At 66.5% G+C, this 56527-nt stretch carries 50 protein-coding genes and 1 pseudogene (2 of these 51 only partly in view); 36 read left to right on the forward strand and 15 right to left on the reverse strand.

The window, feature by feature from the left end; all coding sequences use genetic code 11:
* Positions 1-321 carry the 5' end (the start) of a cystathionine gamma-lyase gene (locus tag ACOHX0_RS07225; protein ID WP_420676009.1) on the reverse strand. It extends 795 nt beyond the left edge of the window, so 321 of the gene's 1116 nt are visible here — the first part of the coding sequence; it begins with the start codon at positions 319-321; its stop codon lies beyond the left edge, outside the window.
* Positions 322-561: 240 nt separating this feature from the next.
* On the opposite strand from ACOHX0_RS07225, the gene ACOHX0_RS07230 reads away from it, so the two are divergent.
* The 3 genes from ACOHX0_RS07230 (at position 562) to ACOHX0_RS07240 (ending at position 4808) form a co-directional block, all read left to right on the forward strand.
* Positions 562-1815: an aminotransferase class V-fold PLP-dependent enzyme gene (locus ACOHX0_RS07230; protein WP_420676010.1), complete on the forward strand. Its 1254-nt coding sequence runs from the start codon at positions 562-564 to the stop codon at positions 1813-1815.
* A gap of 269 nt (positions 1816-2084) precedes the next feature.
* On the forward strand, positions 2085-4502 hold the full coding sequence (locus tag ACOHX0_RS07235; RefSeq protein ID WP_420676011.1) for a GcvT family protein: 2418 nt from the start codon (positions 2085-2087) through the stop codon (positions 4500-4502).
* Between the two features lie 129 nt (positions 4503-4631).
* Positions 4632-4808 (forward strand): type II toxin-antitoxin system CcdA family antitoxin, encoded by a 177-nt coding sequence (locus tag ACOHX0_RS07240; protein ID WP_420676012.1) that lies wholly within the window; start codon positions 4632-4634, stop codon positions 4806-4808.
* 324 nt (positions 4809-5132) lie between these two features.
* On the opposite strand, the gene ACOHX0_RS07245 is transcribed toward ACOHX0_RS07240, so the two are convergent.
* The gene (locus tag ACOHX0_RS07245; RefSeq protein WP_420676013.1) at positions 5133-6020 is read right to left on the reverse strand and encodes a LysR substrate-binding domain-containing protein; all 888 of its coding nucleotides are present in this window, start codon (positions 6018-6020) and stop codon (positions 5133-5135) included.
* Positions 6021-6226: 206 nt separating this feature from the next.
* Here ACOHX0_RS07245 and ACOHX0_RS07250 point away from each other — a divergent pair, with 206 nt between their 5' ends.
* The 3 genes from ACOHX0_RS07250 (at position 6227) to ACOHX0_RS07260 (ending at position 10095) form a co-directional block, all read left to right on the forward strand.
* The gene (locus ACOHX0_RS07250) at positions 6227-7579 is read left to right on the forward strand and encodes an MmgE/PrpD family protein (RefSeq protein WP_420676014.1); all 1353 of its coding nucleotides are present in this window, start codon (positions 6227-6229) and stop codon (positions 7577-7579) included.
* 160 nt (positions 7580-7739) lie between these two features.
* Positions 7740-8933, forward strand: coding sequence for a diaminopropionate ammonia-lyase (locus ACOHX0_RS07255; RefSeq protein WP_420676015.1), 1194 nt, complete (start codon positions 7740-7742; stop codon positions 8931-8933).
* Positions 8923-10095 (forward strand): M24 family metallopeptidase, encoded by a 1173-nt coding sequence (locus ACOHX0_RS07260; protein WP_420676016.1) that lies wholly within the window; start codon positions 8923-8925, stop codon positions 10093-10095. Before ACOHX0_RS07255 ends, ACOHX0_RS07260 begins: the two co-directional genes overlap by 11 nt.
* Before the next feature lie 72 nt (positions 10096-10167).
* Here the strand turns inward: ACOHX0_RS07260 and ACOHX0_RS07265 are convergent, their stop codons facing one another.
* The 4 genes from ACOHX0_RS07265 to minC all read right to left on the reverse strand — a co-directional run bounded on the left by ACOHX0_RS07265 (position 10168) and on the right by minC (position 12477).
* Complete coding sequence (locus ACOHX0_RS07265) at positions 10168-10488, reverse strand: hypothetical protein (RefSeq protein ID WP_420676017.1); 321 nt, start codon at positions 10486-10488, stop codon at positions 10168-10170.
* Positions 10489-10640: 152 nt separating this feature from the next.
* The gene (gene minE, locus ACOHX0_RS07270; RefSeq protein WP_420676099.1) at positions 10641-10892 is read right to left on the reverse strand and encodes a cell division topological specificity factor MinE; all 252 of its coding nucleotides are present in this window, start codon (positions 10890-10892) and stop codon (positions 10641-10643) included.
* A gap of 2 nt (positions 10893-10894) precedes the next feature.
* The gene (minD, locus tag ACOHX0_RS07275) at positions 10895-11746 is read right to left on the reverse strand and encodes a septum site-determining protein MinD (protein ID WP_475682718.1); all 852 of its coding nucleotides are present in this window, start codon (positions 11744-11746) and stop codon (positions 10895-10897) included.
* Positions 11743-12477: a septum site-determining protein MinC gene (gene minC, locus ACOHX0_RS07280; protein WP_420676018.1), complete on the reverse strand. Its 735-nt coding sequence runs from the start codon at positions 12475-12477 to the stop codon at positions 11743-11745. Before minC ends, minD begins: the two co-directional genes overlap by 4 nt.
* A 270-nt stretch (positions 12478-12747) precedes the next feature.
* Here minC and ACOHX0_RS07285 point away from each other — a divergent pair, with 270 nt between their 5' ends.
* The 7 genes from ACOHX0_RS07285 (at position 12748) to ACOHX0_RS07315 (ending at position 22757) form a co-directional block, all read left to right on the forward strand.
* Positions 12748-13302 carry a biliverdin-producing heme oxygenase gene (locus ACOHX0_RS07285; RefSeq protein ID WP_420676019.1) on the forward strand — a complete coding sequence of 185 codons (555 nt, stop codon included), beginning with the start codon at positions 12748-12750 and terminating at the stop codon, positions 13300-13302.
* Positions 13299-15884 (forward strand): HWE histidine kinase domain-containing protein, encoded by a 2586-nt coding sequence (locus ACOHX0_RS07290; protein WP_420676020.1) that lies wholly within the window; start codon positions 13299-13301, stop codon positions 15882-15884. The genes ACOHX0_RS07285 and ACOHX0_RS07290 overlap by 4 nt, the downstream gene beginning before the upstream one ends.
* A gap of 355 nt (positions 15885-16239) precedes the next feature.
* Positions 16240-18297 (forward strand): catalase, encoded by a 2058-nt coding sequence (locus ACOHX0_RS07295; RefSeq protein WP_420676021.1) that lies wholly within the window; start codon positions 16240-16242, stop codon positions 18295-18297.
* A gap of 124 nt (positions 18298-18421) precedes the next feature.
* Positions 18422-18988 (forward strand): type 1 glutamine amidotransferase domain-containing protein, encoded by a 567-nt coding sequence (locus ACOHX0_RS07300; protein ID WP_420676022.1) that lies wholly within the window; start codon positions 18422-18424, stop codon positions 18986-18988.
* Positions 18989-19060: 72 nt separating this feature from the next.
* Positions 19061-19588 carry a 2Fe-2S iron-sulfur cluster-binding protein gene (locus tag ACOHX0_RS07305; RefSeq protein WP_420676023.1) on the forward strand — a complete coding sequence of 176 codons (528 nt, stop codon included), beginning with the start codon at positions 19061-19063 and terminating at the stop codon, positions 19586-19588.
* Positions 19585-20568: an FAD binding domain-containing protein gene (locus ACOHX0_RS07310; protein WP_420676024.1), complete on the forward strand. Its 984-nt coding sequence runs from the start codon at positions 19585-19587 to the stop codon at positions 20566-20568. The genes ACOHX0_RS07305 and ACOHX0_RS07310 overlap by 4 nt, the downstream gene beginning before the upstream one ends.
* On the forward strand, positions 20565-22757 hold the full coding sequence (locus ACOHX0_RS07315; RefSeq protein WP_420676025.1) for a xanthine dehydrogenase family protein molybdopterin-binding subunit: 2193 nt from the start codon (positions 20565-20567) through the stop codon (positions 22755-22757). Before ACOHX0_RS07310 ends, ACOHX0_RS07315 begins: the two co-directional genes overlap by 4 nt.
* A gap of 30 nt (positions 22758-22787) precedes the next feature.
* On the opposite strand, the gene ACOHX0_RS07320 is transcribed toward ACOHX0_RS07315, so the two are convergent.
* Together ACOHX0_RS07320 and ACOHX0_RS07325 are read right to left on the reverse strand one after the other, a co-directional pair.
* On the reverse strand, positions 22788-24854 hold the full coding sequence (locus ACOHX0_RS07320; protein WP_420676026.1) for a 2Fe-2S iron-sulfur cluster-binding protein: 2067 nt from the start codon (positions 24852-24854) through the stop codon (positions 22788-22790).
* 69 nt (positions 24855-24923) lie between these two features.
* On the reverse strand, positions 24924-25544 hold the full coding sequence (locus ACOHX0_RS07325; protein WP_420676027.1) for a glutathione S-transferase family protein: 621 nt from the start codon (positions 25542-25544) through the stop codon (positions 24924-24926).
* 143 nt (positions 25545-25687) lie between these two features.
* Between ACOHX0_RS07325 and ACOHX0_RS07330 the strand changes: the two genes are divergently transcribed.
* On the forward strand, positions 25688-26602 hold the full coding sequence (locus ACOHX0_RS07330) for a LysR family transcriptional regulator (protein WP_420676028.1): 915 nt from the start codon (positions 25688-25690) through the stop codon (positions 26600-26602).
* A gap of 409 nt (positions 26603-27011) precedes the next feature.
* Here the strand turns inward: ACOHX0_RS07330 and repC are convergent, their stop codons facing one another.
* From repC to repA, 3 genes are all read right to left on the reverse strand, one after another.
* On the reverse strand, positions 27012-28142 hold the full coding sequence (gene repC / locus ACOHX0_RS07335) for a plasmid replication protein RepC (RefSeq protein ID WP_420676029.1): 1131 nt from the start codon (positions 28140-28142) through the stop codon (positions 27012-27014).
* Between the two features lie 250 nt (positions 28143-28392).
* Complete coding sequence (gene repB / locus ACOHX0_RS07340; RefSeq protein WP_420676030.1) at positions 28393-29394, reverse strand: plasmid partitioning protein RepB; 1002 nt, start codon at positions 29392-29394, stop codon at positions 28393-28395.
* The gene (repA, locus tag ACOHX0_RS07345; RefSeq protein WP_420676031.1) at positions 29394-30602 is read right to left on the reverse strand and encodes a plasmid partitioning protein RepA; all 1209 of its coding nucleotides are present in this window, start codon (positions 30600-30602) and stop codon (positions 29394-29396) included. Before repA ends, repB begins: the two co-directional genes overlap by 1 nt.
* A gap of 402 nt (positions 30603-31004) precedes the next feature.
* Between repA and ACOHX0_RS07350 the strand changes: the two genes are divergently transcribed.
* The 10 genes from ACOHX0_RS07350 to nqrF all read left to right on the forward strand — a co-directional run bounded on the left by ACOHX0_RS07350 (position 31005) and on the right by nqrF (position 41019).
* On the forward strand, positions 31005-31940 hold the full coding sequence (locus ACOHX0_RS07350; protein ID WP_420676032.1) for a LysR substrate-binding domain-containing protein: 936 nt from the start codon (positions 31005-31007) through the stop codon (positions 31938-31940).
* 63 nt (positions 31941-32003) lie between these two features.
* The gene (locus tag ACOHX0_RS07355; protein WP_420676033.1) at positions 32004-33158 is read left to right on the forward strand and encodes an aromatic ring-hydroxylating oxygenase subunit alpha; all 1155 of its coding nucleotides are present in this window, start codon (positions 32004-32006) and stop codon (positions 33156-33158) included.
* Positions 33155-34606, forward strand: coding sequence for an aldehyde dehydrogenase family protein (locus ACOHX0_RS07360; protein ID WP_420676034.1), 1452 nt, complete (start codon positions 33155-33157; stop codon positions 34604-34606). Before ACOHX0_RS07355 ends, ACOHX0_RS07360 begins: the two co-directional genes overlap by 4 nt.
* A 2-nt stretch (positions 34607-34608) precedes the next feature.
* Positions 34609-34863, forward strand: coding sequence for a hypothetical protein (locus tag ACOHX0_RS07365; protein ID WP_420676035.1), 255 nt, complete (start codon positions 34609-34611; stop codon positions 34861-34863).
* Between the two features lie 294 nt (positions 34864-35157).
* The gene (locus tag ACOHX0_RS07370) at positions 35158-36501 is read left to right on the forward strand and encodes a Na(+)-translocating NADH-quinone reductase subunit A (RefSeq protein ID WP_420676036.1); all 1344 of its coding nucleotides are present in this window, start codon (positions 35158-35160) and stop codon (positions 36499-36501) included.
* 5 nt (positions 36502-36506) lie between these two features.
* The gene (locus tag ACOHX0_RS07375; protein ID WP_420676037.1) at positions 36507-37715 is read left to right on the forward strand and encodes an NADH:ubiquinone reductase (Na(+)-transporting) subunit B; all 1209 of its coding nucleotides are present in this window, start codon (positions 36507-36509) and stop codon (positions 37713-37715) included.
* Positions 37708-38520, forward strand: coding sequence for a Na(+)-translocating NADH-quinone reductase subunit C (locus tag ACOHX0_RS07380; protein WP_420676038.1), 813 nt, complete (start codon positions 37708-37710; stop codon positions 38518-38520). Before ACOHX0_RS07375 ends, ACOHX0_RS07380 begins: the two co-directional genes overlap by 8 nt.
* Complete coding sequence (locus ACOHX0_RS07385; RefSeq protein WP_420676039.1) at positions 38520-39173, forward strand: NADH:ubiquinone reductase (Na(+)-transporting) subunit D; 654 nt, start codon at positions 38520-38522, stop codon at positions 39171-39173. The genes ACOHX0_RS07380 and ACOHX0_RS07385 overlap by 1 nt, the downstream gene beginning before the upstream one ends.
* Positions 39173-39781, forward strand: coding sequence for an NADH:ubiquinone reductase (Na(+)-transporting) subunit E (gene nqrE / locus ACOHX0_RS07390; protein ID WP_420676040.1), 609 nt, complete (start codon positions 39173-39175; stop codon positions 39779-39781). The genes ACOHX0_RS07385 and nqrE overlap by 1 nt, the downstream gene beginning before the upstream one ends.
* A gap of 17 nt (positions 39782-39798) precedes the next feature.
* Positions 39799-41019, forward strand: a complete 1221-nt coding sequence (nqrF, locus tag ACOHX0_RS07395; RefSeq protein ID WP_420676041.1) for an NADH:ubiquinone reductase (Na(+)-transporting) subunit F — start codon at positions 39799-39801, stop codon at positions 41017-41019.
* Positions 41020-41191: 172 nt separating this feature from the next.
* Here nqrF and ACOHX0_RS07400 read toward each other — a convergent pair whose 3' ends face one another.
* Complete coding sequence (locus ACOHX0_RS07400) at positions 41192-41716, reverse strand: CBS domain-containing protein (protein ID WP_420676042.1); 525 nt, start codon at positions 41714-41716, stop codon at positions 41192-41194.
* Positions 41717-41829: 113 nt separating this feature from the next.
* On the opposite strand from ACOHX0_RS07400, the gene ACOHX0_RS07405 reads away from it, so the two are divergent.
* The 5 genes from ACOHX0_RS07405 to ACOHX0_RS07425 all read left to right on the forward strand — a co-directional run bounded on the left by ACOHX0_RS07405 (position 41830) and on the right by ACOHX0_RS07425 (position 45200).
* Positions 41830-42015 (forward strand): hypothetical protein, encoded by a 186-nt coding sequence (locus tag ACOHX0_RS07405; RefSeq protein WP_420676043.1) that lies wholly within the window; start codon positions 41830-41832, stop codon positions 42013-42015.
* 81 nt (positions 42016-42096) lie between these two features.
* Positions 42097-43122, forward strand: a complete 1026-nt coding sequence (locus ACOHX0_RS07410; protein ID WP_420676044.1) for an FAD:protein FMN transferase — start codon at positions 42097-42099, stop codon at positions 43120-43122.
* A 24-nt stretch (positions 43123-43146) separates the two neighbouring features.
* Positions 43147-43383, forward strand: a complete 237-nt coding sequence (gene nqrM / locus ACOHX0_RS07415) for a (Na+)-NQR maturation NqrM (RefSeq protein WP_420676045.1) — start codon at positions 43147-43149, stop codon at positions 43381-43383.
* Between the two features lie 1061 nt (positions 43384-44444).
* Complete coding sequence (locus ACOHX0_RS07420) at positions 44445-44612, forward strand: hypothetical protein (protein WP_420676046.1); 168 nt, start codon at positions 44445-44447, stop codon at positions 44610-44612.
* Between the two features lie 117 nt (positions 44613-44729).
* Positions 44730-45200, forward strand: coding sequence for a hypothetical protein (locus tag ACOHX0_RS07425; protein WP_420676047.1), 471 nt, complete (start codon positions 44730-44732; stop codon positions 45198-45200).
* Positions 45201-45640: 440 nt separating this feature from the next.
* On the opposite strand, the pseudogene ACOHX0_RS07430 reads toward ACOHX0_RS07425, so the two are convergent.
* Together ACOHX0_RS07430 and ACOHX0_RS07435 are read right to left on the reverse strand one after the other, a co-directional pair.
* Positions 45641-45784: pseudogene (locus ACOHX0_RS07430) on the reverse strand (electron transfer flavoprotein subunit alpha/FixB family protein); the annotation flags it as partial.
* A gap of 643 nt (positions 45785-46427) precedes the next feature.
* Positions 46428-47861, reverse strand: a complete 1434-nt coding sequence (locus ACOHX0_RS07435) for an efflux transporter outer membrane subunit (protein WP_420676048.1) — start codon at positions 47859-47861, stop codon at positions 46428-46430.
* Positions 47862-48129: 268 nt separating this feature from the next.
* Here ACOHX0_RS07435 and ACOHX0_RS07440 point away from each other — a divergent pair, with 268 nt between their 5' ends.
* Entirely contained in the window at positions 48130-49551 is a 1422-nt protein-coding gene (locus ACOHX0_RS07440) for an aldehyde dehydrogenase family protein (protein WP_420676049.1), read from the forward strand.
* Between the two features lie 25 nt (positions 49552-49576).
* On the opposite strand, the gene qhpR is transcribed toward ACOHX0_RS07440, so the two are convergent.
* Entirely contained in the window at positions 49577-50626 is a 1050-nt protein-coding gene (gene qhpR / locus ACOHX0_RS07445) for an AraC-like transcriptional regulator QhpR (protein WP_420676050.1), read from the reverse strand.
* 166 nt (positions 50627-50792) lie between these two features.
* On the opposite strand from qhpR, the gene qhpG reads away from it, so the two are divergent.
* The 6 genes in view from qhpG to ACOHX0_RS07475 are tightly spaced (at most 14 nt apart) and all read left to right on the forward strand, a layout consistent with a single transcriptional unit that may run on beyond the window.
* Entirely contained in the window at positions 50793-52112 is a 1320-nt protein-coding gene (gene qhpG, locus ACOHX0_RS07450; RefSeq protein ID WP_420676051.1) for a flavin-dependent monooxygenase QhpG, read from the forward strand.
* Complete coding sequence (peaA, locus tag ACOHX0_RS07455) at positions 52109-53632, forward strand: quinohemoprotein amine dehydrogenase subunit alpha (protein ID WP_420676052.1); 1524 nt, start codon at positions 52109-52111, stop codon at positions 53630-53632. The genes qhpG and peaA overlap by 4 nt, the downstream gene beginning before the upstream one ends.
* A gap of 14 nt (positions 53633-53646) precedes the next feature.
* A complete protein-coding gene (peaB, locus tag ACOHX0_RS07460; protein WP_420676053.1) occupies positions 53647-55080 on the forward strand; it encodes a quinohemoprotein amine dehydrogenase maturation protein in 1434 nt (477 codons plus the stop codon).
* Positions 55077-55400 (forward strand): quinohemoprotein amine dehydrogenase subunit gamma, encoded by a 324-nt coding sequence (gene qhpC / locus ACOHX0_RS07465; protein ID WP_420676054.1) that lies wholly within the window; start codon positions 55077-55079, stop codon positions 55398-55400. The genes peaB and qhpC overlap by 4 nt, the downstream gene beginning before the upstream one ends.
* 12 nt (positions 55401-55412) lie before the next feature.
* A complete protein-coding gene (gene peaD, locus ACOHX0_RS07470; protein ID WP_420676055.1) occupies positions 55413-56492 on the forward strand; it encodes a quinohemoprotein amine dehydrogenase subunit beta in 1080 nt (359 codons plus the stop codon).
* On the forward strand, positions 56489-56527 hold the beginning of the coding sequence (locus ACOHX0_RS07475) for an ABC transporter transmembrane domain-containing protein (protein ID WP_420676056.1). It continues 1671 nt past the right edge of the window; the window shows 39 of its 1710 coding nt (coding positions 1-39); the start codon lies at positions 56489-56491; the stop codon falls past the right edge of the window. Before peaD ends, ACOHX0_RS07475 begins: the two co-directional genes overlap by 4 nt.

Raw genomic sequence — 56527 nt, forward strand, 5'->3', positions numbered from 1 at the left:
CCGCCGGGTGACGTAATAGCCATCCGAGGGGATCAGCACCCGCGACCCGGCCTTGACGGTGGCAAACAGCGACGCCGAGATTGCCGCCATGCCGGAGGGAAAGGCCAGCGCCGGGGCCTGCTCCAGATTGCCCAGCACATGCTCAAGATGTTCCCAGGTGGCATTGCTGACGCGGCCGTAGCCGGGGCCTCCGTCAGGGTCGCCGGGCAGATGGTACATGCTGCTTTGGGTGACCGGCAGCGCCACCGGGTCGCCCTTAGCAAGCGCATTGCCGCGCAGATGCAGCATGGCGCCGGGCCGGTACTTGGAACTGTCTTGCATGAGACGGAGCCTCTTCTGAATATCCCACTTGTGCAAAGCCCATAGCAGATGCCCGGGCGGCAGGGAATTCTCCCGGCGCTCCTGCATGCGGGCGAAAGCTGCGTTTTGGCACTACCTCTCCGGCCATCGTGCGCATGACGCGCGGATTGCCGCGCTACTGGTCCATTTTCCTCATGCGTTCCGCCCCCGCCCGCCCTAACCTGCGCCCTGAAATGCCAACTGACGACGCAAGGGACCGCCATGCCAAAGATCAACGCCCCGCTACTGGACACGATCCGGGAGAAGTTCGCCCATGTCAGCCACTGCCCCGAGCAAGGGCCGCGCATTTTCTTTGAGAACGCAGGCGGTGCACTGACGCTGAAATCGGTCGCGGAGACCTCGGCCCGCTACGCCGGCATCCCCGACAACCAAGGCCGCGCAAACCCCGGCAGCCGCGCGCTGGAGGATGTGATCCGCAAGGCGAAGGACGACATGGCGGTGATGATGAACGCGCCCGGCGGGCAATTCTTCGTTGGCGAAAGCGGCACCGAACTGCTGTTCCGGTTGATCATGAACGCCTGTCTTGCCGGCGCCCGCGGCGGGCAGGTGCTCGGCTCGACGCTTGAGCATCCGGCGAGCCGCTCGGCCTGCAACCGCTGGGCTGGCATTGCCGGGCAGCGACACGTGCTGATGCCGCATGACGATGCCACCGGCACAGTCACAGCCGAAGCCTATGCTGCCGCCGTCACGCCCGACACGGTGGTTGCCACCATCGTGCATACCTCTCCGGTGACAGGCATGGCGGTGGATGCCGCCGCCTGTTCGGCCGCAATCCGCGCCGTGGCGCCGGAGTGTTTCATCATCGTCGACGGCATCCAGCATGCCGCGCATGGCAGCATCGACCTTGCCGCCTATGGTGCCGACGGCTATGTGATCTCGCCTTACAAGATGTTCTCGCGCCACGGCTACGGGCTGGCCTGGATCTCGGACCGGCTGGCCCAAGTTGCGCACAACAGCCTGGACGGCGGCCCGGCGGAGAACTGGGAAATGGGCACGCGGGATACTGGCAGCTATGCGACGCTGTCGGATGTGGCCGCCTACCTGGAGTGGCTGGGCGGTGAGGTGAGCGGTGCCACGGACCGGCGCGCCCGGTTTCAGGCTGCGGGCGCGGCGATCCATGCGCAGGAGAAGGCGCTGACCGACGCGATGATCTTTGGCACTGGCAACCTGCCGGGGCTCGCGGACATGGAGGCCGTGACGATCATCGGCGGCGCAGACAACCCGGCCCGCGAGGGGCTGGTGGCGATGACAGTGGAGGGCGCCGCCTCTGCCGATGTGGTGGAGCGGCTGAACGCGGCAGGCATCCGAACCCACCTGCGCAAGGCGGATCACTACTCTGGCAACATCCTGACGCCGCTCGGGCTGGACACCTGCGTGCGGGTCTCGATGTGCCATTACAACAGCGTCGGCGAGGTGGCGAAGTTCCTGGGCGTGATGCAGGAGATCTGCGAGTAAAGCCGGAGACGGCCTTTAGTTGGGTCTGTAACTCCCTTGCTGAAGAAGGCCGCGCGCTGCCCTCCCGTGTCATTTGCCAAGGCTGCGGTCTTTCCGGAACATGCTGGCTTCCCGCCGTCCACCGCCCCCAGCCCCAACAAAACCGGGGCCAAAGGGTGCGATTTCTTCACGGGTCACCCCGCGCCCACGACCCTAGGGTCGCCGTGATAAGCGCGGTGCCCGCAAGTGGCGGGCGCCCGCGTCCCCGGCGCAGGCAAGGAAGACGACCCATGAAGACCCACGCTCAGGCAGTAGTGATCGGCGGCGGCCTGGTTGGCTGCTCCATCCTGTACCACCTCGCCAAGCTCGGCTGGCGCGACGTGGTGCTCTTGGAACGCGACGAGCTGACCTCCGGCTCCACCTGGCACGCGGCGGCCAACATCCACGGGCTGCACGACAACAACAACATCACGCGCATCCAGCACTACACGATGAACCTTTACAAGCAGCTGGAACAGGAGACCGGCCAGGGCTGCGGCGTGTTCCAGCCCGGCTCGCTGTATCTGGCCAAGACCGAAGAACGCGAACACCAGCTGCGCCTGCAGGAATCCAAGGCCAGATACTATGGCCTGAACTTCTACGAGGTGAGCCGCGCGCAGGCCAAGGAGCTGCACCCGCTGGCCCAGTTCGACGACGTGCGCTGCATCATGTTCGAACCCGAAGGCGGCAATGTCGATCCCTCCGGCGTGACCATGGCCTATGCCGCGGGGGCCCGCGCGCTCGGGGCCGATATCGAACGCTTCTGCCCTGTCACCGGCACCGAGCAGCAGCCCGACGGCAGCTGGATCGTGCGCACCGCGAAGGGCGATATCCATTCCCAATGGGTGGTGAACGCAGGCGGTCTCTGGGGCCGCGAAGTGGCGGCGCTGGCGGGTCTTACGCTGCCCTTGCAGCCGACCGAGCACCAGTATTTCGTGACCGAGAGCATCGACGAGGTCGCCAACCTGGGCCGCCGCCTGCCCTCGATCGCCGACCGCGACGGCGAGTATTACTTCCGGCAGGAGGGCAACGGCTTCCTGATCGGCGCCTACGAGAAGGACATGCGTTTCTGGGCCGAAGAAGGCACGCCGCTGGACTTTGCCCACGACCTGTTCCCGGACGACCTGGACCGGATCATGGAAAACGTGATCCGCGCCACCGAACGGGTTCCTTGCGCCGAGACCGCTGGCGTGAAGCGGGTGATCAACGGCCCGATGATCTGGTCGCCGGATTCCAACGCGATCTGGGGCCCGGTGCCGGAGCTGAAAAACTACTTCTGTTGCACCGGCATCATACCCGGTTTCTCGCAGTCCGGCGGGCTGGGACTGCTCGCGGCGCAATGGATGGTCGAGGGCGAGCCGCAATACGACATGTTCGCCTGGGACCTCGCCCGTTTCGGAGACTGGGCGGACAAGAAGTTCACCAAAGCCCGGGTCGAGGACCAGTACGCCCACCGCTTTGCCATCCACTTCCCGAACGAAGAACGCAGCGCCGGCCGCCCCGCCCGTCTGCGGCCCGCTTATGAGCTGCAAAAGGAAATGGGCGCGGTCTTTGGCCTCAACTGCGGCTGGGAGCATCCCTTGTGGTTCGCGGACAAGCCCGGCGTGCAGGACACCAACAGCTTCACCCGGCAGAACTGGTGGGAGCCGGCGGGCCGCGAAGCCACGATGCTGCGCGAGAGCGTGGGCGTGATCGACATCTCGAATTTCGCCAATTACGTGGTGAAGGGGCCGAGGGCCTTTGACTGGCTGGACAAGCTTGTCGCCAACCGGGTGCCCACCGAAGCGGGCCGCTCCTGCCTGACACCGCTGATCTCGGTGCGCGGCGGGGTGGCGGGTGATTTCACCATCACCAAGGTAGCGGACGACGAATACATGATGATCGGCTCCGGCCTGGCCGAGCGCTATCACCAGCGCTTCTTCAACATGGTGGAGTTGCCGGAAGGCACCTCTCTGCAGGTCGCCACCAACCGCATCGCCGGCTTCAACATCGCCGGTCCCAAATCGCGCGAGGCGCTGCAGCGGCTCACCGATGCTGATCTCTCCAATGACGCCTTCCGCTTCATGCGCTCGCGCAGCATCGAGGTTGCTGGCGTGAAGTGCCTGGCGATCCGCGTCTCCTTCACCGGCGATCTCGGCTGGGAGCTGCACTGCGCCGAAGGCGATCAGGTCACGCTCTACGCAGCTCTTCTGGAAGCGGCGAAAGAATGCGGCGGCGGCCCGGTCGGCGGGCGCGCGCTTGGAAGCTTGCGGATCGAGAAGGGCTACGGCTCCTGGGGCCGCGAATACAGCCAGGAATACTGGCCGCAGGAGGTGGGGCTCGCAGGACTCATCAAGCTCGACAAGGAGTTCCTCAACAAAGACGCCTACCTGAAAGTGAAGGACAACACCCCGCGCGAAGTGCTGTCGGTCTTCGAGATCGAGGCCGCGCATGATGCCGACGCAAGCGGCGGCGAGCCGATCTTCACGCCGGAAGGCAAACCGGTGGGCCGCGTCACCTCGGGCGCCTATGGCTACTCCGTAGGCAAGTCGCTGGCGCTGGGATATGCCAACCCGGCAGTGGCAGGCCCGGGCGGCGCGGTCGAAGTCTTCATTCTGGGCAAGCCGCACAAGGCGCGGATCCTGGAAGCAGCGGCGTTCGACCCCTCGGGCGCCTGCCTGCGGGGGTGAAGCAAGGCGGCAGCTTTCTGGCCAGCGCGTGCCGGCGCCGCGGGCTGGTTCCTGCTAAAACCTCACGGCACCGCACAAATGCACACATTTTGAGTGTGCCGCAATTGTGCGGTGCCGAAAGGGGACCCCATGCCCCAGCAAGCTCCAGATAAAAAACGCACAAACGTGACCTTGAACGCGGCGAACCTGACAAAGGCCCGTGAGTTTGGCCTCAACGTGTCAGCCATCAGCGATGCCGCCCTGGCGGAGGCGGTTGCCCTTGCCGAACCGGGAACGGATCGAAACGCAGGGTACGCCGCTGGCTGATGTACAGGGTCTGCGGACCCGCTGACGGAGCAGTTTCGCGTCTACGATCCGGGCGGCGGCCGCCTTGTGCTCGACCTGCAGACGGAGCGGAGCGATACCGGCACCCGTGCGGCCGCGCCACTGTCACCCGTTTCCGAAGGGCCTGCCCCCATCGGCCGGCTGGAACCCGTCCTCGACGTGAGGGGAGAGCCGCACGTGCTGCATACGGCGGAACTGGCGTTCCCGCGCGCCTTTTGAGAACTCCGCCCGTGGCCGATGTTACGCGATACGATTACGAGATCCGCCGCGCGCCCGCCAGGGTGTTATCCGGTTTCAATCCGCAATCTAGAGCTGCATATCCGCCGCCGCAGCGAGCAGCCACGCCTTGAAGTGCTTCACCGAAGGCGACACCGGCTTGTCCCGGAAGGAGGCGAAATAAGCCCAGGGGCAGTCGAGGTCAAAGGCGAAAGGCTCCACCAGCCGGCCCTGTTGCAGGAAGGACTGGACCAGCGACTTCGGCACCACCACGCAGCCCAGCCCATTGACTGCCAGTTCCAGCGCCATGTTGGAGGAATTGGTGCGCATCCCGCCCTGAAGGTTCAGCCTCTCCAGCCCAAAGTACGCCGCGATCTTCTCCCAATAGACCGGCCGCCCCAGGATATGGATCAGCCTGGCCTGAAACAGTTGCTCGGGCGCGGTGAGCGGCGCGCCGTCGACCCGAAAATCCGGCGCGCAGACCAGCGCCAGCTTTTCTTCCCACAGCTTGACCGCGCTGCCGTCCACATCGTTCTGGTGGCCGATGGTGATGGATACATCCGAAACATTGGTGTCCACATCGGTCCAGATCGTGCTGTGCAGGGTCAACTCGATATCGGGATGCGCCTGGGTGAAGCCGTCGATCACCCCGATCAGCCATTTCTCAGCCAGGCTGACCGGGCAGGAGATCACCACCTCGCGCTTGTGGGTCTGGGCCACCAGCAGCCGTGTGGCGGCATCGATTTCCTGCAACGCATGGCGAACCGAGGGCAGGTAGGCCTCGCCCACATCCGTCAGCGACAGCGAGCGCGGATGCCGCACGAACAGGGGTCGGCCGATGAACTCCTCCAGGCTGCGCACGTGGTTGGAGACCGCCGACTGGGTGCAATTCAGCTCGTCCGCCGCGGTGGTGAAGCTCAAATGCCGCGCCGCCGCCTCGAAGGAGCGCAGGAATGTGAGATGGGGCAGGTTTTTCATGGGCTTGTCCGGTCAGGCTCTGGCAGCAGTCTTCCACGGCCGGCGCAGGGGCGCAATTGCAAAGCGGCCGTTGCGGCAGGGCCGGCGCCAGGAGGTATGCGCGAAATTTCCCGCCTCTCAGCCCCCGGTGAATTCATGCCCAGGCCGCCGTTCCCGCCGCTAGAATGAAACTCATTCCGCCATCCCCTGCCCTGCCGAGGCCCGCCATGACCGAGACCTTCGACCGTGTCGCCGATTTCACTTTCGCACTCACACCCGGCGACCTGCCTGCCGCCACGCGGGAAGCGGCGGCGCTGATGTTTCTCGACACGCTGGGCGTCGCGATCGGCGCCGCGCCAATGCAAGCCGGACGGATCGCCCGGGACACAGCCGCCGCGCTTTACGGCAGCAGCAGCTCAAACTACAGCGCGCGGATGCTGCTGGACGGGCGGCGGGTGAGCCTGGCGGGCGCCGCCTTTGCCGCCGCCACCGCAACCGACAATCTGGACGCCCATGACGGCTATGCGCCCAGCAAGGGCCACATCGGTGTCGTGATCATCCCCGCCATCGCGGCGCTGGCGGAAACGGTCGCGGATTTCTCCGGCCCCGAGGCGCTCACCCTCACCACCATCGGCTACGAGATCGCCGGCCGCGCCGCGCTGGCGCTGCATGCAAGCGTCAGCGACTACCACACCTCCGGCGCCTGGAACGCGCTTGGCGTGGCAGCGGTTGCGGCGCGGATGCGCGGGCTGTCCCGTGCCCAGCTGCGCGAGGCGCTGGGGATTGCCGAATACCACGGGCCGCGCAGCCAGATGATGCGCGAGATCGCAAATCCCACCATGCTGCACGACGGCTCCGGCTGGGGTGCCTTGGCGGGCATGTCGGCGGCGGTGCTGGCCGAGGGCGGCTTTACCGGCGCCCCCGCCATCACCGTCGAAGCACCCCAAGCGGCGGCGCATTGGGCGGATCTCGGGAAATTCTGGCAGATGCAACATCAATACGTGAAGCCCTATCCGATCTGCCGCTGGGCCCATGCGCCGATCGACGCGCTGCGCGCACTGATGCGGAAGCACCGCTTCGGCCCGGAGGAGATTACGCAGATCCATATCAACACCTTCCGCGAAAGCGCCTGCCTGTTTGCGGGCCTGCCCGAGACTACCAGCCAGGCGCAGTATTCACTCGGCTTTGCGGTCGCGGTGATGGGTGTGCATGGCCGCATCGGAGTGGAGCACATCACCGGTAGGGGGCTTGGCGATCCCCAGGTGGCAGCATTGCACGACCGTATCACCGTGGCCGAGAACGCCCGCCACTCCGCCCGCTTCCCGGCGGCCCGTGTTGCGGATGTGGAGGTCACGCTGACCAGCGGCGCGGTGCTGCGCTCGGGCGTTGTGCATGCGCGCGGCGGACCGGAAGCGCCGATGCGCCGCGATGAGGTCACCACCAAATTCATGGCCTTCGCCGCCCCCGTTGCAGGAGAGCACCGCGCGGCACAGATCCGCGAGGCGGTGCTGGGCTTCACCCGGGAGGACTCGCGCTTTTCACAGCTGGCAGGCCTGCTTTATGCAGCGCCCGGCGGCTGACCGCGGTCCGATTTCGGACCTCCTGCAGCGCAGGGAGAGGATTTTCCCCGGAACGCCCGAAGTTTTCGACGCCGCCACTCCCTGCAATTGCCTAACCTGAACGCAACAGCGCACGGACCGCCACCGGCCTGCGCCTCAGACGCTTCAAACAGGAGAGACGATGCCCAGCCTGCTTCCCGCCGCCCGACCAGAATATTTTACCGCCGCCCGCCGCCAGGGGGATGCCGCCTTCCGGGTGCTGAGTCCCGGGGATTTCGCGGCTGCCTGGGCGGAGATCACGAGCTGGGAGGGCTACGCGCCGACGCCGCTTTTGTCCTTGCCCGCCTTGGCGCAGGCCGCCGGTGTGGGCGCGGTCTTTTACAAAGACGAGGGCCCGCGATTTGGCCTTGGCAGCTTCAAGGCGCTCGGCGGCGCCTATGCCGCCCTGCGCGTTCTCCAGCGCGAGATATCGAAGCGGCGCGGCACGCAGGTGACGCTGGAGGACATCCGCAGCGGCCGGTGCCGCGCCGATTGCGCGCAGGTCACGCTGGTCTCTGCCACCGATGGCAACCATGGCCGCTCGCTCGCCTGGGGCTGCCAGCGCTTCGGCGCACCCTGCCGGATCTACATCCACGCCGAGGTGAGCGAAGGCCGGGCCCAGGCGATGCGCGAGCTTGGCGCCGAGGTGATCCGCATTGACGGCGACTATGACGCATCGGTGCGGCTAGCCAAGGAGGAAGCGGAGAAAAACGGCCGGTTCGTGGTCTCCGATACCTCCTGGCCCGGCTACAGCGAACCGCCGCGCGACGTGATGGCGGGCTACGGCGTGATGGTGCGGGAAGTCTGCGCGGCGCTGGATCAGCCGCCGACCCATGTGTTGCTGCAGGGCGGCGTCGGCGGGCTCGCCGCCGGGGCGGCCGCGGCGCTGCGCCAGCACTGGCAGGAGCACGCCCCCCGTGTCGTCATAGTGGAGCCCGACCGCGCCGCCTGCCTGTTTGAGAGCGCACGCCAGGGCGCCGCCACGGCGGTGGAGATTGCCGAGGAAACCGTGATGGCCGGGCTCTCCTGCGGGGAGCCGTCGGGGCTGGCGTGGGAAATACTGGCCGAGGAGGCCGCGGACTTTCTCACCATACCCGACACCCTGGTCGCCCCCGCCGTGCGCCTGATGGCGCGGCCGCAGGGAGATGATCCGGCGGTGGAGGCGGGCGAAAGCGCAATTGCCGGGCTCGCCGGGCTGCTGGCGGCGCGGCAGCACGCGGATCTTTCGGCGGAACTGGGCCTCGACGCCAGCGCGCGGGTGCTGCTGATCGGCTCCGAAGGGGTGACCGACCCGGAAATCTTCGCCCGCATCATGGAGGGCAAGGATGCCGCCTGAGCCCCCTGCCCGCGGCTTTGCCGAAAGCGAATACGCCGCCCGCACCCGCAAGGCGCAAGCGGCGATGGCGGAACAGGGGCTCGCGGGCCTCCTCCTGATGAGCGAGCCGGAGGTGCGCTATTTCACCGGCTTTCATACGCTATTCTGGCAAAGCCCGACCCGGCCGTGGTTCGTCTTCCTGCCGCCCGAGGGCAAGCCCGTCGCGGTGATCCCGGAGATCGGCGCCGCCCTGATGCGGCAGACCTGGGTGGAGGACATCCGCACCTGGAGCGCGCCCGCGCCGGAGGATGACGGCCTGAGCCTGCTGACCGACCTTCTGGCACCGCTGGCGCGCGCGGGCGCGCGGCTTGGCATCCTGAAGGGGCACGAGACCGCCTTGCGGATGCCGCTGGGCGACTGGGAGCGGCTGCTGGCCCGCCTGCCTGGGCTGCAACTGGCGGATGCCACTCGGCTGGTGCAGGGGCTCAGGACGGTGAAATCGCCCGCCGAGATCGAAAAGCTCTCCCATATCTGCCGGATCGGGTCGCAGACTTTCGCGCAGGTGCCGGAGATTATCGCCGAAGGCCAGCCGCTGGAAGAGACCTTCCGCGCCTTCCGCCGCGCGGCGCTGGCCCTGGGCGCCGACGACGTGCCCTACCTGGTGGGCGGCGCCGGGCCGGGCGGCTATGGCGACGTGATCGCGCCGCCCTCACGCCGCCCGTTGCAGCGGGGCGACATCCTGATGCTCGACACCGGCGCCGCCTGGGACGGCTATTTCTGCGATTTCGACCGCAACTTCGCTATCGGCCGCGCGGATGACGCCGCGCGCCGCGCCTATGACCTGCTGTGGAGCGCGACCGAAGCGGGGCTGGCCGCGGCGCGGCCGGGGCAGAGCTGCCGCGGGCTTTATCAGGCCATGCAGGCAGTGATTTCCGAAGGTCAAAGCGATGGAGGCGGCATCGGACGGCTGGGGCATGGCCTGGGCATGCAGCTTACCGAGCAGCCCTCGCTCGCCCCTTTCGACGAAACGATTCTGCAGGAAAGCATGGTGCTGACGCTGGAGCCGTCGCTGGGATTCGGCGGCGGGCATGTGATGGTGCAGGAGGAAAACATCGTGATCCGGGCGGGCGGCGCGGAGCTGCTGAGCCGCCGCGCGCCGCCGGAGCTGCCGGTGATCCAGTAAAAAGTTGCACGCAAGGGGGCCTGCGCGGAGACCACGCTCGCGCCGAGACCGTACCGTGCAAGCGGCGGGCGGCTAACGGTCCGCGCCGGGCCCCTCCAGCATGATGCGCAGGCGGACGCGGGTTTCCTCGGCCTTGCGCCTGCGCAGCCGTTCGCGCGCGACCTTCATCTTGAGCATCGCCACAGCCAGCCGCTGCAGTGCCCGCTCGCGCCGGTCATAGAGGCTGCGGATGCGGGAGCCGGGGTTACCGATGCTCCAATAGCCGCGGCCGCGGATGCCAGGGACAAGCACTTCTGCCGCCCTGAGCCCGGCGCGCCACTCGGAATCGGCTTCCTGGTAGATGGCGCTCGCGCGGACCAGCATGGTGCGGCGTTTGCGTAGATAGGGATGCATGGTTGTGCCTCCGGAACTGCTGAGCCCGCGGGGGACTCATGCTCCAAAGGTAGCGCCCGCCCTGCCCTCGGGTCAACGGGGGCATGGCCGGGGCCCAAACGGCGGCAGTCCGCCGCCGCAGATCGGGACCGGAAAGCGGGCTGCGGGGCGCCTCAGCGCGCGCCCGGCAGCTCGATGTTGATTTCCAGGCTCGACAAATCCTCGTGCCGCTCCATGCGGATGTCGACGGCGTCCTTGTCGATTTCCATGTGCCGGCGGATCACCTCGAGAATGTCGCGTTGCAGTTGCGGCAGGCAATCCGGCCGCGCGCTGCCGTTGCGTTCATGCGCCAGCAGGATCTGCAGCCGCTCCTTGGCAGTGTTTGCCGACCTGGCCTTGCGCGGCTTCAGCGAAAACCCGAACATCTTCATGCCGTCCGCCGGAACAGGCGCTGCAGCAAGCCCGGCCGCCGGTGGGCACCGACGCGGATCTCGATTTCCTCGCCGGTGAGCCGTGCCACCGCGTCCTCATAGGCCGCGGACGCGTCCGAGGGCTGATCGTCCAGCACCACCGGCACGCCCATGTTGGAGGCGCGCAGGATCGCAGTGCTTTCGGGAATGATGCCGAGAAGCGGCACCGCCAGGATCTCCAGCACGTCCTCGACCGTCATCATCTCGCCGCGCTCGATGCGGGTCTGGTCGTGGCGGGTCAGCAGCACCTGCGCCTTGACCGGGGCCTGGCCCTCGCTCTCGGCGCGCTGGGTCTTGCTGTTCAGGAGCCCCAGCACCCGGTCGCTGTCACGCACCGAGGACACCTCGGGGTTGGTGACCACCACCGCCTCGTCGGCGTAATACATCGCCAGATGCGCGCCGCGCTCGATGCCGGCGGGGCTGTCGCAGACGATGTAGTCGAACTCCTCGCGCAGCTCGTCCAGCACCCGCTTCACGCCGTCCTTGGTCAGCGCGTCCTTGTCGCGGGTCTGCGAGGTCGGCAGCACCGACAGGTTGTCAAGACGCCGGTCCTTGATCAGCGCCTGCTTCAGCTTGGCGTCGCCCTGGATCACATTGATGAAGTCGAAGACCACGCGGCGTTCGCAGCCCATGATCATGTCGAGGTTGCGCAGGCCGACGTCGAAGTCGATCACAACCGTCTTGTGGCCGCGTTTGGCAAGTCCGGCGCTGATCGCCGCGGCCGAGGTCGTCTTGCCGACGCCGCCCTTGCCCGAGGTTACAACGATAATCTTGCCCAATGGCCGCTCCTGTTTCATCTGCCCCGTCATCCCAGTGTCTCCACACACAGCCGGCCGTCTTCCAGATATGCCTGCACATAGCGGCCGCGGATTTCCGCGCCCAGATGCTCGCTGGTCCGGTAGAGGCCGGCAACCGCCAGCAATTCGGCATCAAGTTTCTGGCAGAAGATGCGCGCCGACTCGTCGCCGTGCGCGCCTGCCATCGCCCGGCCGCTCAGGCGGCCATACACATGGATGCTGCCGCGCGCAATCAACTCCGCGCCGGAGCTGACCGGGCCGATCACGGTGAGATCGCCGCCCTCGGCGATCACCGTCTGGCCCGAGCGCACCGGTGCGGTGATCACCTTGTTCTGCGGCGGCTGCAATTTCTTCGGCACCTGCGGCTTCTCGCGCCCGGAGGGCAGCGTGCTGTCCTTGCCGCCGGAGACAGTGATCAGCCCCGCCGCGCGGGCGGCTTCGGCCTGTCCGGTGCTGGGGTTCTGCACCCCGAAGACCGACAAGTTGCGTTCGCGCAGGTGACCTGCGAGTTTGGCCAGGTCCGCTTCGCCGGTCAGCCCGGCGGTGTGTTCGAGATCCAGTACCATAGGCGCATTTGCGTAGAAATGCGGCAGCTTCTGCAGCTGCTGGTCGAGCGAGGCAAAAAACGCATCGTCCTGCGGGCCGTCCGCCAAACGCAGCGCGATTGCCGTCAGAAACCGTCCGCGGATCTGGAACCTGGCGGCCGTGGCCACGGCGCCGTTTGTACTATCCTGGTCCGGCATAGAGGCCAGATGCTCCTGCTCGTCGTATGGCCGCGGCGTTTCCCGCGCTTTTCTCCTCACTAGAGCCTAATCGCGGCAAGGTCCAGAGCCGCTGCCGCCAAGGCAGGCGATCGGCGGGGATACGCCGCCGGTCACCTGCCGCGCAGCAGAGGGCCGCACACGGCGGAAAGGGCAAAAACCGGTTGCGGACGCAGCAAAAACAGCAGACTTTGAACCTGTTGGGGTAATTTTCTTTCTGCACGCGAACACTTCCCGAAAGGTAGCTTCTTGATGGAACTGCGAATGGCGCTGCGCAGCGGCACCCGAGACCGGCACGAGGCGCTGGACCGGCTGGTCTCGCGCTGGGATCTGGGCAGTCCGGGCGGCTACCGCGATTTTCTGCACATGCAGGCGGCGGCGCTGCTGCCGCTGGAGGCCTGGCTGGAAGACCGCGGCGCCGAAGCGCTGCCGCCGGACTGGCCGCAGCGGCGGCGGTCGCAGGCCCTGCGCGCCGATCTCGCCGCGCTGGCGCTGCCGGTGCCGCGCCCTGCCGAAGTAGCAATTGCACCCTGCCGCGCCGCGGTGGCCGGGGTGCTTTACGTGCTGGAAGGCTCGCGCCTTGGCGGGCGGCTGCTGCACCGTCAGGTTGAAGCCGGGGCGGGAAAGATGCCACAGTCGTTTCTCGAGCACGGAAACGGCCAGCCCTTGTGGCAAGGTTTCCTCAGCTGGCTGAAGGCGCAGAACCTCCCCAGCGAAGAGCACCGGGCAGCCATCTCTGCGGCACGCGGTGTGTTCGGCCTTTATCAGGCCCAAGCCGCGTCCCTGCTCAAGGAGCCGACGATATGACCGACCTGCCCTCGGCCTCCGCCGCCGCCGAACACAGCACCGCGCAGGAGCTGGACCTGACCTCCTGCGACCGGGAGCCGATCCACCAGTTGAACCGGGTGCAGCGCTTTGGCTGCCTGATCGCGGTGACGCAGGACTGGAACGTCTCTCAAGTCTCTAAAAACCTTGAACATTTTGCCGGTATCAGCGCTGCGGAGGCTGTCGGCGAGCCGCTCAATGCGCTGCTTGAGGACCGTTCGCTGCACGATATCCGCAACCGGCTGCAATTCCTGCGCGGCGGCGAGGGCAGCGCGAGGGTGCGCAACATAGTCTTCCGCCACAGCGATGCTAGCTACGGCGCCACGGTGCATATGTCCGGCCAGTACATCGTGCTGGAGTTCGAGCCCTCCGTCGCCGCCAGCGAATACGAAGACGACATCTCCACCGTGCGCTCGATCCTGTCGCGGCTCTCCGACAGCGACGATGTGGCAAAGTTCTGCAGGGATTCGGCCAAGTTTCTGCAATTTCTCACCGGGCTGGACCGGGTCATGGTTTACCGTTTCCTGCCGGATGGCTCGGGCGAGGTCTTTGCCGAGGCCAGGAAACCGGCGCTGGAGCCCTTCCTGAACCTGCGCTACCCGGCTTCCGACATTCCCCAGCAGGCCCGGGCGCTCTACCTGCGCAACCCGATCCGCATTATCGCGGATTCCTCCGAGCGCGGCGTCGAGATCTACCCGGAGCATTGTCCCGGCGGCGGACCGCTGGACCTGTCGCAGAGTGTGCTGCGCAGCGTCTCGCCGGTGCATCTGGAATACCTCGCCAACATGGGTGTCGCCGGGTCGATGTCGATCTCGATCATCGTCAATGGCGCGCTGTGGGGCCTGTTTGCCTGCCATCACGGTGAAACCATCCGCCTGTCGGCCTCCAAAAAGGGAGCTGCCGAGCTGTTCGGGCAGATGTTCTCGCTGCTGCTCAGCGCCAAGCTGACGGAGGAGGAAGCCAGCACCTCAAACGAGGTGCGCAAGCTGACCGATGCCTTCACCGCTTCGATGAACATGCAGAACACGCCGCTGCAGGAACTGCTGCCGATGCTGCGCGAGGTGCGCCAGTTCCTCGCCGCGGACGGCTTCGGTGTGGTGCTGAACGGCAGCACGCACCTTGAAGGATCGGGGCCGGGCCGGGCGGAATTCGCGCAAATGGTGAAATTTCTCAACCGGACTGCCGCCAATAAGGTCTATTCCACCCACAAGCTGGGCGATGCAATGCCGGGCGCGGCCGATTTTGCCGGAGTTGCCGCCGGCATCCTCGCAATCCCGATCTCGCGCTCGCCGCGCGACTACATCGTGTTCTTCCGCCGCGAGGTGGTGAAATCCGTCGCTTGGGCCGGCAACCCGGAAAAGCCCGTGGCCTCCCGGAACGGCACCCTCCGCCTGTCGCCGCGCAAGAGTTTCGAGGCCTGGCGCACGATGGTGGAAGGCGAGTGCGAATACTGGAGCAGCGCGGACCTCGCCACTGCCGCCCAGCTGCGCATGACGCTGCTGGAAATCGTGCTGCGGCTGACCGGCGAGGCCGAAAAGCACCGGGCCGCCTCGGAAGAGCGGCAGGAGCTGCTGATTGCCGAGCTGAACCACCGGGTGCGCAACATCCTTGGGCTGGTCTCGGGGCTGATATCGCAGACCAAGTCGAAATCCCATTCCGCCGCGGATTTCGTCGCGGTGCTGGACAGCCGGGTGCAGGCGCTGGCCCGCGCGCATGACCAGATCACCCGGCAGAACTGGACCGCGGCTCCGCTGTTCGACATGGTGCGGACCGAGCTGGAAAGCTATGCGGGCGGCCAGCCCGGCAGGGTGGTCTTCGAAGGGGACGACTGCCTCCTGGAGCCTGCCGCCTATTCCGCGGTGGCGCTGGTTGTGCATGAGCTGGCGACCAACGCGGCCAAATACGGCGCGCTGTCGGCCGCGGGCGGGCGGATCACCCTGACGGCGCGGGGACTGCCGGACGGCAGCCTGTCGCTCACCTGGCAGGAGCGCGGCGGCCCGCCGGTGCAGTCCCCCAGCCGCCGCGGCTTCGGCACCACCATCGTAGAACGCCTGATCCCGCATGAGCTGCGCGGCACCGCCGACGTGCGCTACCGCTTGGGCGGGCTGGAAGCGGAATTCCAGCTGCCCGCCAGCTACGTGCAACCGGCCCCGCAGGAAGCCCCGGCGGCCTCCGTGTCCTCCAAGGAGCAAGCGGAGGCCGGCTGGTGTCCGAATTCTGTGCTGATCGTGGAAGACAACCTGGTGATCGGCATGGGGGCGGAAGCGATTTTCGAGGCCATCGGCGCCCAGGATATCGACCTTGTCTCCAGCCTTTCCGAGGCCGAGGAGGCGCTCGCGGCCAAGCTTTACGACTTCGTGTTTCTCGACGTCAACCTTGGCGACACGACGACGCTTGCCCTGGCCCAGGATCTGCACGACAGCGGCCGCAAGTTCGCCTTTGCCAGCGGCTACAGCGACCGGCTGGACACGCCCGGCCCGCTTGCACAGGTGCCGCGCGTCAGCAAGCCCTATGGCAAGGACGCAGTCCTGCGAGCCCTGGCGGCGGCCGCACTCAAAGGCTGAGCCGCCCCGCGCCGCCAGTTCCCCCTGCCCCGCCCCTGCCCTTCGCCGCACGGGCCTGCAGCGGCCGTTCCAGCGCAGCCCCCTGCGCTGCCGCGCGGCAGCATCCCAGCCGCGCGGCAGCCTGCCCTTGGCGGCCGGTGGCGCGCGGATTTGGGCGTTCTTCGACGCACGCGGAACCAATCCTGATCTGCCGCGTTGGGCCAGCAACGCCTCGCAACGCGTCGGCCCGCCGCTTCTCTGAATGCCGGACCGGTCGGCTTCTGGACGCATGACATTCCGGCCCGCCAGCCAGCCCGGCCCCGCCCGGGCACTTTGACTGCGGGCATCCGGCACTCGGCAGCAAAGGGAAACTCCGATGACAGACCCAGAAACCGGCAAGGGCGGCGAGCCGCACCAGCAGATGAGCTCCAAGCAGCGGACCCTGACAACGGCGCAGGGGGCGCCGATGGCGGACGACCAGAACTCGCTGAAGGCCGGGCCGCGCGGCCCGGTGCTGCTCGAAGATCAGGCGATGCGCGAGAAGATCTTCCACTTCGACCACGAGCGCATCCCCGAGCGGGTGGTGCATGCGCGCGGCTACGGCGTGCATGGCCAGTTCGAGCTGACCGACCCGATCCCCGAGCTGAGCTGCGCCGACATCTTCCAGCGCAAGGGCGAAGTGACGCCGGTCTTCACCCGCTTCTCCACCGTCGCGGGCAGCAAGGGCTCGCCGGACGTGGCGCGGGACGTGCGCGGCTTTGCGGTGAAGTTCTACACCCAGGAAGGCAACTGGGACCTGGTCGGCAACAACATCCCCGTCTTCTTCATCCAGGACGCGATCAAGTTCCCCGACCTGATCCACTCGGTGAAACCCGCCCCCGACCGCGGCTTCCCGCAGGCGCAAAGCGCGCATGACAACTTCTGGGATTTCATCTCGCTGACCCCGGAAGCAGTGCACATGAGCCTCTGGACCATGTCCGACCGCGCCATCCCGCGCTCGCTGCGCTTCATGGAGGGCTTTGGCGTCCACACTTTCCGGCTGGTCAACGCCGAGGGCAAATCGCACTACGTGAAGTTCCACTGGAAGCCGAAACAGGGGCTGCAGTCGGTGGTCTGGAACGAGGCGCTGAAGATCAATGGCGCCGACCCGGATTTCCACCGCCGCGACATGTGGGACGCGATCGACGCGGGCGATTACCCGCAGTGGGACCTCGGCGTCCAGGTCTTCGACGACGACTTCGCCGACAAGTTCGAGTTCGACATCCTCGACGCGACCAAGCTGATCCCAGAAGAGCAGGTGCCGGTGCGCATCATCGGCACGATGACGCTGAACAACAACGTCCACAACTTCTTTGCCGAGACCGAGCAGGTCGCCTTCTGCACCCAGAACATCGTGCCGGGCATCGACTTCACCAACGACCCGCTCTTGCAGGGGCGCAACTTCTCCTATCTCGACACTCAGACCAAGCGGCTGGGCGGGCCGAACTTCACCCATCTGCCGATCAACGCCCCGCGCTGTCCGGTGCATCACTTCCAGCAGGATGGGCACATGGCGATGCAGAACCCCCACGGCCGGGCCAATTACGAACCCAACAGCTGGGGCGACGCAGGCGGCGCGCGGGAGAACCCGGAGATGGGCTTCACCAGCTATCCCGAGCAGATCGAAGGCCCGAAACAGCGGGTGCGCTCGGAGACCTTTGCCGACCATTACAGCCAGGCCCGGCAGTTCTGGATCAGCCAGACCGCGGTGGAGCAGGACCACATTGCCGCCGCCTTCACCTTCGAGCTGTCCAAATGCGAACGCGAGGACATCCGCCTGCGCATGCTGAGCCACCTGATGAACGTGCATGAGGATCTGGCCTCCAAGGTCGCCGAGGGGCTGGGCGTCTCCGAAATGCCGGAACCCGCCGATCCCGCGCGCGAGCCGGTCACCGATCTGCCGCCGTCAGATGCGCTCAGCATCCTCAAGAACGGGCCGGACAGCTTCAAGGGCCGCAAGCTGGGGCTTTACCTGAGTGACGGGGCTGACGCCGGGCTGGTCAAGAAGATCGAGGACGCTTTCACCAGGGAAGGCGCGATGGTCGCGGTGGTCTCGCCCCACATCTTCGGCGTGACACTCTCGGACGGCAGCACCCGCGCAGGCGATGAGAAGATCGACGGCGGCCCCTCCGTGGTCTTCGACGCGGTGGCGCTGGTCTTTGGCGAGGACCAGGGCAAGGAACTGGCGGAGAACAAGCCCTCGATCGACTTCGTGAACGATGCCTTTGCCCACTTCAAGTTCATCGGCTGGACCGAAGCCGCCAAGCCGCTGCTGGAAGCGGCAGGGGTCGGGGACAGCATGGACGGCGGCATGGCCGCGCTTGATGGCGGCGATGTGGACGGCTTCCTAAAAAGCTGCCGCGCGCTGCGCTTCTGGAAGCGGCAGGCCTTCTGAGGGACCGGGAAACGCCCTCTCCCCTCCCCGGGCGCGCTCCGCCGTTCGTTCAGATGCGGTGCGCGCCAAGAGCGCCCCGAACCACGGGGCGGTATCCGAAACCCGCAGTAGAAAAGGACGACACATGCCTGACATGAGCAACGCGAACATCCTGATCATGGCCACCAACGGTTTCGAGCAGTCCGAGCTTTTCACACCGCTGGAAAAGCTGAAGGACGCCGGCGCCACGGTCCATGTCGCAACCCCGGACGGCGATGCGATCAAGGGCTGGGACCAGGATGACTGGGGCAAGTCCATCGACGCCGACCTGAAGATTTCGGACGTGAACGCGGACGATTACATCGCGCTGGTGCTGCCCGGCGGCCAGATCAACCCCGATATCCTGCGCACCGACAAGGACGCGGTGGAGACCATCCGCAAGTTCGTGACCGGCGGCAAGATCGTGGCGGCGATCTGCCACGCGCCATGGCTCCTGATCGAGGCCGGCGTGGTCAAGGGGCGGGAGATGACCTCCTACCACTCGATCCGCACCGACCTGAAGAACGCGGGCGCCGAGGTGGTCGACAAGGAAGTGGCGATCGACAACGGCATCATCACCTCGCGCAACCCCGACGACCTGGAGGCTTTCTGCAGCAAGATCATCGAAGAGGTCCGCGAAGGCGAGCATCAGCGCGACAGCCTGCACCGCTGAGCCAACGCATATCCCGGCCCCGGACCGCATTGGTCCGGGGCCTTTCTTCTTTCCCGAGAGAAAGCCCGTCCGATGACCCTCACCACCACCCTCACGATCAACGGCGCCGATCATACGCTCGACGCCGATCCGCGCACCACGCTGCTGGATGCGCTGCGCCATCATTTGAAGCTCACCGGCACCAAGAAGGGCTGCGACCACGGCCAATGCGGCGCCTGCACGGTGATCGTGAACGGGCGGCGGATCAATTCCTGCCTGACGCTGGCCTGCATGCATGACGGCGACGAGATCACCACGATCGAGGGGCTGGGCACGCCCGAGCAGATGTCGGCGCTGCAAGAGGCCTTCCTGCGCCACGACGGCTTCCAATGCGGCTATTGCACCGCCGGGCAGATCTGCTCGGCAACTGCGATGCTGCAGGAGGCGGCGGAGGGCTGGCCCTCGCATGTGTCGGACAGCCTGGACGGCGATGTGGCGCTGGGGCCGGAGGAGGTCTCGGAACGGATGAGCGGCAACCTCTGCCGCTGCTCGGCCTATCCCGGTATCGTCAGCGCCATCCTGGAAGCCGCTGAGAAGACTTCGGGGGGAGAGACGCCATGAAACTCTTCGGCTACACCCGCGCCGCGTCCCCGGCGGAGGCGGCAGAGCGCGCGAGCAAAGGCGCCACGGTGATTGCAGGCGGCACAAACCTCCTGGACCTGATGAAGCTGGAAGTGATGACGCCCGATACACTGGTCGATATCACCCGGCTCGGCCTCGGCGGCGTCGAGGAAACCAGCGACGGCGGGATGCGCATCGGTGCGCTGGTCACCAACAGCGACCTCGCCGCGCACCCCGTGGTGCGGCGGGACTACGAGGTGCTGTCGCGGGCGCTTCTGGCCGGCGCCTCGGGACAGCTGCGCAACAAGGCGACCACCGGCGGCAACCTCTTGCAGCGTACCCGCTGCCCCTATTTCTACGACACCGCGATGCCCTGCAACAAACGCAGCCCCGGCACCGGCTGCCAGGCAAAGGACGGCTTCAATCGCATCCTCGCGATCCTCGGCACCTCGGAGCATTGCATCGCCACGCATCCCTCCGACATGGCGGTGGCGATGATGGCGCTGGGGGCGGAGGTCGAGGTGGAAGCGGCCGGCGGCGGACGGCGGACCGTTCCGCTTGACGGCTTCTACTGCCTGCCCGGCGACACGCCGGACGTGGAAACCGTGCTGGACCCGGGCGACCTGATCACCGCGGTTCTGCTGCCGCCGCCGCCCGGCGGGCGCCATATCTACCGCAAGGTGCGCGACCGGGCATCTTACGCCTTTGCGCTGGTCTCCGTCGCGGGGGTGGCCACGATGGAGGATGGCCGCATCGCCCGGATCGCTCTCGCCTTCGGCGGCCTTGCCCCGAAGCCCTGGCGCAACAGCCAGGTGGAGGACCTGCTCACCGGCGAAGCCCCATCGGACGCTCTGTTCCACAAGGCCGCGGACACGCTGCTCTCCGGCGCCCGGAGCTATGGCGCCAACGACTTCAAGATCCCCCTCACCCGCCGCACGCTGATCGCCGTGCTGCGCAGCCTCACGGAGGTGCCGTCATGACTGAACATCTCAAGATGGACAAGGCGCAGCCAGATCTGCTCGACAGCATGGTGCAAGGCACGCTGGGCACCGCCACGGCGCGGCGCGAAGGTCCGCTGAAGGTCTGCGGCCAGGCGCCTTACGCAGCCGAATCCGGCGACGGCACCGAGGCCACCGGCGTCCTGGTTCGTGCCACCATCGCCAAAGGCCGCGTCACCGCGATGGACAAGCAGGCCGTCTTGCAATTGCCCGGCGTGCTCACCGTGATCGACGGGGCGCAGCTGTTGCGCAACCCGGCCCAGGGCACCGCCAACGAGGCCCCGGCCCAAGGCCCGGACGAGGTGGTCTATTTCGGCCAGCCGATTGCGCTGGTGGTGGCCGACACCTTCGAGCAGGCCCGCCATGCCGCACAGGTCCTCTCCGTCTCCTACGAGGCCGAAGAAGCCGCAATCGACGCGGAATCAGCGCCGGAGGACCGCCCTGAGGACAAGCAGATGCGCCAGGGCGACCTTGAGCAGGCGATGCAGCAGGCCGCTTTCAGCGTCGATGCCACCTACACGACGCCCGCCCAAAACAGCGCCGCGATGGAGCCGCATGCCTCGCTGGCCCGCTGGGACGGCGGCAAGCTGACGCTGCACGGCGCCTACCAGATGCTGAAATACAACCGCAACGAACTGGCCGACGCGCTGGGGATCGGCCCGAAAGATGTACGCATCCTGTCGCCTTATGTCGGCGGCGGCTTCGGCTCCAAGCTGGGCCTCGCGCCCGAGGCGGTGGCAGCGGCGCTGGCCGCGAAGGAGCTGGACCGGCCGGTTCTGGTGGTGATGTCCCGGCCGCAGGTCTTCGAGGCGACGATGCGGCGCAGCGAAACCCGCCAGCGCATCCGCCTGGCGGCCGACAGTGAGGGGCGGCTCGCCGCAGTGGGGCATGATTCCTGGGTCTCCAACCTGCCGGGCGAAAGCTTCAGCGAGCCGACCGATATGGCCACCCATTTCCTTTATGCCGGGGAAAACCGCAGCTACAGCTACATGCTGCGCCGCCGCAATCTGACCTGCGCAGGCTCGATGCGGGCACCGGGAGAGGCGGTGGGCATGCTGGCGCTGGAAAGCGCGATGGACGAGCTGGCCCATGCCGCGGGGCTCGACCCGCTGGAGCTGCGCCTGCGCAACATCCCGGACCGCCACCCGGAGGAAGACATCCCCTTTTCCACCCGCCGCCTTGCCGAGTGCCTGCGCGAAGGGGCTGCGCGCTTCGGCTGGGATCAGCGCAACCCGGAGCCCGGACAGACGCGCGAGGGCGAATGGCTGATCGGCCATGGCATGTCCGTGGCGGCCCGCGGCAACATCCTGGGAGAGTCGAAAGCCCGCGTGGTGCTGCACCGGAATGCGACCGCCACGGTCGAGACCGACATGACCGACATAGGCACCGGCACCTACACCGTCCTTGGCCAGATCGCGGCTGAGATGCTGGGCCTGCCGCTGAAGGCGGTGACGGTGAAGCTGGGCGACAGCAGCCTGCCGCCCTCCGCGGGCTCCGGCGGGTCCTGGGGGGCGGGCTCCTCCGGCTCCTCTGTGTTTCTTGCCTGCCGCAAGCTGCGCGAGGAACTGGCCGCCGTGATGGGGGCCGATGCAGACAGCCTTACCCTGAAGGACGGATTGGCGACCGCCGGCAACACGCAGAAGAAGATCAGCGAGATCCTCACCGCGGATCTGGAGGCCACCGGGCATATCGAGCCGGGCGAGACCAGCGACGCGGTGCAGCAGGCCGGGTTCGGCGCGCATTTTGCCGAAGTCGCCGTTAGTGCCGTGACCGGAGAAACCCGGGTGCGGCGTATGCTGGGAGTGTTCGCCGCGGGCCGTATCCTGAACGCGCAGACCGCGCGCTCGCAATGCAGCGGCGGCATGATCTTCGGCATCGGCGCGGCCCTGACCGAGGAGCTGGTGCATGACCACCGCGACGGCCACATCGTGAACCACAACCTGGCCGAATACCACGTGCCGGTAAACCTGGACGTCCCGCAACTTGAAGTTGAGTTTCTGGAAGAGCGCGACCCCCATGCCAATCCGTTGCAGGCCAAAGGCGTTGGCGAGCTGGGTATTTCCGGCGCCGGGGCGGCGGTCACCAACGCGATCTTCAATGCAACCGGGGTGCGGGTGCGGGACTATCCTGCGACGCTCGACAAGGTGCTGGAGGGCCTGCCGGAGATGTAGGTGCCGACAGGCCGCTGTGGGGACTGCTGGCTAGAGATCCAGCTCCAGCCGCGCGGTCCCTGCAGCGGGCACCGCACAGCACAGGAGCGCTTCACCCGCGTCCGGCTGTGCGGCGGGCGGGTTGCGGTAGGCAACCTTGCCTGCGAGCACTTTCACCGCGCAGCTGCCGCAATTGCCGCTGCGGCAGCCGGACTCCGGTGTCAGCCCATGGGATTCGGCAAATTCCAGGAGCGTGCCCTCTTCCGGGCTCCAGCGCCCTTCCGCGCCGTCTTTGGCGAAATGCACCATTGCCTCCGCTGCCCCGGCTGGCTGGGTTTCGGATACAGAGTTGGTGTCCGGCGTCCGGTTCAGCGCAGCCGGGCCAAATGCCTCGGCGCGGATGGCGCTGTCGCGCACGCCCAACTCGCGCAGGCTGTCGTAGGCCGTCTGCATGAACCCGGCCGGACCGCAGAGGAAGAACTCGTAGTCGTCCAGCGCCAAGAGCCCGCGCAGCAGCTTCGCGTCGAGCCGTCCCGTCAGCTGTCCGCCCCCCTGCCCCGCGCCGGACCTGCTCAGAACCGAGACATAGCGGATGCGCCCGGCGGTGGCAGTTTCCAGCGCCTGGAACTCGCGCAGGAAAGCTCGCTCGTCCCCGGTGCGCGCCGCATGCAGCACGGTCAGCGGCCGCAGGTGCCGGGTGCGTGCCGCCTCCTGCGCCAGATGCCGCGCCATTGCGATCATCGGGGTCACGCCAACCCCGCCTGCAAGCAGAACCGCGGGCCGGGTGGCGGCGGCATCGACGTGGAAGGCCCCGCGCGGGGCCTTCACCGCAACCGTGTCACCCGGCTGCACCCCGTCGTGCAAAAACCCGGAGACAGCCCCGCCAGCCTCCCGCTTGACCGAGATCCGGTAGTGCGGATCGCCGGGCGCGGAGGACACCGTGTATGTCCGCACCAGCGGCTTTGACGCGTCCCCGGGCGTCACCTTGAGTGTCAGGAACTGCCCCGCCTCGAACGGCCAGAGCGGCGCGCCGCCGACAGGCTCCAGGTAAAACGAGCGGATCAGCGGGGTTTCCTGCTCAACCTTCGCGACCCGGAAGCTCTGCCAGGCCGCACGCCGGGTTTCCAAATCGGCCTGCGCCGCAGCCTCGGCCCAAGTGCCGGTCATCAGCGTGTTGGGCGAAAATGCCCCGCGCACGGCCCGGAACGGCAACACCCCGGGCAGCCGCCGCCCGTGCGACAAGGTGAACCGCCAGCCGCGGTCCGCGCCCCGGAAGTGTGCAAGTGCCGGGTCGTCCCCGGCCAGCAGCTCCACTGTGCCTGTGAGGGTCAGCAGGTCGCCGGTTTCGAAATCGGCAAACAGCAGGCCCGCCCGCGGCATCAGGAGGAAGTTGCCGAAGGTGTTGAAGTGGTTGTTGCCCGGGAAGTCCGGGATAGTGAGCGTGTTGCCCTCGGCCTTGACGAAGCCGGGCCGCCCGCCGCGATGCGAGACATCGGCGCCGTGCGTCACCGGGTCGCCGCCCTCCGGCGCGCAGCTTGCGACAAAAAACATGTCCGCCGCCCCAATCTGCGCCTGCGCAGCGGCGTCCAGGCTGGTGAGGTCTTGCGGCGCCCTCCCCTGCCCTGCATCTTGCGGTGCCAGGAAACGCAGTTCGCGGTGCTGGATGTATTGCGGGCAATTGCCGAAGCTCTGATCCACCTGCAGCTCCATACCCTCCACATCCAGCGAAGCGATGCGCCCGTTCAGCCGGTTGCGGCGGCGGCTGTGGAGTTCGATGCCCAACAGCCCGAGCGGCGCGCCAGGCTTTAACCCGTCAGCCGCCGGATCGCCCTTGAACCCGCGCGCATTGATCCGCAACCGGTGATCATCCAGCGCGCGAATGAACCCGGGCTCCCCGGTCAGCAATCCGGCCCAGGGCCAGCCCCCGGCATCCACTGCCCCGGCAGCAAGGAACGGCAGCTGCGCGAAAAACGCCTGATGCTGCTCCGGCATGAAGGGGCGGATCACCTGGCGGCCGAGGGCTTCCATCGCCTCGCGCTTGCCGGCCTCGGCTTGCAGCATCTGCTCCCCGTCGTGGAAGGGCGAGCGGGGTGCGGCGGTATCGGCGGAGGAATGCATGGCGGGCCTCGATCGGTTCAATGTTGCGGGATACGCCCGCCCCGGCCAATCCCGGGGCGGGCCGAGTGGTCAGGCGGCAAGGCCGGCCTTGGTGGCGGGCATCGGCTTGAAACCGTCCAGCGCTTCGATATTCGCGAGCAGCCGCCGCAGATTCGGATAGGGCGCGAGCGAGATACCGCCCTCCGGCGCGTGTGCGGTGTAGGAGTAGACCGCCACGTCGGCGATGGTCGGCGCCGCGCCCACAAGGAAGCTGCGGCCCTGCATATGCGCCTCCAGCTTGCGCAGCACCCGCTCCGCCACCGTCCGGCAGAAGGCGGCATCAAGCGGTGCGTTGAAAACAGTGATCAGCCGCGCCGCCGCCGGGCCAAAGGCGATCTCCCCGGCCGCGAGGCTCAGGAACTTCTGCACTTCGGCCTCTGATACCGGATCGGCGGGGAGATAGGCCGGAGCGTACTTCCGGGCGAGGTAGACCAGGATCGCGTTGGAATCGGAGATCACGGTGGCGCCGTCCTCCAGTACCGGCACCTGACCGGCCGGGTTCAGCGCCAGGAAGGCGGGCTGCTTGTGCGCGCCGCTGGCGAGGTCGACGGTCACCGCCTCATGGGCGATGCCTGCCAGGCTGGCAAACAGCTCCACCCGGTGGGAGTGGCCGGAAAGCGGGAAGCCGTGGATGCGGATGGGGCCGGGCATGGGAAGATCCTTTCGGTATGCGGGTTGGTTTGATGATGTGCCCGCAAGTTACGCCCCGGGAAGCACAGCGATAATCCTATTGTTTTGGGAAAAATTATGAACATTATGGCGATAATGTCTGAGACTTCACAGGGCGGCCCCAAATGGACACTCTCGACTGCATGCGCACGTTTGCCGCTGTGGCGGCGCAGAAATCCTTTACCGCAGGCGCACGTCAAGCCGGGATCAGCACCAAACTTGCGAGCAAATACGTGGCCCGGCTGGAGGAGCGTCTGGGGGCGCAGCTGTTCCACCGCACCACCCGCAGCGTTACGCTGACCGACACCGGCCGCGCCTATCTGGAGCGCTGTCTGCCGGTGCTGGAGCAGATTGACGAGATGGAGGGCGTGATCCAGGAGCGCCAGTCCGAGCTGGCCGGCCCCATCCGCATCACCGCGCCCACCGGCTTTGGCAGCCGGGAGCTGCCCGGCGCGCTGCTGCCGTTCCAGACCCGGCACCCGAAGGTGCAGATCGACCTGCTCTTGTCGGACAGCCATACCGCGGTGGTGGAGGAAGGTTTCGACCTCGCTGTGCGCTTCGGCGCCTTGCAGGATTCCACGCTGGTGGCCCGCAAGCTCTGCAACATGCGGCAGGTGGTGGTGGCGGCGCCGGAGTACCTGGCGCAGCACGGCCGCCCCGCCGAACCCGAGGCGCTGGCAACTCATAACTGCCTGCTGCAGCTTTGGGCGGCGCGGGCCGACGTCTGGATGTTCCGGGACGGCCCGCGGCAGAAAGCGGTGACGGTGAGGGGCAGCTTCCGCGCGAACTCGCCGCGCGCACTGGCGCATATGGCGGCGCAGGGGGCGGGGATCGCGCGTTGCCCCTACTACAGCGTGCAGAGTTTCCTGCAGACCGGCGCGCTGGAGGTGCTCCTTGACGATCAGGAACCCGAACCGGGAGCACTCTATGCGGTCTACCCGCCAAGCCGCCATCTGACCGCCCGTATCCGCGCGCTGATCACGCATCTGGGGGAGTGGTTCTCTTCAGGTGCCAGCGTTGAGTGGGGGAGGAAACCCTGAGGGGTTGTTACAGTTGTGCCAGGCCTGAGCCGTTGACTGTTGCCTGCGGCTCGGGTTCAAGCCGAGCCGCAGGCGAGGTTTACCCGGGTAAACCCCCGGTGCAATTGGCGAGCAGGCGGGATTTGAAACGATCCATTATTCAGAAAACGAGGTCTGCCCCGGGCATTCTTGCTTTCGACCTCCAACAAGACGGGAAAGTTTACCCGGGTAAACCCGAGACCCAAAAAGGCTGGAGGTTCCGAACAGTTGTTCTGCCGAAGCAATCCCTCTGGACGCGCCCTTGCCGCCAACGGCGGGGTTCGAGAGTTTACCCAAGTAAACCCCGAGACCGTTTGACTGTTTGCAAGCAAAACCGGCCCTGCTGAAAGATCAGGCCACCGGATTGCCAGACAGTTCTCTCTCTGCCCGTTCACGCCGCAACCGGCTGCTGGGCCAGCTTCTCGATCAGCCGGGCAGGGTGAAACCGGCCGACCGCCGCCTTTCGGGCCAGACCGCGCAAGTAGGCCCCCGGCGACCGGATCGCCCCATGCATCTGGGTCATCGCCAGGATGGTGAGCGTCAATCCACCCTCGCCCAGGTCTTCTCCGGCAGAGTGCAGAACCTCTCCGCGCAAACCCAGCATCGGTGCCAGGAACCGCGCCAGGGCATGCAGATCCAGCCAGTTTCGCACTGGCGTCTGGGCGAAACCGACCGCTTCAGGACAGGCCCGCACAACGGTTTCCAGTTTTAGATCCGGGTCGGGCTTGGCCGAGTCTTCCGCCGGTTCCCCTGTTCCTTCGCATTCAGAGTCAATTTTTTTCTGTATTGATCTCTGATGGTGCCGGACAGATTGACCGTCAGCGGCGGACAAATCTGCGGTTTCGGGACGGGTCTCAACGGCTTCCGGAGACGTCTCGCTAGACGTGATCGCCTCGGCTTCAGCCTGCGGTGGGGCAGGGGAGAAGGCCGCGATCAACTGCTCCAACTCCTCCGAACACAGCCGCCGCCGCAGTGCCAGGCGGATCTGGTCATCCTCTTCGGAGCCAATCGGCCAGTTGCGGCGCAGGGTCGACAGGCGGTCGCGCAGCAGGCGGACGCGGGCGGCCTCCTCCTCCGCCTCCGCTGCGCGCAGGGCGATCTCCCGGGCACGTTCCAGGAGCGGCGTTAGGTCGAAGCCATAGGCCTGCACGACCTCGCCGCCGCGGGCGCGGTGGACGTAGCGCTTGCCGTTGGGCGAAGAGGAGCGGCGCAGCAGTCCGCACTCCACCAGCCGCGCGATATGGCGCCGCATGGTGCGCTCGCCCATCTCGTTGGCACGCTGGCAGAGCTTTTCGTTGGAGGCAAAGACCACCCAGGCGCCGGAGCTTTCGCGCTCCTTCACGAAGGAGATCAGCGCCTGCAGCAGCCCGAAGTGCCGGTCCTTAAGCCCGAAGGCCGCCTTGGCCGTCTTCAGGTTTTCGAGAATCACCCAGAACGCCTGCTTGGGATTGCCGCCGTCCGCGCATGCGGTATCAGCCGGGGCAGGGGCCCCGGACGCGTAAGTCACCTGTTTGAATGCCATTTGCTCTTCACGAGAGACCCGGAAGCCGCACGAGACCGGCCCGTGCCTGTCCGCAAGGCGGAAATTGGCACAGGAATACCGTCAACCCGATGGGTTGCTGTTGACAGTTCAGAGGAGAGCGGGATACATCTTAGGTGCTAACATAGATGGGGCTCTCTGGGATTTCGGTCTTGGGGAGCTTCTCTTTTTCTAGTCTCCTGCTCGTGCCTCCTTGTTGTTCACTGTCGCCTCACTGATGGCAGACGGCGGTTTAGGCCGTCCGCTCCCTTTCCCACTCCGCATGCAAGCGCAGCAGGGCCTCTGCGCCGTTGGCTTCAAGCCACTGCGCAAATTCCTTCTGTTTCGGATCGGTCCGCAGCACGGTACGCCCGCCGCTGACCAGAACCTCGCCGATCTTCGACTTGCCGCCCGGCGCCAGCACCGCTTGTGCCTGCGCTGGCGCGGTTTTAGGCGGGCTCACGCGGGCCTCGACGCCGCGGGCGAAGGCCTCAAACCGCTTGGCCGAGTCCAGCGCTGCGTCGGCCTCGCGCACCGGTATCGTCTTGGGGTCGATGCCGGCGGCCAGCAGTTTCTCGGCCAGCGCGTGCCAGCGTTTCCAGCCCACGCCCGGCGCCTCGCCGATCCATTCGATCACGTTGCGCGGGATGGCCTGGCGCACCTTGCGCATGTGTGACAGGTGGCTCTTGCTCACCGCCAGCGCATCGCGGATCACCGCAGGCGCATAGCCCGCTTCCTCCAAATCGCCGGCAAAGATTGCCTTTTCGATAAAGGAGGGATCTTTGCGGTGGTTGTTCTCCTGGCCCTGCGCAAGCACCGCTTCCTCGTCTGAAAGCGTACGGATCAGTGCCTTGACCGGAATGCCGAGCTGCTTGATCGCGGCAAGGCGGCGGCGGCCGTAGACCACCTGATACCGGCCGCTGAGGCGCGGGTGAGGCCGCAGCAGGATCGGCACCTGCTGGCCGTATTGTCCGATGCTCGCCTTCAGCTCGTCCAGATCGCTGCCGTCCAGCACGAAGCGGTCGCGCATTCCGGTGTCCTCGATCTGCTCGGGATCGATTTCCTGCACACTGCGCGAGGCACTGGAGCGGATGTCGTTTTCCAGCGCCGCGACGGGGCCGCGGCGGAAGGCTTCCGGGATCGGGGCGGCGCGCGCGGTCTCAACCTCATCTTCCGCAGCGGGGGAGGTGTCCTGATCCGGCTCTTCCGTGCCGAACTCGGCCATCAGCCCTTCAAAGACGTTCTTGCGCGCCATCAGCCTCTCCCCCAGGCGGCTTGCACGGAGGTTTCGAATTCATCCGCAACCCGGTTGATCGATTCCATCGCCCGCTCCAGCGTGGCGCGGTTCATTTCGGCTCTATTGGCCTCGTAGAGTGTCTTTTGCGACAGGCCCGCATCCGAAACCGCGGTGGATTTCAGGAAGGGCTCGGTCATCAGCCGCTGCCCGAAATGCATCCGCAGGAAGGACGCCATCTGCGATTGCGGCATGTCCGAAGGCTCGTAGCGGCACAAGAGGTAGCGCTGGAAGTCATAGTCCAGCCGCTGGTCGTTGCGCTGCACCACCTTCAGCAGAGAGGTCGCCATGGTCAGATACTGGCTGAGGCTCGCCACGTCGATCATGTTCGGGATCACGGTGATCATCAGCCCGGTCGCCGCGACCAGCGCCGACATGGTGAGAAAGCCCAGCTGCGGCGGGCAGTCGATGAAGACCACGTCATAGCGGTCCTGCACCTGGTCAATCGCCGCCTTCAACCTCAAGTAGAACGGCGGCTGGATGCCTTTTCGGATCGCGTGCGGGGTTTCGGTCTCGAACTCCGACAGAATCAGCCCGCCGGGGGCGAGGTCCAGGTTCTGGAAATAGGTCTTGCGCACAACGTCCTGCATCGGTGCCGGGTCATGGTACCGCACCGCGTCATAGATCGTGCCCGCATCCATCAGGTCCAGCTCGGGGTGCAGTCCCAGCATGGTCGTCAGCGAGGCCTGCGGGTCCATGTCGATGGCGAGCACCCGGTAGCCCTTCAGCGCAAATCGCTGCGCCAGATGCACGGCGCTGGTGGTCTTGGCCGAGCCGCCCTTGAAGGTCGAAACCGCAATCACCTGCAAATGGTCGGTGCCGACGCGGCCGGGCAGGAATTGCAGCGGGTTCTTCGCCGTGCGCGCCAGCGCCAGCCGGATGTCCTGGATGTTCTTACCGGTATAGAGCCGGTGGCCGCGGGTGTCGGTTTCCACCTCCGGGATCTTGCCGTCGAAATGCAGCTTGCGCAGATGCGAGGTGCTGAGCCCCAGCAGCCCGGCAACCTCTCCCGAAGTGAAGGGGCGCAACTCCTTCGCCGCATCGGGCGAGAAGACATTGCGCATGTGCTTGTCGAGGGATTTCCGCAGACGCGCTTCATCTTTCAGAAGGTCGTCGAAAACATCGGCGCCCGGCGGCATTCCGATTGCGGGTTCGATCCGTGCCGTCATACACTGCTCCTTGCCTCGGCCGTCTTGCTGCGGCTCTTCCGTAACGCTGAATGGCCGCTAAGCAGCTTTAGGCGTTACAATCCCGTGATGCCACCAAAGCCCTTGTCTGGCAAGAGTTTTCAATCTTTCCCCGCAGATCGCCCTGTGGCGTGTCAGGGAAAGATCGCGGGCAGAGGCCGGGAATCCGAATTAAGTAAGTGATTTTAAACGGAATCCTGTTCGATGATATAGTCGGCTGCCGGCCGGGCCGGGCAACGGGCTGCGCTGTCGCATGCCGGGCCGCTGCCCAGCGGGTCCGCACCGGGGCAGGGGAGGACGCCCCGATTCCCCGGGCGGGCTTGCATTGGGCCAGTGCCCGTATTGAAGTGAAGCCAGTTCATTCCAGCCGCCAGGAGCCGCCGCATGTCCCGCAGGCACTACGATCTGCCGCCGCTGACTGCGCTCACCGCGTTCGAGGCCGCGGCGCGCCACCTCAGCTTCAAGAACGCGGCCGAGGAGCTGGGCGTCACCCCCGGCGCGGTCAGCCATCAGGTGAAGGCGCTGGAGGCGGAACTGCAGGCGCCGCTGTTCCGGCGCAGGCATCGCGGTGTCGAGCTGACGGAGGAGGGGGAGGCACTGTTCGAAACCCTGGCCTCGGCCTTTTCGCGGATCTCGCGCAGTCTCAGGTCCATCCGCGGCCGCAGCATCGGCGATACCGTCACCATCGGCTCGACCTCAGCGGTGGCGTCCCTGTGGTTGTCGCCAGCGGTGGTCCGCTTCTGGCGCAAGCACCCGGATGTGAACGTCAATCAGATCGTCCAGGACCGTCCCTTCCGAGCAGCACCGGAGGTGGATTTCTACATCCGCTACGGCCGCGACCCCGACCCGCGGCTGGAGCAGACCGAGCTCTACCGCGACCACCTGGTGCCGGTGGGCAACGCGGAGGCAGCCGCGCGGCTGGTGCAGTGTTCGCTTCAGGAACTGGCGGGCGAGCGGCTCTTGCACCTTGAATCCGAAGACAAGAGCTGGACCACCTGGGCCGACTGGTTCCGCCAGCTGGGCTACACCGGACCGCTGGCGCCGGGAGTGCGGGTCAACAACTACTCGGTTGCCTTGCAGGCCGCTCAGGAAGGCGTCGGGCTGGCGCTTGGCTGGCAGCGTCTGCTGCGCCCGCTGCTCCAGAGCGGCCAGCTCACCCCGATTGGCCCGCATCTGCTGCCCGCGCCGCATGGTTTCCACCTCGCGGGCCGCCCGGACGAAGACCTGCCGCCGGCGGCGCGCCTGCTGCGCGATTGGGTGATTGCCGCAGTGCGGCAGGAGACGAATGAATCCATCTCACCCTGGAATGAGGTTTTCTGATATTGAGCGAACCCCTCCGCTCCGTTCAATGGCGCAAATGCGTTGTAAGGGGAGGACCGCCAGATGAACACGTTTTCCAAGCTTGCCCCGGTGATGGCGCCAGTGAACATCGCCAATGGCCTGCCGAATGAACACTACACCGACCCAGGGGTCTTTGCCGAAGAACGCCAGGCGGTGCTCTTTGCGAATTGGTCCGGCATCGGCTTTGGCAAGGACCTGCCCGAGCCAGGCTATGCCAGGCCGGTCGACTTTCTCGGCATGCCGCTGCTGGTGGTGCGGGACCGCGAAGGCGAGATCGGCGTCTTTCAGAACACCTGCCGCCACCGCGGCATGATCCTGGTCGACAAGCCCGGCAAGCTGCGCGGTGCCATCCGCTGCCCCTATCACAGCTGGTGTTACGGGCTGGACGGCCGCCTGGTCTCCACCCCGCATGTGGGCGGGCCGGGCCAGAACAAGCACGAGGACATCCGCCTGGACGAGTTGGGCCTGCACCGCATCCGCTCCCATGTCTGGCGCGACGTGATCTTCGTCAATGTGAGCGGCACCGCTCCGGCGTTCGAGGAAGCCCATGCCGATCTCTTGAAGCGCTGGCAGGAGTTCGACCAGCCCGTCTACGGCAGCGGCGAGGCCTCGGGTTTCAAGCTGGAGGTGCGGACCAACTGGAAGCTTGCGGTCGAAAACTACTGCGAGAGCTATCACCTGCCTTGGGTGCATCCGGGTCTCAACAGCTATTCCCGGCTGGAGGATCACTACAACATCGAGGTGCCGGGCGCCTATTCCGGCCAGGGCACGCTGGTCTACCGCCAGCTGAAGGGCGAGGACGGCAAGGTATTTGCGGATTTCCCCGGCCTCGGGACCCAGTGGGACGAAGGCGCCGAATATGTGGCTGTCTATCCGAATGTGCTCCTCGGCGTGCAGCGGGACCATGCCTTCGCCATCGTGCTGGAGCCGGTAGACTGCGAAAACACCATCGAGCATATCGAGCTCTACTACTCCCAGCCCGCGGAGGAGACGCCGGAGCTCGTGGGGCTCAGGGCGGAGAACGCGCGGCTTTGGAAGACCGTCTTTGAAGAAGACGTCTTTGTCGTCGAAGGCATGCAGAAGGGCCGCCATGGCGCGCTGTTCGACGGGGGCCGGTTTTCTCCGGTGATGGACGGGCCGACGCACAACTTTCACGCCTGGGTGGCCGATCAGGTGACAAAGGGGCGGCAGGCATGAGCGGTTTTCTGTCGGATGGGCTGGCGCGGAATTTTGTAGCCGGCAGTTGGGTCGAAGGCGACGGCGGTAAGCACATCGCGGTGGCGGACCCCGGAAACGAATCCCATCTGGCCGATTCCGCGCTCGCAGGGGAGGAAAGCCTCTCCCGCGCGCTTGAGGCCGCGCGCGCCAGTGTCCGTCGCGGCGATCTTTCTGGCATGCGCCCCGCCGCACGGGGGCAGATGATGCAGCGGGTCGCGGCGGAAATCCGGGGGATCGCGGCCGAGGGCGCGGAGGTCTTATGCCGGGAAAGCGGCAAATCCCTCAGCGCCGCCCAGGATGAATTCGAAGAAGCGGCGCAGTACTTCGAATATTACGGCGGTGTGGCCGACAAGATCGAGGGCAAAGCGATTCCGCTTGGCCCGGAATACGCCGACTATACTATTTATGAGCCGCATGGCGTCTCCGCCCAGATCGTGCCCTGGAACTTCCCCGTGTCGATCGCCGCGCGTTCGCTGGCGCCGGCGCTGGCGGCGGGCAATTCGGTGATTGTGAAATCGCCGGAGCTGGACCCTCTGGCGCTCTCGATGCTGGGGCTGGCGCTGCAGCGGGCGGAGGTGCCGGAGGGCGCGGTCTCGATCCTGAACGGCATCGGCGCGGAGCTTGGCGCGCGCCTGGTGGCAAGCCCGGACGTGGATCAGATCGTCTTCACCGGCTCGGTTGCGACCGGGCAGGCGGTGCTGCACGCGGCGGCGGAGACGGTTACGCCCGCGCTGATGGAGCTGGGCGGCAAGTCCGCCGCGGTGGTGTTCGAAGACGCGGGCCTGGATACGCTGATGTCGAGCCTTGAAAGCGGCATCTTCTACCACGCCGGGCAGGTCTGCTCCGCGATGTCGCGGGTGCTGGTGCATCGCTCTCTTTACGATGAAGCGGTGGAGCGCGCCGCCGCTCTGGCGGAGGGGCTGAGCGTCGGGCACGGGCTGGACAATCCGGGCCTCACGCCGGTGATTTCCGCCGCGCAGCTTGACCGGATCGAAACCCTCACCGCGGGCGCCCGGCAAGCGGGCGCGCGGGTGGCAGCCGGGGGCGCGCGGCTGGAGCGCGAAGGCCACTTCATGGCGGCGACGATATTGGCCGATGTGGACCCGCAGGCCCGGGTGGCGCAGGAGGAGATCTTCGGCCCCGTCACCTGCTTCGCTCCGTTCGACACCGAAGCGGAGGCCATCGCCATCGCCAACGGCACCCAATTCGGGCTGGTGGCAGGCGTCTTCACCCGTGATCTGGCGCGCGCGCACCGGGTGGCGCAGCGGCTGCGGGCGGGGCAGGTCTTTGTCAACGAATGGTTTGCCGGCGGCATCGCCACCCCTTTTGGCGGCATCGGAAAATCCGGCTTTGGCCGCGAGAAGGGTTTGGAAGCGCTTTATAACTACGTGTGCACCAAGAACATCGCGATCTCGCTGAAAGGCTGAGCATGGAACGCGCTGAGCTAGACAGGGTTGATCTGGACGGGGCCTTGCTGAAGGCTCACGCGGGTCACGACCTGCCAGCGCTTGTGCGGCTCTACACCGTGGCAGGCGACAGGGCGGAGGCCGAAGGCAATATCGATGCGGCCTGTTTCTACCTGACCCATGCCTTTGTCTTTGCGCTGGAGGCGGGTGCGCCGGAGGCGGATGCGCTCAACCGCCGGCTGGCTGCGCGGGGGCGGGCGCACCTGCTGGCTCTCTAGCCAGCGCATTGGCGCGGGGGGGAGGGGGCTTATGCGCCGCCTTCTGGACGCGATGCAGCAGCGCGTCCGCCAAAACCTGAATTCCCTCAGCATCCGGCCGCAAGAAATTGCCCCGCCAGAAGCGGCGTGCTCTTGCCATTTGGCGCCAAATTTGGTTCCAGTGCCCGTGGAAATCAGGCCGGGCTGGGCTGCATTGGATCGCCAGGATCCAATGCAGCCGTTCGCTTTGTTTCCACCGCCGGAAGCAGATAAGAACCGCCACGGGAATCGGCCTCGGAAGGACGTAGCGCAGATATGAAAACATTTAACTTGAAAAGGGGGCTGGATCTGCCTGTTGCGGGCGCGCCCGAGCAGAGAATTCATCCCGGCCCGGCCATCACTTCGGTGGCGGTTCTGGGGCCCGACTACCTGGGGCTGAAACCGCGCATGCTGGTGCAGGAGGGCGAAGAGGTCCGCCGCGGCACGCCGCTGTTCTGCCACAAGGACGCGCCCGAGGCGATGATGGTGGCACCGGTCTCCGGTAAGATCACCGCGATCAACCGCGGCGCCCGCCGGGTGCTGCAAAGCGTGGCGATCGAGGTGAGCGACGCCGAGGACAAGGGTCTGGACTTCTCTGCCACCGGCAACGCCGATACTGCCGAAGGCCTGACCGAAAAGCTCTGCGCCGCCGGTCTCTGGACCTCCTTCCTGACCCGTCCCTATTCCAAGATGCCGAAGCCGGGCACCAGGCCCGACGCGATCTTCGTCAGCGCGATGGACAGCGAGCCGCTGGCGCCTGATGCCGCGCTGATCATCGAAGATGCGCGCGACGCTTTCGAGACGGGCTTGAAGGCCATAACCCTGTTGACCGACGGCCCCACCTTCCTGTGCCAGAAGGCAGGCGACAGCATCCCCGGCGCCGATTTCGCCGGTGTGGAAGCTGCGGCCTTTGACGGGCCGCACCCCGCAGGCCTGGCCGGCACCCATATTCATTTCCTGCATCCGCTGGCCTCCGACAGCATGGTTTGGACGATCTCCTTCCAGGATGTGATTGCCATCGGCCGCCTGCTGATGACCGGCCACCTGGACCCGCGCGTAGTAATAGCGCTCTCCGGCCCCGCCGCGCGCGAACCGCGCCTGGTCCGCACCGTCATGGGCGCCTCCACCGAGGAACTGACCCGCGGCGAGATCGCAGTGGACGGCCTGGTGCGGGTGATTTCCGGTTCGATCCTGTCAGGCCGCCAGGCCGCGGGGCCGCTGGCCTACTTGGGGCGCTTTGCCCGCCAGGTCGCCATCATCGAGGAAGACCACGTGCAGCACCCGATGGGCTGGATCCGGCCGATGCCGTCCAAGTTCGCGGTGCAGCCGGTGCTGGGCTCGGCGCTGTCGAAAAAACTGTTCAACCTGACCAGCAACCTCAACGGCGGCCGCCGGGCGATGGTGCCCACCGGCACCTTCGAGCGGCTGATGCCGCAGGACTACCTGCCGACGCAGCTGTTGCGCGCGCTTCTGGTGATGGACACCGATACCGCTCAGGCGCTTGGCGCGCTGGAGCTGGACGAAGAGGATCTCGGCCTCGTGGGCTTTGCCTGTCCGGCCAAGTATGAATACGGGCAGGCGCTGCGCGACTGCCTGACCAAGATTGAAAAGGAGGGCTGAGCCGGATGGGATTGCGCAGCTTCTTTGACCGGATCGAGCCGCACTTCGAGAAGGGCGGCAGATACGAAAAGCTTTTTCCTGTTTACGAGATGGTGGAAAGCTTCCTCTACACGCCGAAAACCGTGACGTCTGTGGCGCCGCATGCCCGCTCCTACATCGACATGAAGCGGATCATGACCTACGTGGTGATCGCCACCATCCCCTGCATCCTGTGGGGCATGTGGAACACCGGCTACCAGAACAACTCCGCGATTGCGATGCTGGGGGCCGACTCTGCCACCGGCTGGCGCGTTGCGGTGCTGCATACGCTTGGCATTTCGCTCGATGCGTCGAACCCGCTGGCCAATATCGCGCATGGGTTCCTCTACTTCCTGCCGATCTACGTGGTGACGCTGGTTGCCGGCGGCATCTTCGAAGTCCTCTTCGCCACCGTGCGCGGGCATGAGGTGAACGAGGGCTTCCTGGTGACCTCGATGCTCTATGCGCTGATCCTGCCGGCCTCGACGCCGCTGTGGCAGGTGGCGCTTGGCATCATCTTTGGCGTGGTAATCGGCAAGGAGGTCTTTGGCGGCACCGGCAAGAACTTCCTGAACCCGGCGCTCACCGGCCGGGCATTCCTGTATTTCGCCTATCCCGCCAACATGTCCGGCGACGCGATCTGGACGCCGGTCGACGGCTTCTCCGGCGCGACCGCGCTGGCGGTCTCGGCATCCGACGGCTACCAGGCGCTGGCGGCCGAAGGCATCACCTGGGCTGATGCCTTCTTCGGCATGATCCAGGGCAGCTTTGGCGAAACCTCGACGCTGGCCTGTGCCATCGGGCTGGTGTTCCTGCTTGCCACCAGGATTGCCAACTGGCGCCTGGTCGCAGGCTGTCTGGGCGGGATGATCGGCTTCTCGCTGCTCCTGAACCTGATCGGCTCCGAGACAAACCCGATGTTCGCCATGCCCTGGTACTGGCACCTGGTGCTGGGCGGCTATGCCTTCGGTCTCGTCTTCATGGTGACCGAGCCGGTCTCGGCCAGCCACACCAACATGGGCCGCCTTATTTACGGCGCGCTGATCGGGATGATGGTGGTGCTGATCCGCGTGATCAACCCGGCCTTCCCGGAAGGCATGATGCTTGCGATCCTGTTCGGCAACGTCTTTGCACCGCTGATCGATTACTTCGTCGTGCAGGCAAACATCAAACGGAGGGCGCGCCGCCATGTCTGAGACGCAGACTCCTGAACCCAAGGGCCTGATCGGCCGCTTCCTCGCCGCGTCGCCGGACTCGGTGGGCAAGACCGTCTTTGTCGCGGTCGCCGTCTGCCTCGTCGCCTCGATGATCGTGTCGGCCGCCGCCGTATCGCTGCGGCCCGTCCAGGAGGCCAACAAGCTGCGCGATAAGCAGCTGAACATCCTGCAGGTCGCGGGCCTCTACGAGCCGGGCCGGGACGTGGCCGAAGCCTTCCAGGCGTTCGAGCCGAAGGTGCTGGAGCTGGAAACCGGCACTTTCACCGACCGCTTCGACCCGGCCGAGTTCGACGATCTGGCCGCCGCGCAGGACCCCGAGATCAGCCGCCCGCTTGAGGACGACCCGGCGGGCATCGGCCGCCAGTCGCTCTACAAGACGATCTACCTGCTGCGCGACGAGGCCGGCGCGCTCGACAAGGTCATCCTGCCGGTGCACGGCTACGGGTTGTGGTCGACGCTGTATGGCTACATCGCGCTGGAAGAGAACGGCAACGACATCTTTGGCTTGCAGTTCTACCAGCACGGCGAAACCCCGGGCCTCGGCGCTGAGGTCGACAACCCGCGCTGGAAGGTGCTGTGGCGTGACAAGAAGCTGCGCGACGACGAGGACACGCTGCAAATTTCCGTGTCCAAAAACCCGCCCGCGGCCGGCCCCGAATACCACGTCGACGCGCTGGCAGGCGCGACCCTGACCACCGTGGGTGTCGACAACCTGCTGAAGTTCTGGATGGGCGAGGAGGGCTATGCACCCTTCCTGAAAGCCCTGCGCGAGGGAGGCATCTGATGGCTCAGTCCAAGAAGGAAATGCTGATCGACCCGCTGGTCGACAACAACCCGATCACCCTGCAGGTGCTGGGCATCTGCTCGGCGCTGGCGGTGACATCGTCGCTGCAGGTGGCCTTTGTGATGACGCTTGCGGTGACCTTCGTGACCGCGTTTTCGTCGATGTTCATCTCGATCCTGCGCAACCAGATCCCGGGCTCGATCCGGATCATCGTGCAGATGGTGATCATCGCCTCGCTGGTGATCCTAGTGGACCAGGTGCTGAAGGCCTATGCCTTTGATATCTCGAAGACGCTTTCGGTCTTCGTCGGCCTGATCATCACCAACTGCATCGTGATGGGCCGCGCCGAAGCCTTCGCCATGAAGAACCCGCCCGCGGCGTCCTTCATCGACGGTCTGGGCAACGGCCTCGGCTACGGGCTGATCCTGATGCTGGTCGGCTTCATCCGCGAGCTGTTCGGCGCGGGCTCGCTGTTCGGCGTCACCATCATGGAAACCGTGAACAACGGCGGCTGGTACATGCCGAACGGCCTGCTGCTGCTGCCGCCCTCGGCCTTCTTCGTGATCGGCCTGCTGATCTGGGGCTTCCGCACCTGGAAGCCGAACCAGGTCGAAGAACGTGAATTCAAGATCCAGAGGGTGGAGGCGCACTGATGGAAGGGCTGATCTCGCTGGCCGTAAAGGCCGTCTTTGTCGAAAACCTGGCGCTGTCCTTCTTCCTGGGCATGTGTACCTTCATCGCGGTGTCGAAAAAGATCTCGACCGCGCTGGGGCTGGGGATCTCGGTCATGGTGGTGCAGGCCATCACCGTGCCTGCCAACAACCTGCTGCTCACTTACCTGCTGAAACCCGGCGCGCTGGCCTGGGCGGGCTTCCCGGATGTGGACCTCACCTTCCTCGGCCTGATCTCCTACATCGGGGTGATCGCGGCGATGGTGCAGATCCTGGAGATGATCCTCGATAAGTATTTCCCGCCGCTCTACAACGCGCTGGGGATCTTCCTGCCGCTGATCACGGTGAACTGCGCGATCCTTGGCGGTTCGCTGTTCATGGTGGAACGCGACTACAACTTCGCCGAGGCGGCCACTTACGGCCTGTCCTCCGGCTTCGGCTGGGCGCTGGCAATCACCGCAATGGCGGGCGTGCGCGAGAAGCTGAAATATTCCGACGTGCCGGACGGCCTGCAGGGCCTGGGCATCACCTTCATCACCGCGGGTCTGATGGCGATGGCCTTCATGTCCTTCAGCGGCGTCAAACTGTAACGGAGAGCGCGCAAGACATGGAAACCTTCACGCTCGGCGTTGCCCTGTTCACCGTGATCGTGCTGGCGCTGGTGACCATCATCCTGGTCGCCCGCTCCCGCCTGGTCTCTTCCGGCAACGTCAACATCACCATCAACGGTGAAAAAACCATCTCGGTCCCCGCGGGCGGCAAGCTGCTGCAGACGCTCGCGGCCGAGAAGCTGTTCGTCCCTTCCGCCTGCGGCGGCGGCGGCACCTGCGCGCAGTGCCGGGTGCGGGTGCATTCCGGCGGCGGCTCGATCCTGCCGACCGAGGAAAGCCACATCACCAAGCGCGAGGCCGCCTGCGGCGACCGGCTGTCCTGCCAGGTTGCGGTCAAGCAGGACATGGATATCGAGGTCCCCGAAGAGGTCTTCGGCGTCAAGAAATGGCGCTGCAAGGTGCGTTCGAACGAAAACGTGGCGACCTTCATCAAGGCGCTGGTGCTGGAACTGCCCGAAGGCGAGGATGTGAACTTCCGCGCCGGCGGCTACATCCAGATCGAAGCGCCCGAGCACCGGCTCAAGTACACCGACTTCGACATCGAGGAGGAGTACCGCGAGGATTGGGACCGCTTCAATCTGTGGCAGTATGAATCCGTGGTCGACGAGCCGGTCGAGCGCGCCTATTCGATGGCCAACTACCCGGACGAAAAAGGCATCATCATGCTCAACGTCCGGGTCGCCTCGCCGCCGCCGGGCTCAAGCGACATTCCGGCCGGCAAGATGTCCTCTTACATCTTCAACCTGAAGCCCGGCGACGAGGTGACGATTTCCGGCCCGTTCGGCGAGTTTTTCGCCCGCGACACCGGCAAGGAGATGGTCTTCATCGGCGGCGGCGCCGGCATGGCGCCGATGCGCAGCCACATCTTCGACCAGCTGAAGCGCCTGAACACCAACCGAAAGATCAGCTTCTGGTACGGGGCGCGCTCGAAGAAGGAGATGTTCTTCGTCGAGGATTTCGACCAGCTGGCGGCGGAAAACCCGAACTTCGAATGGCATGTCGCCCTGTCGGACGCGCAGCCGGAGGACGATTGGAAAGGCTACACCGGCTTCATCCACAACGTGCTCTACGAGGAATACCTCAAGAACCACCCGGCGCCGGAAGACTGCGAGTTCTACATGTGCGGCCCGCCGATCATGAACCAGTCGGTGATCAACATGCTGCTGGAACTGGGCGTGGACCGCGAGGACATCATGCTCGACGATTTTGGCGGCTGAGCCGGATCTTCGCAAGGAAACAAAAAGCCCCGGATGCCATCATCCGGGGCTTCTTATTGTGACGGGCCTTCTTGACCGAACGCCCCGCGCGGGCACCGGCAGCCGGAATTCGACCCGAATTCCGGGCCGGAAAAATCCGATTTTTCCGGCGCCCGCAGGGAGCGCCGCGCCCCTAGCCGACGATCATCTGCTTCATCCGGAGCGCCTCGTACTCGAGTTCCTCCAGCCGGTAGTTCACCACATCGCCGATGGTGATCATGCCGCACAGCGCGCCGTCCTTCACCACCGGCATGTGGCGGAAGCGGCCTTCGGTCATCACCTTGGCGACGTCGATCAGCAGATCCTCCGGCGCGCAGGTATGCACTTCGGCGGTCATCAGCTCCTCGACCTTCTGCGGCAGCGTGTGGCCCGGCGTCTCCGCCATGCGGCGCACGATGTCCCGCTCCGACAGGATGCCCTTCAGATCGCCGTTCTGGTCGGTCACCACCAGCGCGCCGATGCGCTTGTCGCGCAGGATCTCGACCACATGGCCGATAGTGTCGGCGGGCCGGATGCCGTGGACCGCGTTGCCCTTCTTTTTCAGAAGCTTGGCAACGGTCGACTGAGAGTGCGACAGATTGGACTCGGCCGATTGGCTGTAAGTATGGTGGTCTTCCTTGTCGCCCCGCGTCGGAGGTTGATAAGAGAATGGTGCCATAGGTTTTGCTCCTCTTGCTCCTGCATCAGGCCTTATGGGTATCTTAACCCGGCTGTGCCATGCGAAAAGGAAAATTCCTCGGCAGCGCAAAGAATTATGTGAAGGAAAAAAGTTTGGGCGATCTCTACCTGACCCCGGTGAGCGGGGTGGTGCTGGTCTTTGTGGTGGTGGTCTGCGGCCATCTCTACCGGCAGAACTGGAAGACCCAGCCGCCGGGCGCGCGGCTCAGGGCCTGGCTGTTCGGCGTGCCGGCCGCGCTTGGCCTTCTGGCGCTGGCCTTCCTGCCGCTGAAGTACTAACTGCTGACAGACTGCCGACGGTTTGACTCTGGCCCGCGGCAGAGGCATATGGGCGCGAATGTTTCTGCCGGAGGTCGCCCGATGCCCAAATGGTTCCTGCTTGCCTTGATCCTGCTCGTGCCGGGCTGCTGGTTTGGAGACGATACCGAAACCCTGCGCCTGTCGGGCCAGACCATGGGCACGGCCTACAACATCACCGCGACCGGCCCCGGGCTGGAGGAGGCTGCGGTGTCGGCCGAGGTCGAAGCCGCCCTGGCAGCGGTCAACGCCAAGATGTCGAACTGGGACCCGGCCTCCGAGGTTTCCACCTTCTCTGCCTCGGAGACGATCGATCCGGTGCCGGTCTCGGCCGAGTTTGCCACCGTCATCGCCGCCGCGGATGAGGTGCACGGCAAGAGCGGCGGCAAGTTCGACGTGACCCTCGGGCCGCTGATTGAGCTGTGGGGCTTTGGCCCGCGCAAGCCGGAAGACCCGCTGCCGACCGATGAGAGCATCGCCAGCGCTTTGGCCGAGGTCGGCCAGGGCCGGCTGCTGACGCTGGACCGCGAGGCGGGCACGCTTTCGAAGGCTGCGCCGGGCGTCGGCATCAACCTCTCCGCCATCGCCAAGGGCTACGGCATCGATGCGGTCGCAGCCGCGCTGGAGGACGCGGGTGTCACCGATTACATGGTCGAGATCGGCGGCGACCTCTACGCCAAGGGAGAGAACCCCGACGGCAACCCCTGGCAGATCGGCATCGAGAAGCCCGAAGCCGGCGCCAAAGCGGTTCAACTTGTGGTGCCTGTGAGCAACCGGGGGCTCGCGACCTCCGGCGGCTACCGCAACTACTTCGAGCATGAGGGCACGCGCTATTCGCATATCCTCGACCCTGTATCCGGGCGGCCGGTGCGGCACGCGACCACCTCGGTCACGGTGGTCGCGGAGGATGCGATGACGGCGGATGCCTGGGCCACCGCGCTCCTGGCCGCCGGCAGCACGGATGGGCTGAAGCTTTCTGAGACCCACGGGATTGCCGCTTTCTTCATCGACAGGGATGTGGCGGCGGACGCCGATGCCTATATCACATCGCAAAGCAGCGCCTTCACCGCGCTGATGCCGCAAAACTGAACTCGGGATATGTGAGGAACGGGCATGACCACTTTCCTTCTGGCGTTTGGCATCCTGCTCATCGTGACGGTGGGCATGTCGCTGGGCGTGATGCTGATGGGCAAGACCATCAAGGGCAGCTGCGGCGGTCTGAACGCGATTTCCGGGGCCGACAAATGCGTGGTCTGCTCCAAGGACATCGACCCGGACAGCCCGCTGCGCGAGCGTCTGCAATGCCCGCGCGCCAAGCAGATGGCCGAGCGGATGGCGGTTCAGGACTGAGCCTCCGCGGCGCCGGTTCGGCTGCAAACGGGGGCCAAACCCTATTCCCTTCCGATCTGACGGAAAGGCTGCCCGCCCGGGCGGCCTTTTTGCACTTCCAGGTCTCCAGTCCGATGCCGTGAGGTCCGCCGCCGTCATCGCCCTGGACAGAATAGCGGTCAGGAGTGGCTGGCTTAGCACGTGAATGATTACTTGGCCGGGCCGGAACATTTGGGGCCGGGCTGCTTGGCAAGAGGAGAGGGACACCGCTGCAAACCGGACTGCAGCGGCCCGGTGCAAGACGGTGCAAGTGTCCATCGGACCGCAATTTGGAACGCCAAGCTTAGAACGGCCGCGGCCGGATGTCTCAGGCCGGGGCTGAAGCGGGCGAACCTGCCGGTGCAGACCGGGTACGAGGCCACGATCCGGAATCCGCTCTGCATCATCGCCCCGGTCCGGGCCGTGCCAGTGCAGGCGCTGATGAAACCATCACGCCGAAGTTCGCCCGGATGTTCGCGCGCTTGGTCGGCATGGTGCCGGCCGCCGCGCCTTTCTGCCGGATCCAGCGCAGCACCGCCTGCGCCGCGGTCTTGCCGAAGCCCTCGCGGGTCCCGGTAAAGTTCGCGTGTCCGGAAACCCCGTGCCGCGCCACGAGGCATTGGAAGGATATTGCGATGCCCCTGTCCGACGCGGCGGCCAGCAGCGCATCCGAGTTCGACGCGGGTGAAACTCCACGTGGCTGGCAACCAGCGGCGCATCAGTGATCACCGCCGCGTCCCCTCCAGATAATTCAACGAGAGCGCGATACCGCCCGGGCGGGCGGCCCAGGCAAGCCCAGAACCTCGGCATAGTCCGGATGCAGCTTCTTCAGGCTTGCCCCGACCGAGGACTGGAAGGCCGCCCCGGCGGAATTGCCCGGATGCGCATTGGCGGTGACGCAGAGCTTCTCCCGCGGCAGCCTTTGTTCACCGGGGTCTCCAAGGCACGTCGTATATGATCTGACAGTAACTATGGATCGCATGACGGGGCAACTGCCCGTACCTGAGGCCGCCAAACTCATCCCCGGCGGAGCAGCCGCGGCCATGAACGTCTCCTGCGGCCAGTGCCGCCCCGATGCGGTTCTTGAGGTTCCCGGCGCGCGCTTCGGCGCCGCGGGCTCACCGCGGTACCTGACCCCGATCCACCTGATCGCGGCCGGCGACTTGTTCGCCGCAAGGGCGGCGGCCATGTCGCCAAGCCGGACCTGCTGAACCGGTTCACCGGCGGACTCTGCCCGTTGAGGACTAGCCGGACTGAGCCGCCGAGGGTCTGGCAGATGATCATCGCCGAACACTTGGGCATCTGTAAAGTGACCTCGGGCACCGTCCTTGGACATGCAGCGCGAAGCCGCGGTCAAGCGGCCCGGCATGCTCATCTGGGCTGGCATGGAGACCTTCGCCGCTCCCGCGACCGGGAGCGGCGTGATGAACGTCTCCGCCCGGGGCGAGCCCATCGTCAGCCGGGACGGTATCGAAGGTGAGGAATGGATTTTCTTCAAAGCCATTACGCCGGATGCGGCAATCATCCGCGCTGCCACCGCGCGCTCCTGCGGCTTTGAAGACATCACCATGCGGTCGCGCAAACCGGTGTTCTTGGGCAATTTCATCACCAACGCCAGGTTGGCAGCGGAGGATGAGGCCGGCCAGATCTTATTTGCAGCGGCAGGAGGTGACCCGTGTGTCCCGGCGCTGTTTGATCAAGCGGACCGCCCAGGGCCGGGCAGGGACGGAAATCGTGCCCGGCCTCGGCCCGTAGCGCGATATTCTGGACCAAGCCGCAACGCCGCTGGCGGTGGCTGAAGGGCTGTTGCCGATTGGGGGCCGTCCTCCTGGGTCTGCTACGGGGGGCCCCGCTTCTGGTGTTCGTGGACCGGGTCGCGGGGCGAGGGCGAGGACAAGGCGGCTGCGGCCGTGCCGCCCGAAAGCCTTCGCAACCGCGGGCCCGGTGCCTCCGTGCTGATCAAAGCGCTGGCCGGCCGCGCCGCAGCCATGCTGCCTTGCCAGCCGGAGGGGCTGGATCTCGCGGATAAACGGATGTCGAACCGCGCGCTTCTGGCCCTGGCCGCACCGATTGCGGGGAGGAACGCAATCCGCAAGCGGCCTCACGTGCGAGCGGCTCGTGGCAGTGCCGCACCGGGCCGGAGGGAGCCGGATGCATTCTCATATGAAGGCGCGCTGCGGCTGGAAGAGAGCCGCCGCATCGCCCTGCCGCCCGTCCTCCGCGCAGATATGAACAGCCCGGCCGCAGTGGCGCCGGACGCGGCGGAATTGCCTGCGGCCAGCACGGTCACGTCACCCAGGGATTTGGCGGCGGTTACCGCCCTGGCGGTGGCGTCCAGCGCCAGCTCGCCGTTGGTCACTTCAGCCAGGAGAAGAACAGCCATCACACCCCCCTCATAGCCCGCGGCTTCACCGCGGGGCCCCAGGCGCGCAGACCCGGCGCCCCGACGCCCGGCATACGCGGTCAGGCAGCAGATTGTCGGTGCCAGCCTGCCAATTTCAGAGGCGGTTGCCAGCGGCTCGATTGGGGGTCTGTGCGCGGCTCCAGTCCAGCCCCATGCCGCGCAGTGTGCACAACGCCGGCCTTGCCGGGCCCAATACCAACCAGGCGGCGGAACGCCATCGTCCTGTGCCGGTCCAAATGGGCGGGGCGGGTAGGGCCGGACCGTGCTTGGGCGGCGGGTTAGATCGCCCGGGCCGGGGCGGTAGGCGGCCCCGCCTACGGAGAAGCTCAATCTGCATCGAGTCATTCCTTAAAAGCGGGGACACGCATGCCGCCGCCGCCCGGGGGTGATTTGGCCGGCGGCGCAGGGGATCCTGTTAGTGGCACGCGGCGCGATCACTCAACCCAAGTCCTCGGTCTGGCCGCCGTGCGGGTACAGGCACAGCGCCTCGCCCGGCAGGTTTCTGCTGGCTGCCGGCCGCCGGGTTAGCCATCCCGGCGGCAATCAGCCCCGGCTGTGCGACGACGTGCCGGTTCCGGCCTGAGGCGAGGCCGGCAGCGGTCTTTTCATAAACGGGGGCGGCTTAGCCTCCGGTGCCCGCAGGCGTGCCCGCAGCAGCGGCGGTCCCGGCTTGGACGGCTGCGGCGGGCGACTGATACCGCGCCCAGCCCTTGCCAAGCGCCACATTCAGCCGGGACCAGGAAATCGCCAGGTCGCGGCGGGCGGAGATCAGGTTCAGCTCGTTGTCGCGCAGCGCCTCTTCCGTGGAGAGCAGGTCGAACAAGGTGATTTCGCTGGCACGGAAGGTCTCCCGTGCAAGATCCGCAACCTTGGTGCCAAGCGACACCGCGCGCGCTTGGGCGGCGGCGCGATCGCGCGCGGCGCGCAGGCTGCTTTGACGGGTCTGCACCTGTTCCACTCCGGTGCGGACCGCGGCGCGGTAGTCGAATTCCGCCGCCTTTGCATCCGCCACGGCCCGGTCGCGGAAGGACCGCAGCACCGGCAGGTTGAACACCGGCACATTCAGCGCCGGACCGATGGAATAGAGGTTCGGCGTGCTGCGCCCGGCCTGCACGCTGCCGGAGATCTGCAGCGAAGGGTAGAGCTCGGCCTCTGCAACCCCGATGCCGGCGGTGGCGCTGCGCAGCTGCGCTTCGGCCAGCAGCACGTCGGGACGGTTGCGCAACAGCGCGGCGGGCACGCCCAGCTCGGGCTGGGTGGCGGGCGCCGGCTGGCCATATCCGCTCTGCATCGCGGTAAAAATTTCGCTGGCGTCCCGGTCCAGGAGCGTGGCCAGCGCATAGACCGAGGCTTCGTAGTTGGCAATGAACGAGGGCAGGTCGGCCTTGGCGCTGACGACCTGAAGCTTGGTGCGTTCAACATCCAGCGCCAGCGCCGCCTGGGCCTCCTGCAATTCCTGGACCAACTGCAAAATCTGCTCCCGCAGGCTGATGGTCTTGCGGGTCACCGCGGCGCCGCGCTGGAAGAAACGGGCCTCGATATAGGTGGTTGTGATGGCGTCGAGAATGGCCAGCCGGGTGGTCGTCATCGAGTAGAACTGCGCGTCCCGGTCGGCGACCGCGCGCTCCGAACGGCGCTTGAACTCGCCGAACAGGTCGAAGACATAGGAGGCGTCCAGACTGGCATTGTCGCTGCGGGTGGAATTGTCTGCGGATTCCTGGCGCTGGAAGGTCGAGCTGGCGTCGAAACCGCCGCTCACTTGCTGCGGCTTGCCGGTGCCGCGCAGCACGGCTTCCGCCCCCTTCAGCCGCTCGCGGGCGGCCAGAAGATCAAGGTTCTGGCTCAGCCCCAATTGCACCAGCCGGTTCAGTACCGGATCGTTCATCCCCTCCCACCAGGCCTCGGAGGCTGCCTCGACGGTCGCAAGGGAGCGCGATTGGTAGTAATGCGCCGGCACGGCGAAGTCGGGCCGGCTGTAGTCTACCCCCACGGTGCAGCCGCACAGGAAGGTGCCGGCCAGCAGCAGGGAACGGGCTGTCCACTTGGATCTGCTCATGTCTTGCCTCAGGGTGCTGCGGGTCTCGGGGCCGCGGTTCTTCGGCAGCCTAGCCGCCAGTATCGTCCGCAAACCAATTTTTTGCGCTTTCGGGCCGCATTTGCACCCAACTGATGCAGCACGCCCACAACCGGACGGTCTTCGCGGTGGTTTCACGGTTTGCGGTCCGGCCGAAGGCCCGCTGCGGCGCTTGACCGGTGCCGCGGCGGCGTCCACTCTCCCGCCCAGGCTGGAGCGCGCCAATTGCGCAGCAAGGGAGAAAGACCGCATGGACCTGCAATCCTACTACATCGGCGGCGCCTGGGTGCGGCCGCACTCGGACCGTGCCTTCCCGGTGCTGAACCCGGCGACCGAAGCGCAGACCGGTACGATTTTCCTGGCGGATGACCCCGACGTCAACGCCGCCGTTGCCGCCGCCAAGGCTGCATTCGACAGCTATTCGCGCACCACCGTGGCGGAGCGCCGCGCGCTGCTGGAGCGCCTTCTGGAGATCAGCCGCGGCCGCCGCGAGGAACTGGCGCAGGCGATCAGTACGGAGATGGGCGCGCCCATCTCCATGGCCCGCGACGCCCAGGCGGATGCCGCGATAGGCCATCTGGAAGGTGTCCTGGCCGCGATGCAGAGCCAGCCCCTGCGCGAGACCCTGTCCAACGGCGATATCCTCGTGCGTGAGCCGATCGGCGTCTGCGGGCTGATCACGCCCTGGAACTGGCCGGTCAACCAGATTGCACTGAAGGTGCTGCCCGCGCTGGCGGCGGGGGCAACCTGCGTGCTGAAACCCTCCGAGCACACGCCGCTGTCGGCCGCGGTCTATGCGCAGATGATCCATGATGCGGGCTTCCCGCCGGGGGTGTTCAACCTCATCCACGGCGACGGCCCCACCGCCGGCGCCGGGCTGTCCCGGCATCCGGATGTGGCGATGATGTCCTTCACCGGGTCGACCCGTGCTGGAACCGCAGTGGCCCGCGACGCCGCCGAGACGGTCAAGCGCGTCACGCTGGAGCTGGGCGGCAAGTCCCCCAACCTGGTGTTTGCCGATTGCAATCTGGAGGCGCAGGTCACCGCTTCAGTGCTGGAATGCATGTACAACACCGGCCAGAGCTGCGACGCGCCGACCCGGCTCCTGGTGGAGCGCAGCGTCTATCCGCAAGTGCTGGAGATTGCCAAGGCCGCCGCCGAAGGCCAGGCGGTGGGCGATCCGGCCCGGGAGGGCGATCACATCGGCCCGCTGTTCGACCGGCTGCAATTCGACCGGGTGCAGAGCATGATCCAGACCGGCATCGGCGAGGGCGCCGCCTTGCTTGCGGGCGGCCCCGGCCGGCCCGAGGGGTTTAAGAAGGGCTGGTACGTGCGCCCCACGGTCTTTGCCGATGTGGACAATGCCATGGCCATCGCCCAGCAGGAGATTTTCGGCCCGGTTCTGGTGATCATCCCCTTCGAGGACGAGGAAGACGCGATCCGCATCGCCAATGACACCCCCTACGGGCTTGCGGCCTATATCCAGACCGGCGATCCTGAGCGGGCCGAGCGGGTTGCGGCGCGGCTGCGGGCGGGCGCGATTCACATCAACGGCGGCGGCTTCAACTACGGCTCGCCCTTTGGCGGCTACAAGCAGTCCGGCAACGGCCGCGAGGGCGGGCTGCTGGGGCTGGAGGACTACCAGGAAGTGAAGACGCTGCACTTCGGCTGAAACCCGCGGGCTCCGGCCCGGATTGTCACCTGACACAGGCCTCCCCGGCAGGCGCAGCGGCCGGGGCCCGTGCCAGCCCCGCGCGGTACTGCGCCGGGGTGGTGCCGGTCTGCTTCTTGAAGGCGCGCTCGAAGGCCGACAACTCGGAATAGCCAAGCCGGGCCGCGGTGTCTTCCAGGCGGCTGCCCGGCGCGGCCAGCAGGCGCTTGGCGAGCTCCATGCGGCACTCCGCCAGCACTGCGGAAAACCGGGTTTCCTCCTCCGCCAGCCGCCGCCGCAGCGTGCGCCGCGACATTCCCAGCGCGGCGGCGACCTCTGTCTGGTCCGGCGCCGCGCTGCCCAGCCGGTTCAGCACGGCCCGGCGCACCTGCACCGCCACCGGCACCGCGCGCTCGCACTGGCGCGCGAGCCGTTCCAGCACCTGGGAGGCATCGCGGAAACGGCCGCTCTCCGCGCGGGCCAGCGGCCGCGACAAGAGTCCCTCGGCAAAGGTGAAACTGTTGGCCGGCGCATCGTGGCTGATCAGGCAGCGCGGCCCGGCGCGAAAGGACCCGGTGAGAGGCCCGGGGCCATGTTCCAGCGTCATCTGCCCGGGCCGCCAGTCCGGACCGGCTGCGGCGGCGACCAGCTTGTGCAGCACCGCCAGCGTCAGTTCGGCGTCCTGCCGGCGCGGCCAGATATTGGGGTCGAGGATGCGGTAGGCGACCGTCACGCTGCCGCCGTCCACTTGGATCTTCAGCTCTGAATCGCTCTGCACCATGGCAAAGGCGTTCTGAAACAGCATCAGCGCCGCGCCCAGCGTTGGCGCCTCCTGAATCGCGTGGCCCAGCTGGCCGAGGTTGCGCAGGTCAAACACTGTGCCCGCCCGCCAGCCGAAATCCGGCAGGTTCAGCGCCTCCGACGCCGCTTCGCAGAACTGCACGAAGGTCCTGAGCCCGATCTCGCCCTCCGCCACCCCCGCTGCCATGCCCGCGCGCCGCTGGATCGCGGTGAGGTCGCCGTCGAGCACCTGCACGACGCGGATCGGATCACAAAGGGTCGAGGCCTGGATACGGGGCTGGTAGATCTGCTGCATGGCTGCGTTTCCCAAGGTTGACGCAGGGTAGCTTGTGCTCTGCTGCAAATCCTAATCTTTTGTGGCACCCGGGCTTGCGGGCGGCGGACTCTGTCCGGAAATGTCGGAACATTGTCCGGAAGTGTCCGCGATCTGCGGGCCAGGGCGGCGTCATGCTTGCGGGATGATGCGCGACGGCAAACTTTTCGACATAGCGATTGCAGGCGCGGGCCCTGCCGGTTCGGTGGCGGCCACGCTGCTGGCGCGGGCGGGGTTCCGGGTCGCGCTGGCAGGGCTCCTGCCGCGCTGCGAGCGGATCGAAGGCCTGGCGCCGCGCGTCGTAGAGGTGCTGCGCACTCAGGGCTTGCCGGTGGAGGGCGTCTCCCCGGCCTGCCGCCGGGAGGTTCGCTGGGGTGCGCTCTCCGGCCGCCGCAATCTCGAGCATCTGACCGACCGCGCCCGCTTTGATGCCGCCTTGCAACAAGCCGCCGGGGAGACGGGCGTCACCGTGCTGGAGCGCCCGGTCGCGCGGGTGCAGCCGGAGCGCGGCCGCATCCTGCTGGCGGGCGGGGATACGCTGGAGGCCGGCCTATTGTTCGAGGCGCGCGGCCGCCGTGCGCCGCGCATGGCGGGGGGTTTGCAGGGGCCGGCGACTCTGGCGGTGACCGGTCTGCTGACCGCCCCGCAGGGGACCGCCCTGGCCGCGCGGGTGGAAGCCCGGGACGAGGGCTGGCTGTGGATCGCCGATCTGGGCGATGGCACGCGCTGGGTGCAGGCCGCGGGGGATGCGCCACAGGCGGCGCGCGATGGCACGGCGCGGGTTGCTGCGCTCTGGCAGGCCGTGGCGGGGGAAAACCTGCCCTTGCCGCAGGCGCCGCAAGTGCGTGCCGTTGCCCCGCGCCTCACCGCGCCGCAGTTCGATCCGCGCTGCCCGCGGCTTGGCGATGCCGCGGTGGCGCTGGATCCGCTGTCCGGGCACGGCATGTTCTGGGCGGTTTCCTCGGCGCTGATGGCGGTGCCGGTGGCGCGCGCGCTGCTGGCAGGGCAGGCGGACCTGGCGCGGGATTTCTACCTGAACCGGGTGCGGAGCACGTTCTGGCGGCAGTCCCGGGTCGGGCGTGACTTCTACCGGTCTGCGGGGGAGGGCGGGGCCTTCTGGCAGCGCCGCGGCACCTGGCCCGACGATGCCCCGGCACATGATCCCGGCACCGAACCGCATCTCGCCCGCCGCGTCACTGTCGTCGATGGCCGCCTGGAGCGGCGCGAGGTGCTGATCACCGCGCAGGATCCAAGCGGTGCGGGTTTTGTCTTCGGGCAGGAGATCGCGCCCCTCCTGCGCCGCCTCGGCGCCGGCCGGTTGCCGCCCGCAGACTGCTTCCGCGCCGCCTTCGCGCCAGAACTGCCGGAACCGCTGGCCCGCAACCTGCACCAATGGCTGCTGTCGCGCGGCCTGGGGCAGCCCGGCGCCCTCAAGAAACTCAGCCACGACAGGGAGTACGAAGCATGAGACGAGCCACCGGCGGCCTTGCGGCCGCGATACTGACGGCGCTTGCCGGCGCCCCGGCCGGCGCCAGCGAGGCGCTGGTCGGGGAGATCTGCGCAGGCTGCCACACCGCGGGCGAAGACGGCACTCTCAGCCGGATCAGCGGTCAGCGCAAGACGCCCGAGGGCTGGATGATGACGGTTTGGCGGATGCAGGACGCGCATGGGGTGGAGCTGACGCCGGAGGAACGCCGCTCCATCGTGCAATACCTGTCGGACACGCAGGGGCTGGCGCCTGCCGAGACCGAGGGCCTGCGTTATGGGCTGGAGAAGGACCCCAACGCGCAGGAGGCGTTCGACGAGCCCTTTGCGTCCATGTGCGCGCGCTGCCACACCGGCGCCCGCGCCCTGCTGCAGCGGCGCACGCCGGAGGAATGGGCGCTGCATATGGAGTTCCACGTCGGCCACTTCCCGACCATCGAATACCAGGCGCTTGGCCGTGACCGCGAGTGGTACCGCATCGCGAAGGAAGAGATCGCGCCCTATCTGGCCGAGACAAACGGGCTGGACATGGACGCCTGGCAGGCGTGGCAGGCGCAGGAGAAGCAGCCCGTGGCGGGCGACTGGGTCGTGCTGACCGAGCTGCCGGGACTGGGCGAAGCCTATGGCAGCCTGTCGGTCACCGGCAGCGCCTCGCCCTTCGAGGTCAGCGGCGAGATGGTCACGGCGGATGGCAGCAGCCACGCGGTGAGCGGCAGCATGAACCTCTACTCGGGCTTCGAATGGCGCGCCAATCTGGAGATGGCGGGCAAAACCTACCGGCAGATCCTTGCGCTATCCGAAGACGGCAACGCATTGACTGGGAGACAGTTCGAGCGCGACAACGATGCGCTTGGCGCCCCTCTCACGGGTCTTCGCGCAGGGCAGGGGGCCGCGATCCTCGGCACCGTGCCGTCCGCCCTCCCGGCCGGTGCGGGTGAGGTGCAGGTGGTCGGCACCGGTCTGGACGCGCTTCAAGCCGAGGGTGCGGAGGCCACGGCCAACGGCTTCGGCGCGTGGCTGGCGCTGGAGACCAGCGGCAACGGCGTGGTGGAATTTTCCGCCGGAGACGCCGCGGGGCAGGTCGCTTTTTACGACAGCATCGACGCGATCAAGGTGGAGCCCGCCTTCACCATCGCCCGGGTCGGCGGGGGCGGCGGTGCGGGGCCGGATGCGGTGCCTGCGCATTTCAAGGCCATCGGGTTCTGGAATGGTCCCGATGGCGAGGCGGGCACAGAGGACGACGTGCGCGTCGGCGCGATCCCGGCAAGCTGGTCGGTCATCAACGCGCATGAACACGCGGCCGCGATGCGGGACGCGCATTTTGCGGGCGGCATCGACGCCAGCGGCATCTTCACCCCCGCTGCGGCCGGCCCCAACCCGGAGCGCAAGTTCAGCACCAACAACGCGGGCGAGCTGAAGGTCGTGGCCGAAGCCATGGGCGCAACCGCGGAGGCGATGCTGATCGTCACCGTGCAGCGCTTCATCGACCCGCCGATCCGCTGAAGGAGGACCGAAGCATGAAAGACTTTCATTATCAGGCGGCCAACGCCCACCGGGTCAGCACCCCGGACACCGGCCGCGAGGTGCTGTTCCATGTGCCCACCACCTCGATCTTTGAAATGGACCCGGCCGACCGCGACCTCTTGGACTTCGCCGCCAGCGAAGGCGCCTTCTCCGCGGCGGAGTTCGACGCCCGCTTCCGGGATCAGCCCGGCATGGCCGAGCGGCTCGACGGGATGGTGCGGCTCGACATCATCAGCGACGGCCGTCCTCTGCGCCCCGAGCGGCCGCCGATCGAGCTGGAGACCTTCCCGCTCACCACGGTGGTGCTGAACGTCAACACCGGCTGCAACCTGGCCTGTTCCTACTGCTACAAGGAGGACCTCGCGGTGCCCTCGAAAGGCCGCAAGATGGGGTTTGAGACGGCGGTGAAATCGGTCGAGCTGCTGCTTGCCGAAAACCCCGGCCGCGACAGCTACAACATCGTCTTTTTCGGCGGTGAGCCTCTGTCCAACCTGCCGCTAATCCGGGAGGTGGTGGACTGGGCCGAGCCGCATTTCGCGGCGCTTGGCGCAAAGGTGAACTTCAGCCTGACCACCAATGCGACCCTGCTGAACGAGGAGATCATCGGCTGGCTGGATGCGCACCGGTTCGGACTGACCGTTTCGATGGACGGGCCGAAGGCGCAGCATGACCTCAACCGCAAGACCGTGGGCGGCAAGGGCACCTACGACACCGTCGCCGCCAAGGCGCGGCTCTTGCTGTCGCGCTACAAGTCAAAGCCGGTCGGCGCGCGCGTCACCCTGACCGCGGGCGTCACCCAGATCGTGGAGATATGGGACCATCTGATCAACGATCTGGGCTTTGCCGAGGTCGGCTTCTCGCCCGTGACCTCAGGCGAGATGGATGCGTTCAACCTCAACGGCCAGGAGCTGCTCGACGTTTTCGAGGGCATGAAGACGCTGGGTCGCCTCTACGTCGAAGAGGCGCTGAACGGCCGCAACATCGGCTTCTCCAACATGCACCAGATGATGAACGACCTCTACGAGGGCCGCTCCAAGGCGCTGCCCTGCGGCGCGGGCGTCGGCATGGTGGCGGTGAACCATGATGGAGTGGTGGACCTCTGCCACCGCTTCACCGGTTCGGGGATGGAGAGCTTCGGCACCGTGGACGAGGGGCTGAAGCGCGAGGAACTGGCCGCGTTCATCAAGAGCCGCTCGGACCGCACTGCAAAGGGTTGCGCCACCTGCCGCATTCGCAACCTGTGCGCGGGCGGCTGCTACCACGAAAGCTACGCGCATTTCAGCGATCCCTTGATGCCCACCTATCACTACTGCGACCTGATGCGCGACTGGATTGATTTCGGCGTGGCCGCCTATGCCCGCCTGATCGCCGCAGCACCGCAGTTCTTCCACAGCCATGTATCGCCAAGGAGGGCGTTCGGAAAATGAAGCCGCTCAACCAGAAAGCAGAACGTGTTCAGGAGGCCGCCGCCAGCGGCCAGATGGAGGAGGTGCGCGCGATGCAGACCGTGACCGCGGGCTGCGCCACCACCTTCGATCCCGGCTGGGAGGTCGACCCCTTCGGCGGTGTCGCCGCGCTGTGCCAGCCGATGGAGGCGGACCTTTACGGCTGCTCCGACCCCTGCTGGTGGCCCGCGCAGGTGCCCGACATCATGGTCGGCCATCAGGACTGGGACGAAAACGCCCCCAATGCCGCCCGCGACTGGCGCGCCCTGGGCAGCACCTACCCCAAAGACGCCGAAACCTGAGGAGCGCGCGCCATGCTGAAACATCTTACTGCCTTCGCCGCCCTCATGACCGGGGCTTTGCCTGCCGCTGCGGGCGACCAGCTTGTCACGGTGGCAAGGCCCGCCAACCTTTATGTCTTCGATGCGGAGAGCCGCAGCCTGAAGACCGATTGCAATTTGAAAACCAACGTGACCCCCGGCGTCATCGCCATGTCGCCGGACAACACCATCGCCTATGTGCTGCTGAACCACTGGGAGGACGTGGCGGGCATCGAGCTCGCCACCTGCGAGACGGTGTTCCGCGCCCGCCAGTCCGGCGGCAGCATCACCCGCCGCTCGATCGCCTCGATTGCGGTCTCCAAAGACGGCACCCGGCTTTATACAGTGCGCAACCCGGTGGACAAGCAGGCGGACCGCTACAAGGTGATGGAGCCGGAGTTCGCGGTCTACGACACCGCCGCCGGGCTGGAGGCCGAGCCGCTGCAGCTGCACCCCGCCCCGCGCCGCGCGACTTTGCTCGCGACGGACCGGGAGGGCCAGGTCTATATCGCCGGGCACGATGTCTACCGGATGGACCCCGAAACCGGCGAATTGGGCGTGGCCATTGCCAATGCGAGCTGGGACCGGCCCGCATACAGCCCGCCCGATGTGCTCGCTTTCTGGCCCACGGGCTCGCAGAACGACGAGTTCATGCTGCTTTACACCGCGGCCAAGTTCACCGACGAAAGCCAGGAGGAACTGGCGGATTTCGTCTGGGGCTACCAGTCGGTTGATCTCACCACCGGGGAGACCGGCATCGAGGATTTCGCCTCCTTCGAAGTGCTGATGTTCTCGGGCGTGCGCTCGGCCGCGGAGCCGAAATACCTCTATGGCGTCTACACCCAGCTCTCCAAGCACGATCTGGAGACCGGCACGCTCATCAAGCGTGTGGACCTGCCGCACACCTACTATGTGATCAACGTCTCCACCGACGGCAAGGAGCTCTACGTCGGCGGCACCAATGACGATATTGGCGTCTACGACAGCGAAAGCCTGGAGCGGATCGGCGAGATGCGCATCCCCTCGGGCGGGGACATGTCGGTCTCCACCCTGCAGGTGATCCCGGGCGGATGAGTGGCGCAACAAGCCATGGCAGCGCCGCGTTTGAG

The sequence above is a fragment of the Cribrihabitans pelagius genome, from assembly GCF_048820915.1.
GTDB classification, from domain to species: Bacteria; Pseudomonadota; Alphaproteobacteria; order Rhodobacterales; family Rhodobacteraceae; genus Cribrihabitans_A; species Cribrihabitans_A pelagius.

Coding starts and splice junctions, on each gene's coding strand:
- ACOHX0_RS07230 (WP_420676010.1), top strand. CDS start 562: ATGCCAAAGATCAACGCCCCGCTACTGGACACGATCCGGGAGAAGTTC.
- ACOHX0_RS07235 (WP_420676011.1), top strand. CDS start 2,085: ATGAAGACCCACGCTCAGGCAGTAGTGATCGGCGGCGGCCTGGTTGGC.
- ACOHX0_RS07240 (WP_420676012.1), top strand. CDS start 4,632: ATGCCCCAGCAAGCTCCAGATAAAAAACGCACAAACGTGACCTTGAAC.
- ACOHX0_RS07245 (WP_420676013.1), bottom strand. CDS start 6,020: ATGAAAAACCTGCCCCATCTCACATTCCTGCGCTCCTTCGAGGCGGCG.
- ACOHX0_RS07250 (WP_420676014.1), top strand. CDS start 6,227: ATGACCGAGACCTTCGACCGTGTCGCCGATTTCACTTTCGCACTCACA.
- ACOHX0_RS07255 (WP_420676015.1), top strand. CDS start 7,740: ATGCCCAGCCTGCTTCCCGCCGCCCGACCAGAATATTTTACCGCCGCC.
- ACOHX0_RS07260 (WP_420676016.1), top strand. CDS start 8,923: ATGCCGCCTGAGCCCCCTGCCCGCGGCTTTGCCGAAAGCGAATACGCC.
- ACOHX0_RS07265 (WP_420676017.1), bottom strand. CDS start 10,488: ATGCATCCCTATCTACGCAAACGCCGCACCATGCTGGTCCGCGCGAGC.
- minE (WP_420676099.1), bottom strand. CDS start 10,892: ATGTTCGGGTTTTCGCTGAAGCCGCGCAAGGCCAGGTCGGCAAACACT.
- minD (WP_475682718.1), bottom strand. CDS start 11,746: ATGACGGGGCAGATGAAACAGGAGCGGCCATTGGGCAAGATTATCGTT.
- minC (WP_420676018.1), bottom strand. CDS start 12,477: ATGCCGGACCAGGATAGTACAAACGGCGCCGTGGCCACGGCCGCCAGG.
- ACOHX0_RS07285 (WP_420676019.1), top strand. CDS start 12,748: ATGGAACTGCGAATGGCGCTGCGCAGCGGCACCCGAGACCGGCACGAG.
- ACOHX0_RS07290 (WP_420676020.1), top strand. CDS start 13,299: ATGACCGACCTGCCCTCGGCCTCCGCCGCCGCCGAACACAGCACCGCG.
- ACOHX0_RS07295 (WP_420676021.1), top strand. CDS start 16,240: ATGACAGACCCAGAAACCGGCAAGGGCGGCGAGCCGCACCAGCAGATG.
- ACOHX0_RS07300 (WP_420676022.1), top strand. CDS start 18,422: ATGCCTGACATGAGCAACGCGAACATCCTGATCATGGCCACCAACGGT.
- ACOHX0_RS07305 (WP_420676023.1), top strand. CDS start 19,061: ATGACCCTCACCACCACCCTCACGATCAACGGCGCCGATCATACGCTC.
- ACOHX0_RS07310 (WP_420676024.1), top strand. CDS start 19,585: ATGAAACTCTTCGGCTACACCCGCGCCGCGTCCCCGGCGGAGGCGGCA.
- ACOHX0_RS07315 (WP_420676025.1), top strand. CDS start 20,565: ATGACTGAACATCTCAAGATGGACAAGGCGCAGCCAGATCTGCTCGAC.
- ACOHX0_RS07320 (WP_420676026.1), bottom strand. CDS start 24,854: ATGCATTCCTCCGCCGATACCGCCGCACCCCGCTCGCCCTTCCACGAC.
- ACOHX0_RS07325 (WP_420676027.1), bottom strand. CDS start 25,544: ATGCCCGGCCCCATCCGCATCCACGGCTTCCCGCTTTCCGGCCACTCC.
- ACOHX0_RS07330 (WP_420676028.1), top strand. CDS start 25,688: ATGGACACTCTCGACTGCATGCGCACGTTTGCCGCTGTGGCGGCGCAG.
- repC (WP_420676029.1), bottom strand. CDS start 28,142: ATGGCATTCAAACAGGTGACTTACGCGTCCGGGGCCCCTGCCCCGGCT.
- repB (WP_420676030.1), bottom strand. CDS start 29,394: ATGGCGCGCAAGAACGTCTTTGAAGGGCTGATGGCCGAGTTCGGCACG.
- repA (WP_420676031.1), bottom strand. CDS start 30,602: ATGACGGCACGGATCGAACCCGCAATCGGAATGCCGCCGGGCGCCGAT.
- ACOHX0_RS07350 (WP_420676032.1), top strand. CDS start 31,005: ATGTCCCGCAGGCACTACGATCTGCCGCCGCTGACTGCGCTCACCGCG.
- ACOHX0_RS07355 (WP_420676033.1), top strand. CDS start 32,004: ATGAACACGTTTTCCAAGCTTGCCCCGGTGATGGCGCCAGTGAACATC.
- ACOHX0_RS07360 (WP_420676034.1), top strand. CDS start 33,155: ATGAGCGGTTTTCTGTCGGATGGGCTGGCGCGGAATTTTGTAGCCGGC.
- ACOHX0_RS07365 (WP_420676035.1), top strand. CDS start 34,609: ATGGAACGCGCTGAGCTAGACAGGGTTGATCTGGACGGGGCCTTGCTG.
- ACOHX0_RS07370 (WP_420676036.1), top strand. CDS start 35,158: ATGAAAACATTTAACTTGAAAAGGGGGCTGGATCTGCCTGTTGCGGGC.
- ACOHX0_RS07375 (WP_420676037.1), top strand. CDS start 36,507: ATGGGATTGCGCAGCTTCTTTGACCGGATCGAGCCGCACTTCGAGAAG.
- ACOHX0_RS07380 (WP_420676038.1), top strand. CDS start 37,708: ATGTCTGAGACGCAGACTCCTGAACCCAAGGGCCTGATCGGCCGCTTC.
- ACOHX0_RS07385 (WP_420676039.1), top strand. CDS start 38,520: ATGGCTCAGTCCAAGAAGGAAATGCTGATCGACCCGCTGGTCGACAAC.
- nqrE (WP_420676040.1), top strand. CDS start 39,173: ATGGAAGGGCTGATCTCGCTGGCCGTAAAGGCCGTCTTTGTCGAAAAC.
- nqrF (WP_420676041.1), top strand. CDS start 39,799: ATGGAAACCTTCACGCTCGGCGTTGCCCTGTTCACCGTGATCGTGCTG.
- ACOHX0_RS07400 (WP_420676042.1), bottom strand. CDS start 41,716: ATGGCACCATTCTCTTATCAACCTCCGACGCGGGGCGACAAGGAAGAC.
- ACOHX0_RS07410 (WP_420676044.1), top strand. CDS start 42,097: ATGCCCAAATGGTTCCTGCTTGCCTTGATCCTGCTCGTGCCGGGCTGC.
- nqrM (WP_420676045.1), top strand. CDS start 43,147: ATGACCACTTTCCTTCTGGCGTTTGGCATCCTGCTCATCGTGACGGTG.
- ACOHX0_RS07420 (WP_420676046.1), top strand. CDS start 44,445: ATGAACGTCTCCTGCGGCCAGTGCCGCCCCGATGCGGTTCTTGAGGTT.
- ACOHX0_RS07435 (WP_420676048.1), bottom strand. CDS start 47,861: ATGAGCAGATCCAAGTGGACAGCCCGTTCCCTGCTGCTGGCCGGCACC.
- ACOHX0_RS07440 (WP_420676049.1), top strand. CDS start 48,130: ATGGACCTGCAATCCTACTACATCGGCGGCGCCTGGGTGCGGCCGCAC.
- qhpR (WP_420676050.1), bottom strand. CDS start 50,626: ATGCAGCAGATCTACCAGCCCCGTATCCAGGCCTCGACCCTTTGTGAT.
- qhpG (WP_420676051.1), top strand. CDS start 50,793: ATGCGCGACGGCAAACTTTTCGACATAGCGATTGCAGGCGCGGGCCCT.
- peaA (WP_420676052.1), top strand. CDS start 52,109: ATGAGACGAGCCACCGGCGGCCTTGCGGCCGCGATACTGACGGCGCTT.
- peaB (WP_420676053.1), top strand. CDS start 53,647: ATGAAAGACTTTCATTATCAGGCGGCCAACGCCCACCGGGTCAGCACC.
- qhpC (WP_420676054.1), top strand. CDS start 55,077: ATGAAGCCGCTCAACCAGAAAGCAGAACGTGTTCAGGAGGCCGCCGCC.
- peaD (WP_420676055.1), top strand. CDS start 55,413: ATGCTGAAACATCTTACTGCCTTCGCCGCCCTCATGACCGGGGCTTTG.